At 57.8% G+C, this 57,671-nt stretch carries 52 protein-coding genes and 1 other annotated feature (1 of these 53 running past the window's edge); of the genes, 42 read left to right on the top strand and 10 right to left on the bottom strand.

The features are described 5' to 3' along the window. The 9 genes from ACI5FR_RS27145 to yajC all read left to right on the top strand — a co-directional run. A partial coding sequence (locus ACI5FR_RS27145; protein ID WP_405460333.1) for a hypothetical protein occupies nt 1-977 on the top strand: 977 nt, incomplete at its 5' end. A 142-nt stretch (nt 978-1,119) separates the two neighbouring features. Then, the gene (locus ACI5FR_RS27150; protein ID WP_405460335.1) at nt 1,120-1,767 is read left to right on the top strand and encodes a BofC C-terminal domain-containing protein; all 648 of its coding nucleotides are present in this window, start codon (nt 1,120-1,122) and stop codon (nt 1,765-1,767) included. Between the two features lie 142 nt (nt 1,768-1,909). Next, the gene (gene ruvC, locus ACI5FR_RS27155; protein ID WP_405460337.1) at nt 1,910-2,413 is read left to right on the top strand and encodes a crossover junction endodeoxyribonuclease RuvC; all 504 of its coding nucleotides are present in this window, start codon (nt 1,910-1,912) and stop codon (nt 2,411-2,413) included. Continuing rightward, complete coding sequence (gene ruvA / locus ACI5FR_RS27160; RefSeq protein ID WP_405460339.1) at nt 2,410-3,057, top strand: Holliday junction branch migration protein RuvA; 648 nt, start codon at nt 2,410-2,412, stop codon at nt 3,055-3,057. Before ruvC ends, ruvA begins: the two co-directional genes overlap by 4 nt. Nucleotides 3,058-3,099: 42 nt before the next feature. Further along, nucleotides 3,100-4,143 (top strand): Holliday junction branch migration DNA helicase RuvB, encoded by a 1,044-nt coding sequence (gene ruvB, locus ACI5FR_RS27165; protein WP_405460341.1) that lies wholly within the window; start codon nt 3,100-3,102, stop codon nt 4,141-4,143. Nucleotides 4,144-4,202: 59 nt separating this feature from the next. Further along, nucleotides 4,203-6,344, top strand: coding sequence for a SpoIID/LytB domain-containing protein (locus ACI5FR_RS27170; protein WP_405460342.1), 2,142 nt, complete (start codon nt 4,203-4,205; stop codon nt 6,342-6,344). 8 nt (nt 6,345-6,352) lie between these two features. Continuing rightward, nucleotides 6,353-7,384, top strand: a complete 1,032-nt coding sequence (queA, locus tag ACI5FR_RS27175) for a tRNA preQ1(34) S-adenosylmethionine ribosyltransferase-isomerase QueA (RefSeq protein WP_405460344.1) — start codon at nt 6,353-6,355, stop codon at nt 7,382-7,384. Nucleotides 7,385-7,420: 36 nt separating this feature from the next. Further along, on the top strand, nt 7,421-8,554 hold the full coding sequence (gene tgt / locus ACI5FR_RS27180; RefSeq protein ID WP_405460346.1) for a tRNA guanosine(34) transglycosylase Tgt: 1,134 nt from the start codon (nt 7,421-7,423) through the stop codon (nt 8,552-8,554). 38 nt (nt 8,555-8,592) lie between these two features. After that, a complete protein-coding gene (yajC, locus tag ACI5FR_RS27185) occupies nt 8,593-8,937 on the top strand; it encodes a preprotein translocase subunit YajC (RefSeq protein WP_405460349.1) in 345 nt (114 codons plus the stop codon). Between the two features lie 84 nt (nt 8,938-9,021). Here the strand turns inward: yajC and ACI5FR_RS27190 are convergent, their stop codons facing one another. Next, nucleotides 9,022-9,801 carry a Crp/Fnr family transcriptional regulator gene (locus tag ACI5FR_RS27190; protein ID WP_405460351.1) on the bottom strand — a complete coding sequence of 260 codons (780 nt, stop codon included), beginning with the start codon at nt 9,799-9,801 and terminating at the stop codon, nt 9,022-9,024. Nucleotides 9,802-10,073: 272 nt separating this feature from the next. Here ACI5FR_RS27190 and ACI5FR_RS27195 point away from each other — a divergent pair, with 272 nt between their 5' ends. The 7 genes from ACI5FR_RS27195 to ACI5FR_RS27225 all read left to right on the top strand — a co-directional run bounded on the left by ACI5FR_RS27195 (nt 10,074) and on the right by ACI5FR_RS27225 (nt 14,775). Continuing rightward, nucleotides 10,074-10,520, top strand: coding sequence for a GAF domain-containing protein (locus tag ACI5FR_RS27195; protein ID WP_405460353.1), 447 nt, complete (start codon nt 10,074-10,076; stop codon nt 10,518-10,520). Between the two features lie 64 nt (nt 10,521-10,584). Further along, a complete protein-coding gene (locus tag ACI5FR_RS27200; RefSeq protein WP_405460356.1) occupies nt 10,585-11,235 on the top strand; it encodes a response regulator transcription factor in 651 nt (216 codons plus the stop codon). Then, nucleotides 11,228-12,349: a PAS domain-containing sensor histidine kinase gene (locus tag ACI5FR_RS27205; protein WP_405460359.1), complete on the top strand. Its 1,122-nt coding sequence runs from the start codon at nt 11,228-11,230 to the stop codon at nt 12,347-12,349. Before ACI5FR_RS27200 ends, ACI5FR_RS27205 begins: the two co-directional genes overlap by 8 nt. 128 nt (nt 12,350-12,477) lie before the next feature. Continuing rightward, nucleotides 12,478-12,933, top strand: a complete 456-nt coding sequence (locus ACI5FR_RS27210; protein WP_405460360.1) for a universal stress protein — start codon at nt 12,478-12,480, stop codon at nt 12,931-12,933. Nucleotides 12,934-12,963: 30 nt separating this feature from the next. After that, the gene (hpf, locus tag ACI5FR_RS27215) at nt 12,964-13,506 is read left to right on the top strand and encodes a ribosome hibernation-promoting factor, HPF/YfiA family (RefSeq protein WP_405460362.1); all 543 of its coding nucleotides are present in this window, start codon (nt 12,964-12,966) and stop codon (nt 13,504-13,506) included. Between the two features lie 37 nt (nt 13,507-13,543). Continuing rightward, entirely contained in the window at nt 13,544-14,137 is a 594-nt protein-coding gene (gene mobA, locus ACI5FR_RS27220) for a molybdenum cofactor guanylyltransferase (RefSeq protein WP_405460503.1), read from the top strand. A 104-nt stretch (nt 14,138-14,241) separates the two neighbouring features. Next, complete coding sequence (locus ACI5FR_RS27225) at nt 14,242-14,775, top strand: DoxX family membrane protein (protein ID WP_405460364.1); 534 nt, start codon at nt 14,242-14,244, stop codon at nt 14,773-14,775. Nucleotides 14,776-14,830: 55 nt separating this feature from the next. On the opposite strand, the gene ACI5FR_RS27230 is transcribed toward ACI5FR_RS27225, so the two are convergent. Both ACI5FR_RS27230 and ACI5FR_RS27235 read right to left on the bottom strand, forming a co-directional pair. Beyond that, on the bottom strand, nt 14,831-15,682 hold the full coding sequence (locus ACI5FR_RS27230) for a phosphatase PAP2 family protein (protein WP_405460366.1): 852 nt from the start codon (nt 15,680-15,682) through the stop codon (nt 14,831-14,833). Between the two features lie 138 nt (nt 15,683-15,820). Then, nucleotides 15,821-16,207 (bottom strand): TIGR04086 family membrane protein, encoded by a 387-nt coding sequence (locus tag ACI5FR_RS27235; RefSeq protein ID WP_405460368.1) that lies wholly within the window; start codon nt 16,205-16,207, stop codon nt 15,821-15,823. A gap of 258 nt (nt 16,208-16,465) precedes the next feature. On the opposite strand from ACI5FR_RS27235, the gene ACI5FR_RS27240 reads away from it, so the two are divergent. Then, a complete protein-coding gene (locus tag ACI5FR_RS27240; protein ID WP_405460504.1) occupies nt 16,466-17,083 on the top strand; it encodes a DUF421 domain-containing protein in 618 nt (205 codons plus the stop codon). A 7-nt stretch (nt 17,084-17,090) separates the two neighbouring features. On the opposite strand, the gene spoVB is transcribed toward ACI5FR_RS27240, so the two are convergent. After that, a complete protein-coding gene (gene spoVB / locus ACI5FR_RS27245; RefSeq protein WP_405460369.1) occupies nt 17,091-18,650 on the bottom strand; it encodes a stage V sporulation protein B in 1,560 nt (519 codons plus the stop codon). 179 nt (nt 18,651-18,829) lie between these two features. On the opposite strand from spoVB, the gene ACI5FR_RS27250 reads away from it, so the two are divergent. The 6 genes from ACI5FR_RS27250 (at nt 18,830) to ACI5FR_RS27275 (ending at nt 25,415) form a co-directional block, all read left to right on the top strand. Continuing rightward, nucleotides 18,830-19,108 carry a post-transcriptional regulator gene (locus tag ACI5FR_RS27250; protein ID WP_405460371.1) on the top strand — a complete coding sequence of 93 codons (279 nt, stop codon included), beginning with the start codon at nt 18,830-18,832 and terminating at the stop codon, nt 19,106-19,108. Nucleotides 19,109-19,252: 144 nt separating this feature from the next. Further along, entirely contained in the window at nt 19,253-20,485 is a 1,233-nt protein-coding gene (secD, locus tag ACI5FR_RS27255) for a protein translocase subunit SecD (protein ID WP_405460373.1), read from the top strand. Continuing rightward, complete coding sequence (gene secF, locus ACI5FR_RS27260) at nt 20,475-21,401, top strand: protein translocase subunit SecF (RefSeq protein WP_405460374.1); 927 nt, start codon at nt 20,475-20,477, stop codon at nt 21,399-21,401. The genes secD and secF overlap by 11 nt, the downstream gene beginning before the upstream one ends. Nucleotides 21,402-21,461: 60 nt before the next feature. Beyond that, nucleotides 21,462-22,415, top strand: a complete 954-nt coding sequence (locus ACI5FR_RS27265; RefSeq protein ID WP_405460376.1) for a cation diffusion facilitator family transporter — start codon at nt 21,462-21,464, stop codon at nt 22,413-22,415. A gap of 46 nt (nt 22,416-22,461) precedes the next feature. After that, entirely contained in the window at nt 22,462-24,906 is a 2,445-nt protein-coding gene (gene recJ, locus ACI5FR_RS27270; protein ID WP_405460378.1) for a single-stranded-DNA-specific exonuclease RecJ, read from the top strand. Further along, on the top strand, nt 24,903-25,415 hold the full coding sequence (locus ACI5FR_RS27275) for an adenine phosphoribosyltransferase (protein WP_405460380.1): 513 nt from the start codon (nt 24,903-24,905) through the stop codon (nt 25,413-25,415). Before recJ ends, ACI5FR_RS27275 begins: the two co-directional genes overlap by 4 nt. A 61-nt stretch (nt 25,416-25,476) precedes the next feature. Here ACI5FR_RS27275 and ACI5FR_RS27280 read toward each other — a convergent pair whose 3' ends face one another. Genes ACI5FR_RS27280 through ACI5FR_RS27300 form a run of 5 tightly spaced genes read right to left on the bottom strand, consistent with a single transcriptional unit; the run spans nt 25,477 to nt 30,721 of the window. Then, nucleotides 25,477-26,574, bottom strand: a complete 1,098-nt coding sequence (locus ACI5FR_RS27280; RefSeq protein ID WP_405460382.1) for a GerAB/ArcD/ProY family transporter — start codon at nt 26,572-26,574, stop codon at nt 25,477-25,479. Continuing rightward, nucleotides 26,571-26,816 (bottom strand): hypothetical protein, encoded by a 246-nt coding sequence (locus ACI5FR_RS27285; RefSeq protein ID WP_405460384.1) that lies wholly within the window; start codon nt 26,814-26,816, stop codon nt 26,571-26,573. The genes ACI5FR_RS27280 and ACI5FR_RS27285 overlap by 4 nt, the downstream gene beginning before the upstream one ends. A 17-nt stretch (nt 26,817-26,833) precedes the next feature. Then, nucleotides 26,834-28,045: a Ger(x)C family spore germination protein gene (locus tag ACI5FR_RS27290; protein ID WP_405460387.1), complete on the bottom strand. Its 1,212-nt coding sequence runs from the start codon at nt 28,043-28,045 to the stop codon at nt 26,834-26,836. Between the two features lies 1 nt (nt 28,046). After that, on the bottom strand, nt 28,047-29,144 hold the full coding sequence (locus tag ACI5FR_RS27295; RefSeq protein WP_405460388.1) for a GerAB/ArcD/ProY family transporter: 1,098 nt from the start codon (nt 29,142-29,144) through the stop codon (nt 28,047-28,049). Further along, nucleotides 29,141-30,721 carry a spore germination protein gene (locus tag ACI5FR_RS27300; RefSeq protein WP_405460390.1) on the bottom strand — a complete coding sequence of 527 codons (1,581 nt, stop codon included), beginning with the start codon at nt 30,719-30,721 and terminating at the stop codon, nt 29,141-29,143. Before ACI5FR_RS27300 ends, ACI5FR_RS27295 begins: the two co-directional genes overlap by 4 nt. Before the next feature lie 220 nt (nt 30,722-30,941). On the opposite strand from ACI5FR_RS27300, the gene ACI5FR_RS27305 reads away from it, so the two are divergent. From ACI5FR_RS27305 to ACI5FR_RS27380, 16 genes are all read left to right on the top strand, one after another. Next, nucleotides 30,942-35,222 (top strand): S-layer protein, encoded by a 4,281-nt coding sequence (locus ACI5FR_RS27305; protein ID WP_405460392.1) that lies wholly within the window; start codon nt 30,942-30,944, stop codon nt 35,220-35,222. A gap of 159 nt (nt 35,223-35,381) precedes the next feature. Continuing rightward, complete coding sequence (locus ACI5FR_RS27310) at nt 35,382-37,568, top strand: RelA/SpoT family protein (protein WP_405460394.1); 2,187 nt, start codon at nt 35,382-35,384, stop codon at nt 37,566-37,568. Between the two features lie 5 nt (nt 37,569-37,573). Then, nucleotides 37,574-38,014 carry a D-aminoacyl-tRNA deacylase gene (gene dtd / locus ACI5FR_RS27315; protein WP_405460396.1) on the top strand — a complete coding sequence of 147 codons (441 nt, stop codon included), beginning with the start codon at nt 37,574-37,576 and terminating at the stop codon, nt 38,012-38,014. Between the two features lie 100 nt (nt 38,015-38,114). Next, the gene (locus ACI5FR_RS27320; RefSeq protein ID WP_405460398.1) at nt 38,115-38,288 is read left to right on the top strand and encodes a hypothetical protein; all 174 of its coding nucleotides are present in this window, start codon (nt 38,115-38,117) and stop codon (nt 38,286-38,288) included. 115 nt (nt 38,289-38,403) lie between these two features. Continuing rightward, a complete protein-coding gene (locus ACI5FR_RS27325; protein ID WP_405460401.1) occupies nt 38,404-40,008 on the top strand; it encodes a coproporphyrinogen III oxidase in 1,605 nt (534 codons plus the stop codon). A 34-nt stretch (nt 40,009-40,042) separates the two neighbouring features. After that, the gene (locus ACI5FR_RS27330) at nt 40,043-40,891 is read left to right on the top strand and encodes an AraC family transcriptional regulator (RefSeq protein WP_405460402.1); all 849 of its coding nucleotides are present in this window, start codon (nt 40,043-40,045) and stop codon (nt 40,889-40,891) included. A 193-nt stretch (nt 40,892-41,084) separates the two neighbouring features. Further along, nucleotides 41,085-41,429: a metal-sensitive transcriptional regulator gene (locus ACI5FR_RS27335; RefSeq protein ID WP_405460404.1), complete on the top strand. Its 345-nt coding sequence runs from the start codon at nt 41,085-41,087 to the stop codon at nt 41,427-41,429. Nucleotides 41,430-41,449: 20 nt separating this feature from the next. Continuing rightward, on the top strand, nt 41,450-41,650 hold the full coding sequence (locus ACI5FR_RS27340) for a copper ion binding protein (RefSeq protein WP_405460407.1): 201 nt from the start codon (nt 41,450-41,452) through the stop codon (nt 41,648-41,650). Nucleotides 41,651-41,760: 110 nt separating this feature from the next. Further along, nucleotides 41,761-44,001: a heavy metal translocating P-type ATPase gene (locus ACI5FR_RS27345; protein ID WP_405460409.1), complete on the top strand. Its 2,241-nt coding sequence runs from the start codon at nt 41,761-41,763 to the stop codon at nt 43,999-44,001. A 33-nt stretch (nt 44,002-44,034) separates the two neighbouring features. Then, nucleotides 44,035-44,862: a hypothetical protein gene (locus tag ACI5FR_RS27350; RefSeq protein ID WP_405460410.1), complete on the top strand. Its 828-nt coding sequence runs from the start codon at nt 44,035-44,037 to the stop codon at nt 44,860-44,862. Between the two features lie 132 nt (nt 44,863-44,994). After that, the gene (locus ACI5FR_RS27355) at nt 44,995-46,530 is read left to right on the top strand and encodes a HEAT repeat domain-containing protein (protein WP_405460412.1); all 1,536 of its coding nucleotides are present in this window, start codon (nt 44,995-44,997) and stop codon (nt 46,528-46,530) included. A gap of 152 nt (nt 46,531-46,682) precedes the next feature. Further along, nucleotides 46,683-47,714 (top strand): LacI family DNA-binding transcriptional regulator, encoded by a 1,032-nt coding sequence (locus tag ACI5FR_RS27360; protein ID WP_405460414.1) that lies wholly within the window; start codon nt 46,683-46,685, stop codon nt 47,712-47,714. A 190-nt stretch (nt 47,715-47,904) separates the two neighbouring features. Continuing rightward, nucleotides 47,905-49,233 carry an ABC transporter substrate-binding protein gene (locus ACI5FR_RS27365; protein ID WP_405460416.1) on the top strand — a complete coding sequence of 443 codons (1,329 nt, stop codon included), beginning with the start codon at nt 47,905-47,907 and terminating at the stop codon, nt 49,231-49,233. 25 nt (nt 49,234-49,258) lie between these two features. Beyond that, nucleotides 49,259-49,951 (top strand): rhamnogalacturonan acetylesterase, encoded by a 693-nt coding sequence (locus ACI5FR_RS27370; protein ID WP_405460419.1) that lies wholly within the window; start codon nt 49,259-49,261, stop codon nt 49,949-49,951. A gap of 265 nt (nt 49,952-50,216) precedes the next feature. After that, complete coding sequence (locus tag ACI5FR_RS27375; protein WP_405460422.1) at nt 50,217-52,166, top strand: FAD-dependent oxidoreductase; 1,950 nt, start codon at nt 50,217-50,219, stop codon at nt 52,164-52,166. 144 nt (nt 52,167-52,310) lie between these two features. Further along, nucleotides 52,311-53,357 (top strand): dienelactone hydrolase family protein, encoded by a 1,047-nt coding sequence (locus tag ACI5FR_RS27380; protein ID WP_405460424.1) that lies wholly within the window; start codon nt 52,311-52,313, stop codon nt 53,355-53,357. 116 nt (nt 53,358-53,473) lie between these two features. Here the strand turns inward: ACI5FR_RS27380 and ACI5FR_RS27385 are convergent, their stop codons facing one another. Further along, nucleotides 53,474-53,629 (bottom strand): hypothetical protein, encoded by a 156-nt coding sequence (locus tag ACI5FR_RS27385; RefSeq protein WP_405460427.1) that lies wholly within the window; start codon nt 53,627-53,629, stop codon nt 53,474-53,476. Nucleotides 53,630-53,738: 109 nt separating this feature from the next. Beyond that, nucleotides 53,739-53,985, top strand: a binding site (T-box leader). 45 nt (nt 53,986-54,030) lie between these two features. On the opposite strand from ACI5FR_RS27385, the gene hisS reads away from it, so the two are divergent. The 3 genes in view from hisS to ACI5FR_RS27400 are tightly spaced (at most 25 nt apart) and all read left to right on the top strand, a layout consistent with a single transcriptional unit that may run on beyond the window. After that, on the top strand, nt 54,031-55,278 hold the full coding sequence (gene hisS / locus ACI5FR_RS27390; protein WP_405460429.1) for a histidine--tRNA ligase: 1,248 nt from the start codon (nt 54,031-54,033) through the stop codon (nt 55,276-55,278). A 25-nt stretch (nt 55,279-55,303) separates the two neighbouring features. Then, nucleotides 55,304-57,082: an aspartate--tRNA ligase gene (gene aspS / locus ACI5FR_RS27395; protein WP_405460431.1), complete on the top strand. Its 1,779-nt coding sequence runs from the start codon at nt 55,304-55,306 to the stop codon at nt 57,080-57,082. A gap of 12 nt (nt 57,083-57,094) precedes the next feature. Beyond that, a protein-coding gene (locus ACI5FR_RS27400) for a tRNA threonylcarbamoyladenosine dehydratase (protein ID WP_405460432.1) crosses the window boundary here: on the top strand, nt 57,095-57,671 show its 5' portion. 209 nt of this gene lie beyond the right edge of the window; 577 of the gene's 786 nt are visible here — the first part of the coding sequence; its start codon is at nt 57,095-57,097; its stop codon lies off the right edge, out of view.

Raw genomic sequence — 57,671 nt, forward strand, 5'->3', positions numbered from 1 at the left:
TTGAGAACGCGCCGCTCGTATCGCCATACGCCAACGCTCCATTTGAGAACGCGCCGCTCGTATCGCCATACGCCAACACTCCATTTGAGAACGCGCCGCTCGTATCGCCATACGCCAACGCTCCATTTGAGAACGCGCCGCTCGTATCGCCATACGCCAACGCTCCATTTGAGAACGCACCGCTCGTATCGCCGTACGCCCATGCACCGTTCGAAAACGCGCCGCTCGTATCGCCGTATGCCAACGCTCCATTTGAGAACGCGCCGCTCGTATCGCCATACGCCCATGCCCCATTCGAAAACGCGCCGCTCGTATCGCCGTATGCCAACGCTCCATTTGAGAACGCGCCGCTAGTATCGCCGTACGCCCATGCGCCGTTCGAAAACGCGCCGCTCGTATCGCCATACGCCAACGCACCGTTCGAAAACGCGCCAATGGTCTCGCCATACGCCCATGCACCGTTCGAAAACGCGCCAATGGTCTCGCCATACGCCCATGCACCGTTTGAAAACGCGCCAATGGTCTCGCCATACGCCCATGCACCGTTCGAAAACGCGCCAATGGTGTCGCCATACGCCCATGCACCGTTCGAAAACGCGCCGATGGTCTCGCCATACGCCAACGCACCGTTCGAAAACGCGCCGCTCGTGTCGCCATACGCCAACGCTCCTTTGGTAGCTCCGGCCCATTACTATCCGTATGACAACATGCCGATGGTATCGCCGTACAGCTCGGTGCCCTATGAGAACGCGCCGCTCGTATCGCCGTACACGTACGGACACGCCAAAAGAGACTGCGGATGCCAAGACAATCGTGATACTGGGACGGAGGAGACGGCCACAGTGTCCGTGAATAGCGAAGCCGTCGGCTCCAACGCCAAGAGCGGCTCGCGGAATGCGAAATCGAGCTCCCGCAAGTCGAAAGCAGCGATCGCGAAAGCCAAGCGCAACGGAAACATTCCTTGGACTAGAGTGTAAATTGCAAAATAATCGGAGGTCCCCACAAAGAGTGTTTCGCCATCGCATGCAGCGAACGCTAACCTCACTTTGTGGGGGTCTGGTATAATGGGGAGCCCTTCTGGGAAAGCTAGAAAAAAATTGTAGGACGGAAGGGATTCCCATGAACTTCGCCAATCGGATGAAACAGTTGAAAAAACGTCTTCGCCTGAACCGGCGCTGGCTATCGCTTGGAGCTGTCGTCATCGCAGTCGGGGCAAGCCTAACGGGGTATGCGATCTTCAAGTGGGCAGCGCCGGTCGACGGAGGGCCGGACGAACCGGCCGTAGCCGCCGTTTCTCCCGCAGCCGGACAATCGGACGCAGACGTTGCCGCGCTGGACAAGCTTAGCCAATCAAACGGAACTTGGACGGTGCGCACGATCCGCACGTATGTGTGCGGCGAAGAGATCGAACAGCTCGGCAAGATGTCGGCGCAAGACATTCGCAGCCTTCATACCGAGCATCCGCAGTGGCAAGTCTCGACCGAGGGAGAGACCGTTACCCTGCGCGAGCATATTGAGGATTTGTCGCCGAGATGCAAGGATACGGCTTACTTCGGGTTGGACAGGGCGGGCAACTTGTCCTTGTTCGACGGAGAGCCGTCCGGGGAGAAAGTGATCCGGACCTTTTTCCAGCTGAACATGGGCTTCTTGGAAAGCGCTCTTCCGCACGAAACCGTCAATCAGCTGCGGGAGGGTATACGGGTGACCGATCTGCTGGAATACAACAGCGTTCTGTCTACATTTAGCGACTACGCCGTGGAAGAGTAAATGTAATAAAATAGTGAACGTTGGAACAGACGATTCGATCGATTCGTCTGTTTTTTTGTGCGTGCGATACTTTTTCCCTCCTAGATTTGCTATAATGGCACAAAGAGAACACATACGTTCGCTTTTATGAAGGAGTGGAGCAATGCGAGTACTGGGCATCGATCCGGGGATCGCCATCGTAGGCTTCGGCTTCGTCGACAAGCAGGGGCACAAGCTCGTCCCGGTCCAGTATGGCTGCATCCAGACGAAGGCGAATACCGACCAGGCCGTCCGACTGCAGGAAGTGTACGATTCGATGCTGCAGCTGATCGATACATACAAGCCGGATGCGCTGGCGATTGAGAAACTGTTTTTCAATAAAAACGTAACGACCGCCTTCACGGTGTCGGAAGCGCGCGGCGTGATCCAATTGGCCGCGGTCCAGCGCGGGCTTACGATCGCCGAATATACCCCCTTGCAGGTGAAGCAAGCGATTGTCGGCTACGGCAATGCGGAGAAGAAGCAGGTGCAGGAGATGGTGAAGCTGTTCCTGAAGCTGGCGGCCGTGCCGAAGCCCGACGACGTCGCCGACGCGCTGGCTATCGCCATCTGCCACGCGCACTCGGCTGTCCTACAGCACAAATTGAATGGAGTCTCGAAGCCATGATCGATTTTTTGAGAGGGACCGTCGTACATAGAGAAAATGAATATGCCGTGCTGGACGTGAACGGCGTCGGGTATCGGGTGTTCTGCCCGAACCCGTATGCCTCCTCGACCGACAGCGCAGGACACACGACCTATTACATTCATCATCATGTCCGGGAAGACGCGATCCTGCTGTTCGGCTTCCTCACCCGCGAGGAGCAGGCTCTGTTCCGGAGGCTGATCGAGGTGTCGGGCATCGGCCCCCGCGTGGCGTTGGGCATTCTGTCCGCCGGACGGCCGGAAGCGGTCGTGGCGGCGATCCAGCAGGATAACCTGAACTTCCTGATGAAGCTGCCGGGCATCGGCAAGAAGACCGCGCAGCGCATCGTGCTCGACCTGAAGGATAAGCTCGGTGCGATCCCGGTTCCGGCCGGAGCGATCTCCGTGACCGGTACCGGTCTGGGCGGAGGCCCGCTGTCCGGCGGAGGCGGCACCGGAGAAGGCGGACTTGCCTGGGCCGAGGCGAAGGAAGCGCTCATCGCGCTCGGGTATACCGATGCGGAGGCGGACCGGGCCTGGAGCCGGGTAAAGGAACGGGCGCAGGACGGGGACAAGGCGGAGACGCTGACGAAGCTGGCGCTCCAGGCGCTGTACAGCGGGGTGTAGGCGGTGATTGCCTGCCCCCACGAAGGTTGAAGGAGGACCCCCATGGAAGACCGAATTATCTCGGCGAACTTGATGATGGAAGAAGAGTCGGCGGAGCTGAGCTTGCGCCCGAGATTTTTGGCCGAATACATCGGGCAGTCGCAAGCGAAGGAAAATCTGAAAATCTACATAGAGGCGGCGAAGCTGCGCAAGGAAGCGCTCGATCACGTGCTGCTATACGGGCCGCCCGGACTCGGCAAGACGACGCTCTCCAACATTATCGCCAATGAGCTCGGCGTGAACATCCGCACGACATCGGGTCCGGCGATCGAGCGTCCGGGCGACTTGGCGGCGATCCTGACGAATCTGCAGCAAGGCGATGTGCTGTTCATCGACGAGATCCACCGCCTTCACCGGACGGTGGAGGAAGTGCTGTACCCGGCCATGGAGGATTACGCGCTGGACATTATGATCGGCAAGGGCCCGAGCGCACGGTCCGTCCGGCTCGACCTGCCGGCGTTCACGCTCATCGGCGCGACGACGCGGGCCGGGCTGCTCTCGGCGCCGCTGCGCGACCGGTTCGGTGTCGTGAGCCGGCTCGAGTACTATACGGTCGACGAGCTGAGCTACATCGTGAGCCGCGCGTCCGACATTTTGCAGGTCGGCATCGTGGGCGAAGCGGCTACTGAGATCGGCAAACGCTCGAGAGGGACGCCGCGGATCGCCAACCGGCTGCTGAAGCGGGTGCGCGATTTCGCCCAGGTACGCGGCGATGGAATCATTACGCTCGACATCGCGCAGACGGCGCTCCGGCTCATCCGGGTCGACGACCTCGGTCTCGATGAGATCGACCACAAGATGCTGCGCGCGATTGTGACGAGCTTCCGAGGCGGCCCGGTCGGACTCGATACGATCGCGGCGACGATCGGGGAAGAGAGTCAGACCATCGAAGACGTGTATGAGCCGTATTTGCTCCAGATCGGCTTCCTGCAGCGCACGCCGCGCGGGCGAGTCGTGACGCCGCAGGCGTACCGGCATCTCGGCCTGCCGCTGCCGGCGGGAGATGGGAAGCCGGCGGAGGAGGAAGGTCCTTTTCTGCCCCTGTAGCGATTATTCAGGTTCTAGAAACGACTCACGGAGATGAGGCTGGAAGGAGTGTGAAAGCGATGCGTTTATTCCGCATGAGAAGACATGGAGTCGCCCTTCTGCTCGGACTGAGCTTCACCGCGATGGCGGCGGCGCCGGCCTTTCCTGCGGTCAGCTATGCCGCCGTGCCGCATATGGATACGATTCGCGTGGCCCTGTTCATCGATTCGGGCAAATCCTATCGGGTTGTAGTCCCTGCCGTCACCCTGACGTCCGACCAAGGGCTCGATATCGGCAACCGGCTGCCAGGCGGGGTGACGAATTGGTTTGGCACCGCGCCGGGCGTCACCGTGCGGGCCAGCCTGGACCGGTTCAAGGTCAGCTTGCTGGAAACGCCCGATTATGCGGCCGCCGATGCGCTGGCGAAGGCGCTGCAGGCGACGGAGGACAAGCCGTTCGTGTACAAGCAGACGAAGTCCGGCAAAGTCGTATACCGGGTGTACGCCGGCATGTACGAAAGCCTGCAGGCGGCCACGGACGCCAAGCAGCGGCTCGCCGCGAGCGGCACCGTCGCTCCGCTCCTGCGGGGCGGCGCTCCGGCCGTCGCCGGGCCGCTGCACGGCGCCTCCGGGGCGTTCGCCACCGAGGCGGAGGCGAAGCCGCTGCTCGATACGCTGCTGCAGAGCGGGCTCGACGCGTTCCTCGCCGTGACCGAGCAGGCCGGCAAGCCGGTGTATGCGGTCTGGGTGGGCGAAGCCGCCGATGACGCGCAGCTGGCCGCCGTGAAGCAGCAGGCGGCCCAAGTCGGGGTCGCCCTTCAGACCGCGAATACGGCGCAGCCGTATTTGCTGAAGCGCGAGGAAGTCACCTCCGGGCTTCCGGGTGTGACGGCGGCGCGCGGCGCCGACCATTACACCATGGGCGGCAGCGGCGCCTGCCAGAAGACTTGGGTGACGGGCAAGGACGGCGCACCGGTTCAAGTCGAGGAGCGCAGCAAGCGCAAGTATCGCGGCAGTCTGGAGCTCTCCGAGTTCAGCGGCAGTCTGGCTGTCGTGAACGAAGTGCCGTTCGAGACATACGTCGCGTCCGTCGTCGGGACCGAGATGAACAATGGGTGGCCGGCGGAAGCGCTGAAGGCGCAGGCGGTAGCCGCGCGTACATTCGCGATCAAGCAAGGGCTCAAATACCAGATCGCGCATATCTCCGATTCGACCGTCGATCAGGCGTACTACGGCGTCGGCTCCGAGGGCGGCGCCGTGAACGCGGCCGCTCAGGCAACGGCCGGTGAAGTGATGCTGTCTAAGGGCGTTCCGATCACGCCCTACTTTTACTCCAACGGCGGCGGCATGACGGGCGACGCGGTTGAAGTATGGGGACAAGCAATCGAGTACGTCTCCGTGAAGCCGAGCCCCGACGAGGGCGCGGCGGCTAGCGAGCTCCTGTGGTTCCGGGTGGTTCTGCAGGATGGAACGGCCGGTTATATCCGATCCGATTATGCGAAGGATACCGGGATGAAGTCGGCTGCGGGTCTTCCGATTCTCGAGGCGACCGACTCCGGTGTCGCGATCCGGCCGGCTCCCTACGTGGACAATATCAAGAACGAAGCGATCGCCAAGGTGAACAAGGGCGACCGCATGACAAAGATCGGCCAGGATGTCGAATCGAATGCATTCAACTGGATTCGCGGGCCATATAACGCATCCCAGCTGCTGGAGACGATCAATGGCACCGTTTCGCCGGCTATCACCGGTCCGCTCACCTCGGTTGAGGTAGCCAAGACGGGTCCGTCCGCCCGTGTAACGGAGATGAAGCTGAACGGCAAGTCCGTGACGCTGGCCAAATCGGATAATTTCCGTACCGCGCTGCAAGGCTTGCCGAGTACTCGGTTCCAGGTCGAAGAAACGGCGAAGATGTCCGTTATGGGCGCGGACGGGCAAATCCGGCAGGTGACGCAGCCGCAAGGCACCGTGTATGCGTTGTCCGGATCGGACACAGGCGGAGCGAAGCCGCTCGCTGCGAATAAGGGCAACTGGTATATGATGAACGGGAGCGGACAAATCCGGCTGGCCACCATGGATCCGCAGTTTCGCTTCTCGGGCTACGGATTCGGCCACGGTCTCGGCATGTCCCAGTGGGGCGCCCGCGGCCTGGCACAATCCGGGTATGACTACCGGTATATCCTGCAATACTACTACAATGGAGTTACTATCAGTAAGGACTGAAGACGGTTATGGATGTCAATGCGTTTGATTTCGACTTGCCGGAGCGACTGATCGCTCAGACGCCGCTCGCCGAGCGGACTTCGTCCCGGCTGCTCGCCCTGAACAAGTCGACGGGGCAGATCGAGCATGGGCGCTTCGAACAGTTCGTCGATTATCTCCGTGCGGGCGATACGCTCGTCTTGAACGATACGCGCGTCATTCCTGCCCGGCTGTTCGGGGTGAAGCCCGACACCGGAGCGAAGATCGAGGTGCTGCTGCTGAATCAGCTCGAGGAGGGCCGCTGGGAAGCGCTTGTCCGGCCGGGGAAGCGTATGCACCGCGGGGCGGTCGTCCGCTTCGCCGACGAGTTGTCCGCCGAGGTGGAGGACGAAGGCGAGATGGGGATGCGGACGATCCGTTTCCGCTATTCCGGCATTTTTCAAGAAATATTGGACCGGCTGGGAACGATGCCGCTCCCGCCGTATATTAAGGAACAGCTCGAGGACCGGGAGCGGTATCAGACCGTCTATGCCAAGCATGAAGGGTCGGCCGCCGCGCCGACGGCCGGGTTGCATTTCACGCCGCAATATTTGCAGAAGGTGAAGGCCAAGGGCGTGGAGCTCGCCTATGTGACGCTCCACGTAGGACTCGGCACATTTCGGCCGGTTTCGGCGGAGCGGGTCGAAGAGCATCGGATGCATTCGGAATTTTATCGGCTGGGGCCGGAGACGGCGGCGATCCTGGGTCGCACCCGCGAGGCAGGCGGCCGCATCGTAGCGGTCGGCACCACGTCGGCCCGGACGCTGGAGACGGTCGGGCAGCGGTTCGAAGGCCGCCCGCTCGAAGCGTGCGAAGGCTGGTCGGACATTTTCATCTATCCTGGCTATCGGTTCCGGGTAGTCGATGCGCTGCTCACCAATTTTCATTTGCCGAAGTCGACGCTTGTCATGCTCGTGAGCGCCTTGGCGGGCCGGGACAACGTCATGCGGGCTTACCGGGAAGCGGTGGAGCGGGAGTACCGGTTTTTCAGCTTCGGCGACGCGATGTTTATTTACGATTAAAGTTCGGTTCTAACGGAAGAAAGGGAAACGCAAAGTATGGCCATTACGTATGAAGCTATTAAGACGTGCAAGCAATCCGGCGCACGGCTAGGTCGGGTGCACACGCCCCATGGAGTGATCGAGACGCCGGCGTTCATGCCGGTCGGGACGCAAGCGACGGTGAAGACGATGAGCCCGGAAGAGCTGAAGGAGATGGACGCTCATATTATTCTGAGCAACACGTACCATCTGTTCCTCCGCCCCGGTCATGAGCTCGTCCGCGAGGCGGGCGGCCTGCACCGGTTCATGAACTGGGACCGCCCGATCTTGACCGACAGCGGCGGCTTCCAGGTGTTCAGCTTAAGCGAGCTGCGCAAAATTACGGAAGAAGGCGTGCAGTTTCGCAGCCACCTGAACGGGGACAAGCTGTTCCTATCACCGGAAAAGGCGATGGAGATCCAGAATGCGCTAGGTGCCGACATCATCATGGCATTCGATGAATGTCCGCCTTACCCGGCGGAGTACGACTACGTCAAGCGATCCCTCGAGCGCACGTCCCGCTGGGCGGAGCGATGCCTCGCCGCCCATGCGAGGCCGGAGGAGCAAGGCTTGTTCGCGATCGTGCAGGGCGGCATGTACGCCGATCTGCGCGCCGAGAGCGCGGCCCAGTTGACTTCCCTGGATTTTCCGGGGTATGCTATTGGTGGACTGAGCGTGGGCGAATCGAAGCCTCTTATGTATGAGATGCTGGAATGCACCGTACCGCTCTTGCCCCAGGGCAAGCCCCGCTATCTCATGGGGGTGGGCTCGCCGGACGCATTGGTGGAAGGGGCGATCCGCGGCATTGACATGTTCGACTGCGTGCTGCCGACCCGCATTGCGCGGAACGGGACATGCATGACGAGTCAGGGGCGTCTCGTCGTTCGCAATGCGCAGTATGCCCGCGACTTCGGACCGCTCGATCCGAATTGCGGCTGCTACACGTGCAAGCACTATTCCCGGGCTTACTTGCGTCACTTGATCAAGGCGGACGAGACGTTCGGCATCCGGCTGACGACGTACCACAACTTGTACTTCCTGCTGGACTTGATGCGGCAAGTGAGACAGGCGATCATGGAAGACCGTCTCTTGGACTTCCGGGATGAGTTTTTCGAGCGCTATGGCATGAATGAGAATGACAAAGGGTTTTAAAAGTGAGAGAGGCACCGAATTAAAAGGGAGGAAATCACATGTGGAATTTAGCCGAAGATGCGGCGACGACTACAAGCCCCTATAGCGGCTTGATGACGTTTCTGCCATTCATTCTGATGTTCGCGGTCTTGTACTTCCTGCTGATCCGTCCGCAGCAGAAGCGCTCCAAAGCCCGTACGTCGATGCTGGGTCAACTGAAGAAGGGCGACAAGGTGACGACGATCGGCGGCATGCACGGCACGATCGTGGAGATTACCGACGACATCGTCGTGCTTCGCGTCAACGACGTGACCAAGCTCACGTTCGACCGGTCGGCCATCAACGGGGTAACGACTGCGGCACCAGCTCCAGCTCCGGCCTCTACGCCTACAGAGAGCAAGTAAGATCCGTATACATACGGCGGCATAAGGCCGCGGATGACGAGAACACGTTCCTTGCGGGGAACGTGTTTTTGGGTTGGTGAACATTTATATCCGGCATATTTCACGCGGACAAGCCGGGAAGGACGGGCATTGGCAAATCGCCTTCAGCTCCTTCAGCGTCTTCACGATGATGAACCCGCCCTCGATATCGATAATGCCGTCCGACTTGAACTCGCTCAGCATGCGGTTCACGCTTTCCCGCGTCGCGCCGATGAAATCGGCCAGTTCCGTATTGGTCAGCTTCATCGTCAATCGAATGCCGTCCTTCGTCGCCACTCCGCACGTGTTGCACAACCGAATCAGCGTCGAAGCGAGCGCCCCCGGTTTGCCGAACAGGAGCAGATCACGGAATTTCGACTGGGTCGTCATATGCTGCAGGGCCATCCATCGAGTATAAGCTACGGCAAAGTCTCCGTGCCGATGCAGCAAAATTTCAAGGTCTTTTTCTTGAATGACCCCGAACTCGGCATCTTCGATCGACTCGGCGCTGTAGCCGTACACGCCGCTGCCGGTCATATCGAGTGCGTCGATCAAATCCCCTTGCCGCTGAATCGACAAGTTGATCGTCTTGCCGTCTTCCGTTGTTTTGGTTAATTTAACCCGACCCGATCGCACATAGTAGAGCTTGCCGGTTGCATCGCCTTCCCAGAACAGATACTTGTGGGCTTCCACTTTTTTCGGATACATCAGTCCTTCCAGAAGTTCGCGATGCTCCGGGCTAAAAAACGCATCCGCCCCCCATGGCTGGCCTCCGGTGCAGCCTTCTGCAGCCCTACCTTTCATCTCGATCGCAGTCGTCATCGTGATTACCGTCCTCTCGTTCACTCTTTATACTCTTATCATACTCTCCGGAGGCGATGACTCCCATCGGGAGATCCCCTGAATATCCGACAGGAACTCCCTTATTTATTTGTGAGGAAAATCACTCTCTTCTTTCAGGGAAGCACCCCTAGCCGGGATCCATCGCACATTGAACGAATAGGGAATTCCCTTAGGGAATTCTCATGGTGTTCCCCGAATGCAATCGGGATGCATTCCAGTTACAATAGATGGGGAAGGTTCAACGTCAGAACGCACCGCAAAGGAGGTGAGACGGGATGGACAGCTTCGATGCCCGGCTGGCAAACGAGCTTCAGCGTCTACGCGATGAAACGGGCAGCGATCTGGCCGCCTATGCCGCCCCGGATTCGCCGCAGTCGAAGTGGCGGTGGAAGCGGGCCGTCGGAGAATCCGGCACCCGGCTCCTTCGGCTGACCGTTCAGCCCGGACGCGGTATCGCAGGCGCGGCGCTGCGAACCGGACGAACGATCGTGCTCGACCGGCACCGGAACGCTTCCGACTTGCGCCGAGAAGACGCACCGCTTCTTCTGTCGGAACGGTTGTCCTCCGTCGCAGCCACCCCGGTTATCGTGGATGGAAGTGCTGTAGGCTTGATCTTACTAGGTTCTCGCGCCGTGCGGAGCTATAACGACGCGACGCTTCAATTGCTGGCGGATACGTCGGCTAGGATCGCGACTGCCGCCGCCGCTTTCCATATGCCTTAAAGGAACCTTTTCTTTTGTGATAAGATAGGCTTATCAATAAGTTGGCGGAAAGCGGTGTTCTCTAATGAAACTAATGATTGTAGACGATCATGCTGTCGTCCGGTCCGGCCTGGCCTCGCTCTTGCACGGCAAGCACGGAATCGAGGTTGTGGGCGAAGCGGCGGACGGCGATGAGGGCATCGCCAAGGCGCTTCAACTCCAGCCCGATGTCGTGCTGATGGATTTGAGCATGCCCCATGGGAAAGACGGGATGACCGCCACCGCCGAACTGAAGCAGAAAGCACCCGATATTGCCGTACTCGTCTTGACGATGCACGACGACGACGAATATTTATTCCGGGCGATTCACGCCGGTGCCGCAGGCTATATTTTGAAGAGTGCCCCGCATGACGAATTGGTTTCGGCCATTCGATCCGTTGCGAACGGCAACGCTTATTTGTACCCGACGGCAACGAAGCGGCTGATGAACGAATATTTGGAGCGCCATAAACACGGGGACAACGGCGGCGCATTCGAGACGCTATCTGAACGGGAGAAAGAGATTTTGAGCTGGACGGCCAAAGGCTATTCCAACAAGGAGATCGCCGAACAGCTGATCCTGAGCGTGAAGACCGTCGAAACGCACAAAGCGAACCTCATGGAAAAGCTTGGCCTTAAGACGCGTCCCGACCTTATTAAGTATGCGTTGAAAAAAGGGCTGTTGAATTATGAGTAACGATTTCCCGGCATCTGAATATCCCGAGGTGATCGGTGAGAATGTCATGCAGCTCCTGAATCGGCTTGACGGAGAAGCGATCGATCCGAAACTGCGGGACGAGCTGAAGCATTCGCTAAGACAGCTGGCCAACGTCAAATTCGCCCTGGATGAATCCTCCATTGTCGCTTTGACGGATCGCAAAGGGATTATTCTATATGTGAACGATAAGTTCTGCGAAATATCTCGTTATGCGCGGGCGGAGCTGCTCGGACAGGACCATCGGATCATTAATTCCGGGTATCATGAGAAGAGTTTCATGCGGAACTTGTGGCAGACGATCGCGTCGGGTCGCGTGTGGCAAGGGGATATCAAGAATCTCGCCAAAGACGGTTCGCACTACTGGGTTCGCACGACCATCGTGCCGTTGTTAGACGAACAGGGCAAGCCTTATCAGTATTTGGCAATCCGCAACGATGTTACGCGGCTCAAGGAAGTCGAGGAAGATCTGCAGCAGATGCTCGCCGACATGATGCAAATTCAGGAGGAAGAACGCCGGCGCTTCTCGCGGGAATTGCATGACGGGATCGGGCAAAGCTTGTTCTCGCTGCTCATCAAGGTCGACCGGATTCTGAGCGATGAGCCGAGATCGGACCTGCAGCAGCTCCGGGGCAGCATCTCCAGCGTCATCGAGGAAATTCGGAGTCTTGCCTGGGAACTGCGTCCATCGGTTCTCGACGATCTGGGTGTCGTACCCGCCCTTCGTACGTTTCTGGACAATTTCTCTCAGCATTACGGGATCGGAATCCACTTCGAGAACGAATTGAGCGGCAGGCTCGAGATACAGGCCGAAACCGTCATTTATCGCATTATCCAGGAAGCGCTGACCAATGTGATGAAATATTCGCAAGCCGACGAAGCGTTCGTTCGCATTTTTGACCGAGGGAAGGCGGTTGAGGTGCAGGTGGAGGACCGCGGCCGAGGGTTTTCGCGCGACACGAAAGGGAAAGGCGTAGGGTTGCTCAGCATGGAGGAGAGAGCCAAGTCCGTCGGGGGACAATTGCGGATCCGGTCGGCTCTGAATGAAGGAACGCTCGTAACGCTGATCATACCTAAGAAGAGTCATAAAGATTGATTTCTCAAGGAAATACAAGGAGCGGAAACGCTCCTTTTTTGTTGTGATATTCCTCACATCCGCCATGCGGCATCAGCTATATACTGAAGCCATCAAGGAGATCGAATTTATAAAAGGGAGGAATTACAATGGGATACAAACACATTCTAGTCGCCTATGACGGCTCGGAGCTGGCCCAAAAGGCGCTGGAGCAAGCCGTAAGCCTTATACGCGCGAATCCGGTGACCCAATTGACCGTCCTTCATGCGTTTCATTTACCGAGCATCGTGGTAGGCGCGGCATACTACGCCGGTTCAGCGATTGCCGATAAAGAGTTCTACAAATACGCGGAAGAGACGCTGGGGAAGGCACGCAAGGTCGTTGCAGAACTGCCTTACACAGCGGTGGAAATGCGGGAAGGCTTCCCGATCGACACGATCTTGGAGACCGCTGAGGAGAAGGGCTGTGACTTGATCGTCATGGGAAGCCGGGGACTGAGCGGCTTGAAGGAACTCGTGCTTGGTAGCGTCAGCCATGCCGTCGTGCAAAAAGCGAAAATCCCTGTCTTGATCGTGAAAGGCAGCGGCAATGGCGAACGGGAGTAAAGGTAGTCTTGATAGGAGGAGATGACACTTATGCGTTTTCTATTCCATGGGAAACAAATGGAAGTTACGGATGCTATGAAGCAATATGCGGAACAGAAAATCAGACGCACGGAATTGGTCGCTCAGGTCGAAGAAGCCGTGGTCACATTTATCGTAGGCGGCCACAAGCAGGACACGCACAAAGTAGAAGTCTTGCTCCGACTGGAGGGAGGTGTCGTCCGGGCGGAAGAACGTACGGACGATATGTACGCCTCGATAGACGCAGTAGCGGACAAGCTGGAGCGGAAGCTTCGCAAGCTGAAGGAAAAGATGCGCAGAAGACTCCGCCGCGGGGGCATGCCGGAGTTTGCCTCGAACACGCAAGTGGAGGAGGAACCGAACCCCTTTGAGATCGTACGGGTCAAGCACGTCGGCTTGAAGCCGGTCGATGTGGAGGAAGCCATTCTGGAGATGAATTTGCTCGATCACAACTTCCATGTTTTCATCAATAGCGCGACACGATCGACGGACGTCGTATACAAACGGATCGACGGAACGTATGGATTGATTACCTCTCTTGTGCGACAGGCGTAGACGGGAGCTGTTGCCGGGGAGGAGGAGATGGATCGTGATGACCGGCGTCATATTAGCAGGAGGGTTCGATCGCAGAATGGAGGGGCAGATCAAAGGGCTGCTGCACTTCGGGGATGAGTTGCTCATCGTACGTCAGCTTCGGCTCATGAAGCCGGTTTGCAACGAGTTGATTGTGGTAACGAACGAACCCAAACCGTATTTCCGTCTATTGGATACGGAGATTCGCATTATAACGGATTTCGTACCGAACCGTGGACCGCTGGGCGGCATGTATGCGGGGCTCAGTCTGGCCCGCAACCGGGACGTATGGATCGTCGGGTGTCATATGCCGTTCCTGTCCGCCCAAGCGGCGGAGCTGCTCCAGACCAAGAAGCATGAAGGCTTTGACGCGGCGCTTCCCTGGGTCCAAGGCCGCGTATATCCGCTGCACGGCGTGTATGACCGATCCTGTGCCGAGGCAGTATGGCGTCTCTTGCAAAGCGGGGACCCGGCGGTATCCCGTGTATTGAAGGAAATCTCGTGGGGAGAACTTCGCGAAACCGAATTCCAGACGGAAGGAATCGAGTCTTCGTTCATCGACTGCTTCAATACGCCGGAGGAATACGCAGGGCTGCTGGTCAGGCGACATTAGCGAGAAAATATTGCAAATTCCGCTATGGCGAGTGATTAATCTCACAAGGAAGGCAGCGGATCGGATTTATAATTAAGCCATCAAGAACAAGGGAGATGGTCGATATGATGAACTGGTTAAGAACGAACAAGTACGCGGCAATCCTGTTGATGTTCGTCCGGTTGTATGTCGGATACGAGTGGTTGACCGCGGGGTGGCACAAGCTTACCGGTGCAAAGCCATTCGATGCCACGGGGTTTCTCAATAACGCTGTGGCCAAGCCGGTGCTCGAAACCGGGACGACCGACATGCTGTATCCGAACTATGTGGCATTCTTGAAAGCTTTCGCGCTGCCGAACGTGAAGCTGTTCAACGTCATCATCCCGTGGGGGGAGCTGCTTGTCGGGCTCGGATTGATCCTTGGCTGTTTGACAACCGCTGCGGTGTTCTTCGGAATGCTGATGAACCTCATGTTTATGCTGGGAGGTACCGTAAGCGCCAACCCGTGGTTGTTCTTCCTCGGCACCATTGTGATCGCGGCGGGTGCGAACGCAGGGAAATTCGGGGTAGACTACGCCGTGCTGCCGCTGCTCCACAAATGGTTTGATAAAGCGTGGGAGCGCATCTTCCATAAGCCTAGAGGTCGATTGACCCACTAAATCCTACAACAAAACCCTCCGGAACAGCGAGTTCCGGAGGGTTTTTCGTCTAAACTTATTGCGCATCGCGCTTATCCCACTCGAAGCGCTCCTTCAGCGACACCGGTGCGAGCTGGCGGCCTTCGCTCAGGCGCAGCGCCAGTTTGGACGCGAACAGCCCCAGCACGAGACCACCCGTCATATCGGTCAGCCAATGGATGCCCAGATAAAAAATCGAGAAAATAATGATAACCGCACTGATCGGCACGAACCGTTTCCAGAACAAGTTGCCCGACCGCCGCGCCAAAATCGCCAATGTGACGGACAGCGAGGTGTGCAAGCTCGGGAAGCAGTTGTCCAGCCCGGACAATGGACGGTATTCCGTCTCGAAGGACGGGAACACGTCGAGCATCAAAAAACGGACGTTCGGATTGAACGCGTGCACTTCAGTGACCGGGAAGAACAGGTAGAACGGAATCGCGATCATGTAGTTGAGAATAATCGCATAGCACAGGGCGTAGAACAGCTTCTTGTTCTTGTGCAGCAAATATAGGAACATCGAGCCAACCATGAGCGCGGTGAATACCACGACATAGTAGTAGCTGAGCACATGCGTCAGGAACGAGTTCTCGAACAGCTTCTGAAACATCGAGACGAACTGCCCCTCCAGCTTGAACACAGAAGGCGTGAAGTCGGCGTGATAGTCCATATTCCGTTCGACGGACTGCTCGATTTTATTGAAGAATAGAACCAGCAGCACCGCCGCGAAATGAAACAGGACTTTGCGGGACGTGAATATTTCATGAACAAAAACCCCGGCGGCGTGAAACGGCTGCAGGGGGTTTCGATTCATCGAGAAAAATAGCAATATATATACCGAAACGGCAATCAGAATCGCTACCTGGGTCATCGAATGAATGAGAAACATGATGCTCCCCCTAAAAATGGAAAATGTTGATGTCATGAACCTAACTATTATAGCACAGGGGAAGGGGAAGGGAAATGACCAGTTAGATCCTTTCTTAACAAAACAAGCCGGCATGGAACAACCGCATAAGGAAGCTTCTTACTTCCGGTTTACGCCGATCATGCCGCCCAGAGCGCCGCTTGCGAAACAGAGCGACAGGACGGCGAGCGTAGCGGCGTCTAGTCCGGCATCGAAACCGAGGAATCCGGCCAGCAGGATGATCACGCTGTAGATGACACCGGCCAATCCGCCGTGATACCATCCCTTCTTATCCGCCCGCTTGCCGCTGCTCAGGCCGCCGAATGCGGAGGCAAGCGCATGGATGATGTAGACCCATGCGGTGAGCGACTGCTCCTTCATGTTGGTCCAAGTGAGCAGAATCGACAGCACGAGCAGACCGATTAGCAGGACGATTGCGGCGCTGATGAGCCCGGACAGCAGAGGAGACGTGATGCGGATACGGGGAACTTTAGTGAATGAATTCATACTTCTTGTACACCTCCCGACTTAGTGGAATTTACGGTTTGTACACACACTTCCATTGTATGGGCGGCTTGGCCGAATTAGTACAAGGAAAGGGCCGACCTTGCCAATTATTGAACACCCAAGCGTTGCATGAGCCCGGTGGGCCATGGTCAGAATACCAATGAATCCATATTGAACGGGGGGATCGGGTTGGCGTCCAGTGATGCTTGGGTCGTTCTTTTGCGGACCGTACTGGTGTACTTTGTCGTGTTCCTGATTATGCGAATCATGGGCAAACGAGAAATCGGCAAGCTGTCGGTGTTCGATCTGGTCATCTCGATCATGATCGCCGAAATTGCGGTATTCATCATTGAAGATACGGAGATGCCGATTATGCACGGCGTGCTCCCGATGACGATCTTGGTGTTGATTCAGATCTCGATCGCATTTCTCGCGCTTAAGTCGCAATGGATCCGGGATTTGTTCGACGGCAAGCCTAGCTTTGTAATCGAGAACGGAGAGCTGAACCGCAAAGAGATGATGAAGCAGCGGTATACGCTCGATGATTTGCTGCTGCAGCTGAGAGAAAATAAAGTGACGAATGTGGCCGATGTGGAGTTCGCGATTCTGGAAACGTCGGGCAAGCTAAGCGTAGTGGAGAAAAATAAAGAGCAGGCGACCCAATCCGGGAACGGCAAGTTTTATTATGAAGGGCTGCCGCTACCGCTCATCATGGACGGCAAAGTCCAGGAGCAAAATTTGGAGAAGATCGGGAAAACCCGGTTCTGGCTCAAGAATAAAATTCAGGAGCGAGGGGCGTCGGACTTGAAAGACGTGTTTTTCTGCTCGATCGACCATAGAGGGAAGCTGTATATCAATTTGAAGCGAAAGAAGTGAGGGCCGGTCAGCTGCGGAAAAAACGCCCGATCCACGGAATGCGTCCGACGTCTTCCCGGTCCACCATACCGAGCAGGACGATGGAAGTCAAGTAAACGAGGCTGCCGATCAAGCACGCGGCCAAAAATTTGAGCAGCGTCTGATCCGTCCAAGCTCCATACATCGTGAAGTGGCAGCAGGCGGCCATGATGAGCATCCCGATGCCTGCTTTGAAAAAATGCACGCCGTCCATGCGGAACTTCACGTGTCTCGACACGCTGTTCCAATGCAGCAACGTGACGAGGATAATATTCGCGTTGATCGCCACGACCGCGCCGAGGATGCCCCATTGCGGCTGCGAGGCGAGCCAAACGATGAGGCTGAGCTTCACGGCGGCTCCGATGAACGTGTTCATCAGGGCCGTCCCGGGGCGGTCGAGCGCCTGCAGGGTCGCTTGCAGCGGGCCCTGAAAATAAATGAACAAGGCGACCGGAGCCATCAGCTTCAGCATGCGGGCGGCTTCGATATTGCCGTACATATAATAGCAGATCGGTTCGGCGAGGATATACATCAGGACTACGAACGGGGCGCCGGATACGAGCGCGAGCTTAAGCGATTGGTGCAGCCGTTTGTGAATCGTGATCCGGTCGTTCTTCGCCGCCGCTTCCGAGAGCGAAGGAACGAGCGAGACGGAGAGTGAGTATGTAAGCGCCCCGGGCAGCAGCAGGATCGGGATGACCATCCCTTGCAGCATCCCGTATTGGGCCGTCGCCACACCGGTGGCAATGCCCGCGAGCGCAAGGCTCTGCGCGATCATGATCGACTCGAGCAGGTAGGATGTCGAGCCGACGAGGCGGCTGCCGGTTACGGGAACCGAGATGGAGATAATGCGACTTAGCTGCTCGCGGAACCGGTGTTCCTTGGCCGTGGCGATCCAGTTCTGCACCGACCGGCGAAGCGGGTTGCGGTTGTGGTGGTAGAGCAGCACGAGCATGCCGCACAGCTCGCCGAAGACGACCCCGATCATGGCGCCGGCCGCAGCCTTCTCGACGCCGAACGGCAGGAGCAGGTAAGCGAAGAGGAGCATCGCCACGATGCGGGTCACGGTCTCCACGATCCCCGAGACAGCCGAAGGAATCATGTTCTGACGCCCTTGGAAATAGCCGCGGAAGACGGAGGAGATGGCTACGATCGGCAGGATGGGACTCATACTGACGAACGTGTCGTACACGCGGGCATCGGTCAGCAGCCGGGTGGTTATCCAAGGTGCGGCAGCCATGCAGACGGCCATGAAGAGCAGGCTTAAGCTGACCGTAATGGAGAGCGATGCTTTCAGAATCGTTCGGATGCGCTGCGCATTGCCCTCGGATTCCGCTTCGGCGACCAGCTTGGCCACCGCCAGCGGAATGCCTCCCGTAATCAAGGTCAAGACGACGATCATGAATGGATAGCCCAACTGGTACAGCCCTACGCCTTCCGCGCCGATGACGCGGGGCAGCGTAATGCGCGGGATGAAGCCGAGAATGCGATTGACGATGCCGGCCGCAAGCAGGATCATGGTTCCTTTTATAAACGATTGTTTGTCCACGCGGTTTCTTCCTTCCTGGGCAATGTACGGGGGCATGTCTTTTGTGGAGCCTAGTTATGGATATGCTACATGTGGCCAAGCTCATGCAAAGTTTTTGGTCCAAGCCCGTATGCCAGGCAGGAATCGGCTCGTTCGCAGCGAATACAGTAATACTGCTGTTCTAGAACGGAGGGAAGCGCATGACGTGGGGGAGCGAGATCGACAAAAGCCGGTTGTCCGACGAGGAGCAGGAGCTGTGGCAGACGATTCGGGAGCTGTGCGACAGCAAGGCGGACGAATTCCGCATGCTGGGCTACGACAGCGTGACCGGCCAGGATGTCTGGAACTGCGTCAGCGACAAGTACGGAAAGCAAGGTCAACCGCTTTTGCACAAAATGGTCAACGATATTTTATCGCTGAAGGTCACAACCTTGATGAACTGGATGACGCTCAGCATATACAAAGGGGCCCAATTCTAAATGTTGGGTCTTTTTTTGTGGAGCTTTCATCTTATGGGAGTGCAGTCAGGACCGAGCCAAAATTTTGCGGACTCGAGTCAAATTGACTCATATTTTGCGGATGGCTATAATGGGAATATTGAGGATCGAAGGGAGTACGCCTAGATGGATGTAAAGAGACTAGTAACCTTTCTATTAATCGTAGTAGTCGCCTTGGGGGTTGTAGGTGGGACAAGCCCGTATCTGCTGAAAAACATTCGCCTTGGGTTGGACTTGAAGGGCGGCTTCGAGATTTTGTATGAAGCCGAGCCGATCGAGGCCGGCAAAGCCATTACGCGGGATTCGCTCGTGGAGACGGCGAAGAGCCTGGAGAAGCGGGCCAATGCGAGCGGCGTTGCCGAACCGGAAGTGACGACCGAAGGCACGAACCGGATTCGCGCGAAGCTCGCAGGCGTGGAGAACCAGGACGAAGTGCGCCAATTGCTGAAAAAGCCGGCCGAGCTCAGCTTCCGCGGACCGGACGGCACCAAGGAGTTAGTTGGTAGCGATTTCGTAGAGGGCGGAGCCGAAGTCGGCTTCGGCAGCACGAACCAGCCCGAGATTCATATCAAGGTGAAGGATGCGGCCAAATTCAAGGCCGTGACGGAGAAGCTGCTGGGCCAAAAGCTCGCCATCTATCTCGACGAAACGGAATTGTCCGCCCCCGTCGTCCAGTCCGTGTTGTCCGACGGCAACGCGACGATCTCCGGCAGCTACTCGTACGAGGAAGCGAAGAAGATTAAGGATACGATCAACCTGGGCGCCCTGCCGCTCAAGTTGACCGAGAAATATACTCAGTCCGTAGGCGCGACACTGGGCCAACAATCGCTGCACCAGACGGTGCAGGCGGCGATTATCGGGTCATTGCTCATTCTGATCTTTATGATCGCGTTCTACCGCATTCCAGGGGTAGTCGCTTCGATCACGCTCATTACGTACACATGGGCGGTCCTGCTCATGTTCAACTTCATGAACGCGACGATCACATTGCCCGGCATCGCCGCGCTCGTGCTCGGGATCGGGATGGCGGTCGACGCCAACATCATCATGTACGAACGGATTAAGGAAGAGATCCGCAGCGGCAAGAGCTTGCTCTCCTCGCTGAAGGCGGGTTCGAAGCATTCGTTCCGGACGATTATGGACGCCAACATCACGAACATTATCGCCGGCGCGGTACTATACTACATCGGGAACGGTGCCATCCGTGGATTCGCGTTGACGTTGATCGTCAGCATCCTGGTCAGCATCTTGACGAACGTCTTCCTGTCGCGCTTGCTCATTCACTTGCTGATCCGCTCCAATCTGTTCAAGAAACCAGGCTACTACGGCGTGAAGGAGGCGGAGATCCGTGCACTTTAAAGATTACAAGTCCCATTTCGATTTCATTAAGCACCGGAACATCTTCTTCATCCTGTCGAGTGCCGTTACCGTAGTCGGGATCGTCATGCTGCTGCTGTTCAATCTCCACTATGGGGTCGATTTCAAATCCGGGACTTCGATGGACATCTCGCTCGGCAAATCGATTACGGTTGAGCAGGCGGATCAGCTGTTCGAGGAATCCGGGTTCGTGCCGGCGGTCCGAACGATCGGCGGAGATGCGGGCGACCGCGTGTCGGCCCGATTCGACGATATTCTGAGCGATCCGGACAAGAAAACCGTCACGGACGTCTTCGTCAAAGCCTACGGCCCGCAAGTGTCGACCGAAGTGAATACGGTGACGCCTGACATGGCCAAGGAGCTCGGCAAAAAAGCGCTGATCGCCGTGGCGATCGCGAGCTTGGGCATTTGTCTGTACGTGACGATCCGGTTCGAGTGGCGGTTCGCGCTGTCGGCGATCGTGACCATCCTCTACGATGCGTTCTTCGTAATCGCCATCTTCTCGATCTTCCGGTTCGAGGTCGACTTGCCGTTCGTGGCGGCCATTCTGACGACGATCGGGTATTCGATCAACGATAAGATCGTCATTCTCGACCGGATCCGGGAGAACATCCGCTTCTCCAAGCTGCGGACCGAGGAGGACCTCGCGGATTTGGTCAACAAGAGCATTTGGCAGACGATGGGCCGCTCCATCAATACGGTCATTACCGTACTCGTGGCCGCCCTGTGTCTATTCATCTTCGGCAGTGAGTCCATCAAGCTGTTTGCCCTGGCGAAAATTATCGGCCTGGTGAGCGGCGTGTACTCTTCGATCTGCCTGGCTACGCCGATGTGGTTCCTGCTGAAGCGCAAGTCGATGAAATCGAGAAAAGTAGCGGTCGCGGCGAAGCAATCCTAAAGCAATCGATGCGGAGCTCATGGCCGTGCGTCAAACATAATAGGTTCAAGGGGTGGCAATATGACAGAGCAGCGATTTGAAAAAGCTCGTTTTGCTGCTTGGTTGGGCATAGTCGGCAATGTGATGCTTACGGTGCTGAAAGCCGTCGTCGGCCTGCTGTCGGGGAGTAAAGCGCTGATCGCCGACGCGGCCAGCTCCGCCTCCGACGTGGCGGGCTCGATCGCCGTGCTGATCGGTCTGAAGGCGGCGAAGAAGCCGGCGGACGCGGACCATTCTTACGGACATGGCAAGGCGGAATCGATCGCCGCCATCGTCGTTTCGGTCTTGCTCCTGCTCGTCGGCCTGGAGATCGGCCTGTCGGCTGTGAAGACGATCTTCCGCGGCGTGGAAGCCCCTCCGGAATGGTACGCGCTCATCGCGGTAGGCGTGGCGATCGTGGTGAAGGAAGGGCTGTTTCAATACAGCATCCGCCTCGGCCGCAGAATTTCCAGCCAAGCCCTGATCGCTAGCGCCTGGGACCATCGGACCGACGTGCTGTCCTCCATCGCCGTTCTGTTAGGCGTAGGAGGCGCGGTATTGGGGGATTACCTCGGCCAGCCGTGGCTGTACTATGCGGACCCGGCCGCCGGTCTGTTCGTGGCGCTGCTCGTGCTGCGGATGGGATACCGGATCGTGATGGAATCGGTTCATGTGGCGATCGAACATGTGCTGCACAAGGAAGAAACGGAAGATATGCTGGACACGGCCCAGCGGGTGAAGGGCGTCATCGCGGTGAATGAGCTGCGAGCGAGAGAACACGGCCATTATGTCATAGTAGATATTAAAATCAGCGTGAACCCGAGAATCACCGTGTTCGAAGGCCACGAGATCGGCAAATGCGTCAAGCAGCAGCTGCTGCGCCGGTTCGGCCATGTCTCCGACGTGATGATTCACGTCAATCCATATGATCCGGGGTACCCGTACAAAAACAATGTGGATTCCGATCAATCCGAACACCCGACCCTGCTGCATTAAGGCGGCGGGAACGGAGCGATGAAGCGGGGGGCCCAGGAGGAACAACATGCTTCATTCAAAAGCAAGATGGACGGCGGCGGCAAGCGATTCTCCGGCAGCGGAGCAGCTGGCCGCCCAACTGAATATACACCCTGCCGTCGCCAGACTTCTCGTAGCCCGAGGCATGACGACCGTAGAGGAGGCGGACCGGTTCTTAAACGGGGGAAAGGATCATGTACATGATCCTTTTCTGTTGGATGGGATGGATGCGGCGGTCGCACGAATCCGGCAGGCGCTGCAGAACGGGGAGAAAATTCGAGTCTACGGCGATTATGACGCTGACGGAGTAAGCAGCACTGCGCTTATGACGCAGCTGCTCCGGATGCTAGGGGCGAACTTCGACACCTACATCCCGCACCGGATGCTCGAGGGCTACGGCCTCAACAATGCAGCGCTCGATGCCGCCCGCGAGGCGGGCGTCTCCTTGCTGATCACGGTGGACACCGGGATTAGCGCCACCGAGCAAGTCGCTTATGCGACGCAGTTGGGCTTGGAGGTCATCGTGACCGATCACCATGAGCCGCCGGAGCAATTGCCCGATGCTTATGCGATCATCAATCCGAAAAAGCCGGGCTGCCCATACCCGAACAAGCAGCTGGCCGGAGTAGGAGTCGCCTGGAAGCTGGCTCACGCCTTGCTGGGCGATATACCGGAAGAGCTGGCCGAATATGCGGCGCTGGGGACGGTCGCCGATTTGATGCCGCTCCTCGGGGAGAACCGCTGCATCGTGAAGCTGGGGCTGTCCCGGTTGGCGGCCACCCGGCATCCGGGCTTTCAGGCGTTGTTCGGCGTATGCAGCCTTGCGGGCAAGGAGATCACAGCCACCCATCTCGGCTTCTCCCTGGCGCCGCGGATCAACGCCAGCGGGCGGCTGCAGCATGCGGGCGATGCGCTTCGGCTGCTGACGACGGACGACTTGGACGAAGCGGAGCGGCTGGCGGAGCAACTCGACCGGCTGAACAAGGAGCGGCAGCGGATCGTCGACGAGATGACCGATGAAGCGCTCCGGCTGCTGGAGGCGGAAGGCGAGTCGGCTCTGCGGCCGGTGATCGTCGTAGCCCGGGAGGGCTGGAACACCGGCGTAATCGGGATCGTGGCGGCGCGGCTGCTGGAGCGGTTTTACCGGCCGGTCATCGTCCTTAGCATCGATGCGGAGAAAGGGATTGCCAAAGGCTCCGCCCGGTCGATCGCCGGCTACGACATCCATCGCGCCCTCTCGAAGTGCGACGACCTGTTGGACCATTACGGCGGGCATCAAGCGGCCGGAGGCATGACGCTCGCCCGGGAGGCGATCGGGGCGTTCGGCGATCGACTGAACGAGCTGGCCGAAGACTGGCTGAACGAGGACGATTTCGTTCCCGTGCTGCAGGTCGACGCGGAATTCGCGCTGGACGAAGTCTCGGTGGACAGCATCCGCCAGATTGAGGCGCTTGCTCCGTTCGGGATGGGCAATCCGTCTCCAAGAGTCCAGCTGTCCGGGCTCGCCGTTCAGGACATGCGGCTGCTCGGCAAGGAGAAGCAGCATCTGAAGCTGCAGCTGGTGCAGAGCCTGAGAGAGTCTGCCGTCACGGTGGAAGCGGTGGGGTTCGGCTGGGGACCGCTCACGGAGCTGCTGTCGCCTACGGCGAAGGTGGATCTGATCGGCGAGCTGTCGATCAACGAATGGAACGGGGTGCGCAAGCCCCAGCTCCTGCTTCAGGACATGCGCGTCGGCGAGCTCCAGGTGTTCGACTGGCGCGGCCAGAAGCGGCTCGCCCAGAAGCTCGGCGAGCTGGACGGCAGCCGGTCGGCGGCCGGCAAGATCAGCCGCATCGCTCCGTCCCGGCGTGCGCTCGTCATCGAGTCGAGCTACCACTGGAGGCGGGAGCGGAAGCTGGTCGAAGCTGTCGGGTGGCCGATATACGGCTGGGATGCGGAGCGAGGCGCGGTGCCGCTGGACGCGGCGGCAGAGGAGGTGCCGCTCGCGGACGTGACCGATCTCGTGCTCTATTCGCTGCCGAATGCGGAAGCGTCGCTGCACCGCTTGCTGAAGGCTGCGGCCTCGGTGGAACGGATCTATCCCGTGTTCGCCGACTGGAATACGGACGATTGGAAGCTGCCGGCGCGCGAGACGTTCAAGAAGGTGTACGCCCTCCTAATACATACCGGGCGATGGTCCATGGAAGACGACCGGAGTATCGGACAATTTGCCAGCCAAACGGGTTTGTCACCGGAGACGATTCGGTTTATACTTGTAGTGTTTGAGGAGCTGTCGTTCGTGGAGCGGTCCGAGAGCTGGATGCAGACCGTCCCCCAACCGGCCCGGGCCGAGCTGGAGTCGGCCCCCTCGTATCGCGAACGGCAAGTGCGGCTGGCGATGGAATCGGCTTTGATTTATTCCACCGCTCAAGAGTTGACGGACTGGATTACGAAGAAACGGCTTGATTTCATTCCATTGGAGGTTCCCGTATGAATTTGAAAGACTACATTCGCGTCATCCCCGACTTCCCGCAGCCGGGTATTCGGTTCAAGGATATTACGACGCTGCTGAATAACGGCGAGGTGTACCGGAGCGTGATCGATGGGCTGGCCGAGCACTACAAGTCACAGAATATTGACCTGATCGCCGGTCCGGAAGCCCGCGGCTTCGTCGTCGGCGCCCCGCTCGCGTACGCGCTCGGCGTAGGGTTCGTGCCGATCCGCAAGAGCGGGAAGCTGCCTGGCGAGACGGTGGAAGCCGGGTACGACCTGGAGTACGGCAAAGACAAGCTCGCGATGCACAAGGATGCGATCCAGCCGGGACAGCGCGTCTTGATCGCGGACGATCTACTGGCCACCGGCGGGACAATCTCGACGTCGATCAAGCTGATCGAGCAGCTGGGCGGGCAAATTGTCGGCGCGGCGTTCCTGATCGAGCTGTCGTACCTGAACGGGCGCGACAAGCTGGGCAACATCGACGTGATGTCGCTCGTCACATACTGAGTCAACTCACGCGTGAAGCGCAAGCCGCCATCTCCGAATCGGAGCGGGCGGTTTTTAGCATTCAAGAGAGAATCCCTCTCTTCTTCCTCAGCAGCATGATGAGCAGCAGGACGACAGGGATGGCGATTTGAAAAATGGTGAACAGCTTCAGGCTGGTGTTGAACCCGATCGAAATGTGATACGTATAATTCGGCTCGAGGAAAGCGGTGCCGTAGATCACGCAGCCGATGGGGAATGCCCAGCGGGAATAGGATGTTCCGGTCAATTGGGCCAAGCCGAGGACGGCGCATAGGAAGAAGGCGGTCATCTTCATGAACAACCCGATGTAAATCAAGAAAGTCACGAAGACGTCCAGACGCTCGAAAAGGTGCGCGACCGAGATCAGCTGGACGGATTGCAGGAAAGGAAGGGCGCTCATACCGGCAAGAGTCGGCCCCAGAATGGCCAGATTGAGCGCATTCATAAAGATTAAGAAGCCGGCAACCGCCGAATAGGCGCCGATTGACGATTTCACAGGGATCCGAGTGTTGCCGTTCAAATGCCAAAACATAAGAAAGATGACCATCTGCCCGAACGGAAACGACACGATGTCCGGAAAGGCTGCCCGGAGTACAGGACCTAGGCCGTTCTCCGCTATGGGGGCTAGCATGCGGAAATGAACGATTTTCGAAACGAACAACAGGAGAACGAGAATGGCATAGCTGACGATGACCACCGGCAATAATACCTCGGAAATCCGGAAAATCACTTCCGTCCCTTTGTAGACGCCGTAAACGGCGATGAGGACGACGAACAGCATGATCACGGACATAGGCGTACTGGTGAGAAGGGACATCGTCATCAACTCGCCGAAGTCTCTCACATTGCGCATCGATTCGTAACCGAAGTACACGATGTAAGATAAGCCTGCAACAGTCCCGAGGACGCGGCCAAAGTACAGTTTCAGCATCCCCATCAAATTCAGTCCGGGTTCCCTCTGCTGGATCGTGAGGAACAGCCCTACGAGCAGCAGCCCGAAGACGGCGGCGAACGCCATCGCCAGCCATGCATCCTGCTTTGCTTTGCTTCCGATGAGGAACAAAGGCGTACTGCCGATCTCGAACAGCACGATCATGCCCGCGATCTGTTTTGTTGAAATCCGTTCCGTGCTGTCGGTCATTCGCTTGGCAGACCTCCCATCAGCTGTACAATCCACTTGCCTGCAGGCAGGAAGAAGGCGTTCAGCGGGGATACGGCCGTCAAGAGCGGCCACCCGTACAGCTTACCCAGGCTTAAATAGGCACACCATCCCAGGATCAGGACGTACCAGACGATATCCCGTCCATTCCCTTTTCCGAGCATCGCCCGGATGCCCGCGTAGAGACCGATGCCGTACACGGCGACCCAGAGGGCCGTCCTCATCCCCGCACTCATCCTAATCACCTTTTTTCCGGAGTTTGGAACGTTTTGTTGCTAAGCCCGATCCGATCCATAGAGACGGTGACATGGGGCTTCATTTCGATCTTGACGAACTCGGAAGCCCAGTCGTCTTTCAGGGTTTTCCAGTCCTTGGGATATTTGCGATGAATGGCGTCCGCAAACCCCAGTACATCGACACGCAGCTGTTTGGTCGCTTGCCAGGATTTGTTCACGATGCGTGTTATTTCCTCCGCGACTTGCTTTTCCAGCTGCTTCACAACGTCGGGGTTGGTCAGGTCCAAGGCACAGCCGCTCTCCATCAAAACCCCGTCCCCTGTAATCTCCACGTCCATGACGAAGCGGCCGTTTTGCTTTTTGGGCTTTAGCTTGGTGGTGGACGATTGTATTCGGAATGTAGAGTTATAACCTTGTCCGTCGGGCTGATTGCAGGAAAACGCAAGTCCGCTTATCTTAACTTTATTCGTAATAAAGGATACCCCGAAGCCTTCCTCTTTCGTGAGCCATCCGGCCAGCTTGTCTTCCCGGACCACAGCGAGTCGATCCAATCGGAATTTGGATGTAGAATACGTTTTTTTTAATGCATCCATAGACGTTTCCTTCGGCTCCCCGGACACGATGATTTCGGGGATTACTGCGCTCTTGGCAGGACCGGTCATGGTCATGGAGAGTTCATACAGCATCACGTTGGGCAGCATCGAGGTGATCTCAGATTCATTGATCATGATTGTGCGGATGCCCATGCCGGGAATTTTCTCGGTATGCATGATTTGCTCGAGAACGGACCTGGCGCTTCCGCTCGTAATCAGCACACTCACTGTTTCGCGGGCGTCGGGGTTGCGATAATGCAGATCCAGAATTTGGTTCAGTCCGTAGCGAGCTACTTGCTCGCTGATCAACAGGACGTTGTTATGTGAGAAAAAAAGCCGGCGGGAGTGTTCCATAGACGCATGGTTAACGGCTTCCCTGATGGTTCGCCCCCGCGTGGAAAAGACGGATACGGGCGATTGGGCGGTGCCGCCGCTGGCAGTCCCCATGCCTGCCGAAATCGCGGACGGGGTAATAACCTGATACGTAATGACCCATTCCTCTCCATCGCGATCGAATGCGGTGGCGGATGTGATCGAGAGCTCATTCAGCTCGATTCGATTCCAGCATCCGGGGAGAACGGTACAGATCAAGAGCAATAGTGCGAATACTCTAAGGTTGTGCATGTCAGGATTTCCCTTTCATCGATCCCGGACTAGTCATACGGAGGCAGAGCCAAATGATGAAAGGAAGGATAACATTGAACGTCAGCAGCAAAGGGACAAGGGCGTATGCATTGAAGTAGTTGAATAACGGAGTTTTGGCCCAGGAAAATAAAGAACTAAGTATGGCGGTGAGCCCCAGCGCGAACAGGAAGGGCTTCTCGCTCCGAACGCGGAACGTCTGGACAAAGCAATGAAAGGCGCCGAACATGAAGATCGAGATTTTCACATACATCATGCTGATCCAGATCGAGATGAAGAGGAGGTCGACGCGTTCCAAAAATCGGCCCAATTGAATGATCCCGATCATATTAAACGTGGGAAACGCCATATGCTGAATGAGATGCGGACCGAATAGTGAGATGGCGGAGAGGACCACGACGCCGAGTCCGGCCCCCGCGAGAACGACTCCCGTGACTCCAACTTTCCCAGCATGCTGAGGATGGGTCAGGAACGGAGCGATCAGCAAGACGATCGCGACCTCGGACAGCCAGCTGGCCGGAATTAGGCTGCCCTGAACGATAAGGTGCCAAGGTTGATCCCAGATCGGCAGCAGCAATTTTGGATGAACTTCTTTGAGTAGCAATAGCGCCATCACGGTAAAAAAGAGCAACGCGGCCATCACGACTACCAGATTGATCCGCGCGATGACCTCAATCCCCTGGCTGGCCCCATACATCGCCACAGCTACGGAGACGATAATCAGCACGGAGGCCGGTGTTAGGGTCAACACATTTTCGCTCAAAAAATTGATGAATTCCCGGAGAATGATAAGCCCCGTGGAAAAATAATAGTATGTGAGCAACAAGCCGATCCCTGTGCTGAGCGTTCGGCCCAGTCGGGATCGCAGCCACTCGAGAAAGCTCGGATTCGGATTCGTCCGGCAGATCAAGGCGATTAAGGCCGCAACCGCTACCCCGAACATCGTGGCGAGTACGATAGAAATCCAACTATCCTGCTTGGAGAAACGCACCACATGACTGGGAACCGTCAAAATGGCGGTCGGCAGAATCGTGCTCATGACTAACAAAGTAGCTTGTACAGTCGATATTTTTTGGTTCATGATCCCCTCTCCCCTCCCTCCGAATCGGTTTGTTTTTGGGGCGGTGCCGGCTTTTGATTGGGCTTTTGCCTGACCTTGTTGGAGGTTAACCCTTTGGGACGCGTATTCATCCCCCACCAGGGAACGCGGATAAAAACGTCTTTCAAATTTCCTCTCACAAATGGAGCAACCGGCATCAGATACGGAACCCCGAACGATCGCAAGCCCGCCATATGGATCAGGAGCACCATCAATCCGGACATGATGCCGAACAGACCGAGCGTAGCGGCGAGAATCATGAGCGTGAAGCGGATCAGCCGGGCGGCATTCGCCATACTGATAGCGGGAATCACGAAGTTCGCGATGGCCGTAAACGACACGACGATGACCATAGCCCCGGACACGAGGCCGGCCTGTACGGCGGCTTGTCCCAACACGAGGGCGCCCACGATCGAGATGGCGGGTCCGATGACGCGCGGCATGCGAACGCCGGCCTCGCGGAGCACATCGAACGTAACCTCCATGAGCATCGCTTCGAACAAGGCAGGGAAGGGCACGCCTTCCCGTTGGGCGGCCAAGCTGATCAGCAGCGTGGTAGGCAGCATCTCTTGATGAAAGGTTGTTATCGCAATGTAGAGCGAGGGGAGCAGCAATGTTAAGAAGAACGAGCTGTAACGAATGATGCGCAGAAACGTCGAGATGTCGTGACGCTGGTAATAATCCTCGCTCGATTGAAAAAATTTGAAGAACGTGACGGGCGCCATTAGAACGAACGGCGTTCCATCCACGATTATGACGATTTGGCCTTCCAGAATCGCGGCGGCAGCCGCATCCGGACGTTCGGTGTCCTGAACGGTGGGAAACGGCGAGAACGTGGAGTCCTGAATAAACTCTTCGATGTATCCGCTCTCCAGAATGCTGTCCGTCTCGATCGAATCCAGGCGTTTATGGATCTCCGCGACCACTTTCGCTTTCGCGACTCCTTGCAAGTATGCGACGGCGACACTCGTTTGGGTGTTGCTTCCAATAATTTTGACGTCGAACCGGAGATCCGGCGATTTAATCTTGCGGCGCAGCAAGGCCATGTTGGTTCGAACGTTTTCCGTGAACCCTTCTTTCGGCCCTCGAACGACGGTTTGGGAGCTCGGCTCTTCCACGGCCCGCATGCTCCCGCCCACCGTATCGGCGGTCAGGGCGATGGTGGAACCGTCCAATAAGATCGCGGTGCTGCCGTTAAATAGACAGCTGAATACGTCCTCCAGCGTTCGAGCTTCTTTCAGCCCACCGACAGCGAGCGCCTGATCTTTGAGGAATCGGAAAAAAACGTCCGGGCTCCCCAGCTCGGGCAACTCCGATTGAATCCTCTTGGAGAGCTCACCGATCATATAATTGACGCTCGCGGTGTCTACCAATCCGTCGAGGTATACAAAGGCAAACCGTACGCCGTCCGCACATCCGCTTGCAGGGTCCATGATGCGGATGACGATATCAGGGCTTGCTCCCAGCCGGGAGTGGAGCGATTCGATATTCGATTCCAGTTCGGTGGAGATCGGATGATTGGGTTGCGAAGCGCCGCCTTTAGTCGGTGTCGTATTCATAGGTTCCCTTTTGGATGATGGAAGTGTAAGAAAGGTGTACATGTTATCGTTTCCATAATCCGCTAATTCATGCACGGGGAGACACGCCGCGGTAGGCGCCGATATATAAGAAGTCATCATGATCCAAAAAAAGGTCATCATTTTCCCTTATGTGTGTAACCGCTCCCAATTATAATGGCAAGGTACGCTCATTCTAATAGGTTAAGGGGAGAGTGAAGTTATGGGAAGACGGATGTACAAGCTGAATGTGCTGCTGATCCTCGCGCTGCTGCTCACGCTGCTGCCGCCGATTGGGGCGTTGGCCGCGGACGACGCAGGCATCACCAGCGTGACGGACGCGGTTTATGCCGTGTCGCAGGACGGCAGCAAGCAGGTGAAGGTGGACTACGTCAACTTCAACGTCAACAGTCCGACGCAGAAGAGCAACTATGTGGCCTTGTACACGAGCGGTGCTGGCATTACGAACAATACCGTCTACACCGACAAAGTATTTGTGAAGAAATTTAATGTCGCGATCCAAGTGAACGCACAAGGCGTGACGACCGATGTGATCGGTCCGCTGTCCTTGCCGGTGTCGGGCTCGACCCAATGGGAGGCCGATCAGTATATCGACATCCCGCCAGGCGGCTTCGTGCTGATCGCGAGCGATTCCTCGTGGAATACGGCGCCAAAGCCTAGGCAATCCCTCTTCGATTTGCGCGACAGCGCCCTTCATTTGGAGCGCGGAGGGGTTACGGTCACGGCAGCCGACTTCCTGCAGCCGGCCTTGCTGCTGACGACTCAGTCCGGTATGACCGTAACGACCGCTACATATAACATCGAAGGCAAAGTGACGCAGTATGCTCCGAACGCGGGATTATCCGTTACCGTGGGCGGAACGGCGGCTACTGTGCAAGCTGACGGCTCGTTCAGTCAAGCGGTGGCGCTCACCGAAGGCCTGAACACGATCGTCGTGAAGCTGCTCAAGGACGGTGCGCCGCTGCAGGAGCAGTCGCTGTCGATCGTCTATGAGCCGGCAACGGGAGACGTCATCGAGATCGAGGCGCCGCCGCTTGACATTACGGTCGTGGTGGAAGGGCCGAAGAAGAGGATCAACTACATCGACAAGGACGTCTCCGGCATCAGCAACATTATCGCGCTCTTCACGACGGAGTACGGCCCTTCGATCGAAGTTCCGCAGTACAATGTCGCGATCCAAGTCGACGCCACCGGCCATGTCACGCGGATGGTCAATCCGTCCGTGAACGGCGGCACGCCGAGCTGGACCGGCCCGACCAATCTGGAGATTCCGACCGGCGGCTATGTGGTCATGGCGCAGGATAACAGCTACGCGACCTATGACATCAAGAAGTACCTCGCCACGAAGTTCAAGGTGGGGGACATCGCCAAGCTCCGCAAGAACGGCAATGTCGTGTCCGTCTCCGATGTGATGACGGGGCTGGGCGGCAATCCGCGCCTGCAGCTGGACAATATGCCGATGTATACGATCACAGACACTAAGACGACGCTAACCGGCAAAGTGTCGAATTCGACGGGAGTATCGCTGACCGTAGACGGGCAGCCGGTCGCCCTGCAAGCGGACGGGACTTTCTCGTATGAGAAGCAGCTGACAGCCGGACCGAACTATATCGATCTGGTTGTGACCAAGGATAACGTGGTGAGGGAGAAGAAGTCGGTCATCGTCTACAGCCGTCCGTCCCTCGGCACGGAGAAACAAATCATTTTGTGGGTCGATCAGGCTTCGAATGCGAGAAAGCTGCAATCGAGCCAAGCGGTGTACGACTTCCTGCATAAAGCGAAGGAGGCGGGCGTAACCGACGTAGCGTTTGACGTGAAAGGCGTCGAAGGCTTCGTTTCCTACAAAAAGAACGAGTTTACGAACCGCCCGTACGTGAGCGAGATGACGTCTCCGATCCGCAGCGGCTCGAATCCGAATCTGGACTTGCTGGACTTGTTCGTGACGCACAGCCATACATTGGGCATGAAGCTGCATGCAGCATTCAACGTGTTCGCGGAAGGCTCGATCGCGGAGAAAGATTTTGCCGTCATCGACCAGCACCTCGATTGGGAGGAGCAAGTATTCCGTCCGGAAGATGGTGGCGCCATCAAGCGCTTGAGAGAGAGCGACTACGGCCAACGTGGATTGGCGGGGGCGGCGAACGGGGCGCTCGTGCTGTTCGTGAATCCGGCTAACGATCAAGTGCGCCAGTATCAGCTGAAGACGTTCGAGGAAGTGCTCAAAAACTACGACGTCGACGGCATCATCCTCGACCGCGGCCGTTACGACAACGAAACGGCGGACTTCAGCGACGTGACGAAGGCGAAATTCCAAGCGTTCCTGCAAGCGCGCGGCAAGCAGTTGAACAACTGGCCGGCCGACATCTTCACCTACGTAGGCGGCAAACGGACGGATGGCCCGCTGATCCAGGACTGGTGGGAGTTCCGCTCCGGCACGATCTCAAGCTTCGTGAAAGAAACCCACGATCTCGTGGATGTATACGAAGCTTCCAAGCAAAAGCCGATTCAACTGTCCGCCTACGTAGGCGCCTGGTATGAATCGTATTACTTGAACGGCGTCCATTGGGGCAGCCCGGACTTCCGTTATGACAGCCGGTTAGGCTTCCCGACGGAGTCGATCTATACCCCGGAATATTATAAAACCGGTTATATCAATTACATGGACTTCCTCATGGTAGGTACTTACTATAGCACGACCAAGGATATTCAACGCTACATCACGCTGGACTCGATCGTCACGAACGGAGCAGTTCCGCTGTATGCGGGCATGGCGCTGGCGGACCTGCAGGAGCCATCGCTGCAGCGCGAAATTTTCCAGACCGCGATGGGCAGCTCGAATGGGCTCATGCTGTTCGATGCCTCGCTTGCCAACTGGCCGGTCGTGAAAGCTTCGATCGACGATGTGGAATACGTCAAGGATTATCAGATCGGCGTGAGCAACCCGCTGAATCCGCAATCGTTCATCGAAGCGGACTACTACAACATTAACCGGAATACGGGCGATATGAACGTCTATAACGAAGAGTTCGGCACGTCGACCGGAACGAACAAGTTCGGGGTAGAAGTCGTCGCAGACGCGAGCGGTAAAGTCACGACCGTCGTGAACAAGACGCAAGCTTCGACATGGAACTGGTCGGCTCCAGACAGCAACAACAGCACGATTCCGGCCGGCGGGATGGTCGTGTCGGCGATCGACGACAGCGGCATCCGGACGAAGCGTCAGCTGCTGGCGAATACGTACAAGGCGGGCGACGACATTCGTTCGGCCGCACTGTCGGGCTTCACTAACTATGACGGCAAGACGGTGAGCACGGCTGCTCCGAGCATTCAAGGGAACGTGAAGGTGATGGGCGCCGGGTCGACGGTCGAGGTGAAGCTGAACGGCACGCCGGCGACGGTCAGCCAGAACGGGGACTTCACGGGAACCGTGGCGCTTCAAGAAGGAGCGAACGCGGTTAAGTTCACCGTATACGTCGACGGCAAGCTGACGAACGAGAAGACAATCTCGCTCACCTATGTACGGCCGCAGCTCGTGAGCCTCGAGATTACAGGCACGAACGGTGCTCTCAAGGTAGGCGAGACCGCACAGCTGAAGGTGGAAGCGGTCTATGACAACGCGAGCCGCCAAGACGTGACCGCCCAGGCTTCTGTGCAGAGCAGCAACAATAGCGTCGCTGCTGTGGAAGCGAATGCTCTGATCCATGCGATCCGTGCCGGCCAGGTGAGCATTAGCGCCAGCTATGAAGGCAAGCAAGCAACGGCCAGCTTGACGGTGAGCACGGCTACGCCGGAGGCGCGCCCGGACGGGGTAACGCTCCCGGCCACCACGATCGAGTCGTCGGTCGTGAACGGTCAGCCAGCGGTCATCGTCACGATCGATGCGGATATGGTCCGCAGAGCCGTTGAGCTGCTCAAGTCGCAGGGCACGAATGGGCACCAACTCCTAGTAGAAGTGCCTGGCCAACCGGTAGTCGCCCAAGTGCGGATTGCCGCACAAGCGCTAGTAGAAGCAAGATTAGTCTTTAAGGATGCACTGCTCACGGTGAAATCGGGAGCGGCCGCCTTCCAAATGCCGGCCGATGCGCTGGATACCGCCAAGCTGGCGAAGAAGCTCGGCGTTCCTGCGGCGGACATTCAATTCGCCCTCACCCTGGAGCGCAAGATTGGCTCCGAGCTGGACGCTCTGAACGCGATCGTGCAAGCGAACGGCGCAGAACTGGTAAGCGGCGCGTATACGGTGGAGTTAAGCGCCCAGGCGGGGAGCGTGACCGCGGAGCTGGACGATGTAGGCAAGAAGGACGTCACCTTCTCCATTACCGTCCCGGAAAGCTTGACACCAAAAGTAAAAGCGGTCGATTTCGACAAAAAAGAAGGACGCATTCAAAACGTACCGGCCAAGTTCGTTGAAGCGGACGGCACAACAACGGGTGTCATCCGGCATGCCGAGACGAGCACCTATGGGATCGTCCATTGGGAGCAATAGCCCCCGTAATACTAGATTCGGGAAGAGAGCCTTCGGGCTCTTTTTTCCTTTTTTTCCAGCGGGTTTTGGCGAAAAACCCCGATAGTTGACGCAGTGACGCGAGACAGGCATAATGAGAGAAATAGACGTGCGAACGCAAGATATAGAAAGGGTTTAACGATGGGCATTGAGCAGTTACTTGAACGGGCCGCCGCGTACCTGAAGGAGAGCGACCTCAAACGAATCGAAGAAGCGTACGAATTCGCCGAGAAGGCCCATCACGGGCAAGTGCGCAAGTCGGGCGAACCATATATTCTTCATCCGCTCGCGGTCGCCGACATTCTGGTGAATATGCAGATGGACGTGACGTCGATCATCGCCGCCCTGCTGCACGATGTCGTCGAGGATACGACCGTCTCGCTCGGCGCGGTGGAGCAGCATTTCGGGAAGACGTGCGCGATGCTCGTCGACGGTCTGACCAAGCTGGAGAAGATCCAGTTCAAGTCGAAGGAAGAGCAACAGAACGAGAATTATCGCAAAATGTTCGTCGCCATGGCCCAAGACATCCGCGTTATTCTCATCAAGCTGGCGGACCGGCTGCACAACATGCGCACGCTCAAGTTCCAGTCGGAGGAGAGCCAGCGGCGCATCGCCCATGAGACGCTGGAGATTTTCGTTCCCATCGCCCATCGGCTCGGGATCTCCGCGATCAAGTGGGAGATGGAAGACATCGCCCTGCGCTATTTGAACCCGCAGCAATATTACCGTATCGTGAATCTGATGCAGAAGAAGCGGACCGAGCGCGAGCAATACATCGCCGATATTATCGAGAACATTCGCCACAAGCTGGCCGAGATGGGGATCGAGGGCGATATCTCGGGGCGGCCCAAGCACATATATAGCATTTATAAGAAGATGACGACCCGAAACAAGCAGTTCAACGAAATTCTGGACCTGCTGGCGATCCGGGTCATCGTGGATAATATCAAGGACTGTTATGCCACGCTCGGTATCATCCATACGCTTTGGAAGCCGATGCCGGGCCGGTTCAAGGATTACATCGCCATGCCGAAGACGAATATGTACCAGTCGCTCCACACGACGGTCGTCGGGCCGAGCGGAGAGCCGCTCGAGGTGCAGATCCGCACGTGGGACATGCACCGCACGTCCGAATTCGGCATCGCCGCCCACTGGGCGTACAAGGAAGGCGCAGTCGTCCCGGGGGGCACGTTCGGCGAGAAGATGAATTTCTTCCGCGAAATTCTCGAGCTGCAGCAGGAGACGAGCAACGCCTCGGAGTTTATGGAGTCGCTGAAGATGGACTTCTTCTCCGACCTCGTCTTCGTTTTTACTCCGAAGGGGGAAGTGATCGAGCTGCCGGCAGGGTCTGTCCCGCTCGATTTCGCTTACCGGATCCATACCGAGATCGGGAACCGGACCGTGGGGGCGAAGGTGAACGGGCGGATCGTACCGCTTGATTTCAAACTGAGTACCGGCGACATCGTCGAGATTCTTACTTCGAAGCATTCGTACGGGCCGAGCCAGGACTGGATCAAGATCGCCCAATCGTCGCATGCCCGCAGCAAGATCAAGCAATGGTTCAAAAAGGAACGCCGCGAGGAAAACGAGCAAAAAGGCCGGGAGCTGATCGAGCGCGAGCTGAAGCGGCTCGGTCTGGAGCCGTCCACGTTCATGACGGACGAGAAGCTGCTCGAGGCGTGCAAAAAATATAACTTCAACGACATCGAAGACATGCTGTCCGCCGTCGGGTTCGGCGGCATAACCGCCGCGCAGATTTGTACGAAGCTGACGGAGAAGATGCGCCGGGAAGCGGAAGAGATGCAGTACGCGCTCGAGCTCACGTCCGAGGTGCGGGACGTCAAGCCGGCATCGCCGGAGCGCAAGTCGCGGCCAACGCACGGGGTGCGGGTGAAGGGCGTGGACAACTTGCTCGTGCGCTTCGCGCGGTGCTGCAACCCGGTGCCGGGCGACGAGATTATCGGCTACATTACCCGCGGTCGGGGTGTGTCCGTGCATCGCAGCAACTGTACGAACATCCCGGCGGGGGAAGAGGACGACCTGAACCGGATGATCGACGTGGAGTGGGAATCGACCGTCGAGTCGAATTACCACGTCGAGATCGAGATTACGGGCCACGATCGCCGTGCCTTCCTGAACGAAGTGCTGCAGGCCGTCTCGGAGAGCAAGACCGTCATCTCGGCCGTCTCCGGACGCTCGGACAAGAACAAGATGGCGATCATTCATATGACGATCCTGATCAAGCATATCGACCACCTCCAATCGGTCGTGGAGAAGATCAAGCGTGTGAAGGACGTCTATTCCGTCCAAAGAATTATGCAGGGGTAGAAGCGATGAGAGTAGTAGTCCAGAGAAGCAAGGAAGCCCGGGTGACCGTGAACGGCGATGTCGTCGGCCAGATCGAGAGCGGACTCGTGCTGCTTGTCGGCGTGACACACACCGATACCGAAGACGATGCGCGCTACTTGGCAGAGAAGATCGCCGGGCTCCGCATCTTCGAAGACGCCGAGGGCAAGATGAACTTGTCCCTGCTCGATGTAGGCGGGCAGGCGTTGTCGGTGTCCCAGTTCACATTGTACGGGGACGTCCGCAAGGGCAAGCGGCCGAACTTCATGGCGGCGGCCCGGCCGGAGCTGGCGGAACCGCTGTACGAGCGGTTCAATGCTCATCTGCGCGAGCAAGGCGTGCAGGTCGCGACCGGCCGATTCGGCGCGATGATGGACGTCGAGCTGACGAACTGGGGGCCGGTCACACTCGTGGTAGACAGCAAATAGTTGCAGCTGAAGCATAGGCGCTCCCCGGAATGGCAACACTAGGCGTAATCGGGCCGGGTGCCTCCGGCATCCCGCCCAACTCGTCAAGGAGAGCCGGACTATGCGTCACGCGAAGAAAGAAACGATCGTACTCCAGGCCGACAACCGGCTGCTGCACAACGACATGCACCAGTCTATCGGCTTGCACGGAGCCGCCTTCACAATGGAGAGCGCCCAGGAGTGGGCGGCAGGCTCGGCATCGGTGAAAATGTCGCCGCGTCGACCTATCAGGTGAACGGTCGCCATTTGGCTTAATCGTCCAGATCCTCTACCGCCACGGTAGAGGATTTTTAGGTTTAGCTGTGGTACACTGGACGGGTGGCAAGCTTGTTAGAGGAGGTTAAGAGGGCATGAAGGCACTTATTGTTCAAAACGGGTTTACCGGATACCGGATGGACATTTTTCATACATGGAAGCTGTTCTATGAAGAGGTGGAGCTGCAGTACGCGGAGGACGATGCCAAGCAAGGTGCAGTCCATGCCGCTGAGGTGGCTGATAACAGCGAGGGAGAAGGGCAACCGCAATGGCGCATGACCCTCACCCTCGAAATGCAGCCTGATACCGCCAAAGCGAACGCTCATGTGACGCTTGAGTCGCTGCGAGAGGATGGGGAGCGTTACACGCATGAGGAAGCGCGCAAACTAAACAGCCGGTCGCCGGAAGGGCAAGCGCGAGAGATCAAGAGAGTTCTTTGCTCGACCATGCTTCAGGTATTGGAGCAGTTGACGGGGCTCAGCATGACTTGGGGCATCCTCACCGGCGTCCGGCCGACGAAGCTCATGCACAATCTGCTGATGAAACACAGCCGGGAGGAGAGCATCCGTCTGCTGCAGGAAGAGTATTTGCTGAGCGACGCGAAGGCGAAGCTGCTGGCCGATATCGCCGAACGCCAGCTGAAGGTGATCCCCGATCTCTTTGAGATGGATAACGAGGTCAGCGTCTACATCGGTATCCCGTTCTGCCCGACGAAATGCGCTTATTGTACGTTTCCGGCGTACGACATTCGGGGCAACAACGGTTCGGTGAATTCGTTCCTTGATGGGCTCCATCATGAGATTCGCGAGACCGGACGTTGGCTGAAGCAAGCCGGGCTCGGCATCACGACCATTTACTGGGGCGGAGGGACACCGACGAGCATCACGGCCGAAGAGATGGACGCGCTGTTCGTGACGCTGCACGATTCGTTCCCGGCGATGGACAAGGTGCGGGAGCTGACCGTAGAAGCGGGCCGCCCCGACACGATCACGCCGGACAAGCTGCGCGTCATGCGCAAGTGGAATGTGGACCGCATCAGCATCAATCCCCAGAGCTTCACCCAGCTGACGCTGGACAAAATCGGCCGCCACCATACAGTGGAGGAGACGATCGAGAAGTTTGTGCTGTCCCGCGAGATGGGCATGGACAACATCAACATGGACCTCATCATCGGGTTGCCGAACGAAGGTGTCGAGGAGTTCCGGTATACGCTGGACGAGACGGCGAAGCTGCTGCCGGAGTCGCTCACCGTGCATACGTTGTCCTTCAAGCGCGCGTCCAAGATGACGAAGAACCGCGATCAATACGAGGTGGCGGAACGCGACGAGATCGGCGAGATGATGGATATGGCGAATCAGTTCATGGAGGAGCACGAGTACGTGCCATATTACTTGTACCGGCAGAAGAACATGCTGGGGAACCTGGAGAACGTAGGATACTCGCTCGAGGGCCGGGAAAGCCTGTACAACATCGTGATGATGGAGGAACGGCAGACGATTATCGGAGTCGGCTGCGGAGCGGTGAGCAAAGTGCTGTTCGCCAAAGAGACCGACGCGGACGGTAATGAGCACCGCCGAATCGAACGGTTCCCGAATCCGAAGGAGCCTTCCGTTTACAACCAAGCCTACAAGGAATATTTGGACAAAAAGCTGAAGCTGCTCGACGAAGCTTACGCGCTGCCAAGCAAAACGACAGGCTGACGCTTACGGTTGACGCATCGTAGGAGGGGTACCGATGGGTACGCGTGCACCCGCGTGGGCTTATTTGCGCAATGTGATTGCGAACGTCCAGGTGACGCTGTCGCTCGCCGCTTACACCAAGGTGAATCAGAGGTGGCGGCAGCTTGATTTTGTGCCGGACTTCTGCCGGTTCTATTACATTGTGGAAGGCGAGGGCGGCCTCGTCATTGACGGGCAGACTTACTATCCGAAGCCGGGCCAGCTGTTCGTCATGCCTTCCGGGCTCAAGCAATCCTACTACGCCATGGAGGACCGCGATCCGTTCGGCAAGCATTGGTGCCACTTCACAGCCAAGGTTGGGGAGCGGGATTTATTTCGGCTGCTTGGGCTCCCCGTGTATATCGATGTCGAGGAGAAGACGAAGGTTGCGGAATTGTTCGAGCAGCTGACCCGGCACTACGAGAGCGACAGCTTCACGGCGGTCATGCACCAAAAAGCGATTCTGCTCGAGATCATCGCGATGTTCCTGGAGCGCGCCTCCGAACGGGGCGGCAGCCGCATCCCGGCAGAGCAGCACAAGATGCATCATTTGCAAACGGTGCTGAGCTACGTGGAGACGCATTTGCACGAGCCGATCAGCGTAGCCGACTTGGCGGAGCTCGTTCATTTTCATCCGAACTATTTCATCCGCTATTTCCACGAGCTCGTCGGCGTGTCCCCTATTCAATACATCAACAACTTGAAGATTGAGAAGGCGATGGGGCTGCTGCTGGCCGATATGGAGCTTTCGGTTTCGGAAGTGGCACGAGCCGTCGGGATGGAGCTGTACTATTTCTCGCGTTTTTTCCGCAAACACGCGGGGTTGTCGCCGACCGGATATCGGGAGCTGTTTTGGAAACCATAAGAGAACGTGATTACAGGCTCCCGTTACGCTACGCACGGACACGGCTCGATCCCCTTTCGCAGTAAGGGTCAGTATTCGAAAAATAGCTGTTCTTTTTTTGTTGACAAATATACTCTAGGGGGGTATAGTAATAAATGTGGTTGACATACCCTCTGGGGGTATAGTAAATTGTAGATAAGAGGTGATAACGGATATGGAACAAGCGAGCAAAGTAAATGAGCACGATCACTGCGCTACCGATGGCGCCGATTCCGGAGGAGAACGCAAGAGCCACCATTCGGATAAATTGAAAGCCAATCTGGTCGCTCGATTGAACCGTATCGAGGGCCAAATTCGCGGAGTCAAAGGATTGATCGAGAAGGACACGTATTGCGACGACGTGCTGAATCAGATCGCGGCGATTCAATCCGCGCTGAACAGCGTAGGCAAGCTGCTGCTGGAAGGGCATATGAAGTCTTGCGTCGTGGAGAAAATACAGGCCGGAGATCCGGATATTATCAATGAGCTTATGGTGACGGTCAATAAATTGATGAAATAACGAATAAGGAGGCAATCGGGATGCAAAAAGTGGAGCTGAAAGTGGAAGGAATGTCTTGCGGGCATTGCGTGAACTCGGTAGAAGGCGCTGTGAAGGCGCTCGGCGCGACGGCGAGGGTGAACCTGTCGGCCAAGTCGGTATCGGTCGATTATGACGAATCGTCGGTGACGCTGCAAGCGATCAAGGATGCGATCGAAGAGCAAGGCTATGATGTTGTATAACGCGTGAAGGCGAACAGGGGGCGCCGGTAGGGGCCTCCTTTTTCTCGGAATCCAATATACCCTATAGGGGTATTGTATAAGACACAAGAGCATGCAGAGAGGTGAACGCGATGAGCACGACGAGCACGAAAGCGGTACAGGCGGAAGAAACGACGTTGGATATTACGGGAATGACTTGCGCGGCTTGCGCCACTCGTATAGAGAAAGGACTGAACAAGCTCGAAGGTGTCTCGCTGGCGAGCGTGAATCTGGCGATGGAATCGGCGCACGTAGCCTACGTCCCAGGCAAAGTCACAGTGGAGGACTTGATCCGGAAGGTCGAGCAGCTCGGGTACAAGGCGGAGCTTAAACAAGCGAGGAGCAGCCGGGCGGAAGCGCGCCGGGAAGAAATTCGCAAGCATACATGGAAGCTGGTGGCCTCGGCAGTATTGTCGTTCCCGCTGTTGTGGGCGATGGTGGGCCACTTCTCCTTCACCTCGTGGATTTGGGTGCCTGAGCTGTTCATGAACCCATGGTTCCAGCTCGTCCTGGCGACGCCGGTTCAGTTCTTGATCGGCTGGCCGTTCTATACCGGCGCCTACAAGGCGCTGCGCAACGGGAGCGCCAACATGGACGTGCTCGTGGCGCTCGGTACATCGGCGGCCTACTTCTACAGCCTTTACTTGACACTCGATGCTTATAAGGCCGGACATATGCACGGTGTCGACCTATACTTCGAGACGAGCTCCGTGCTCATCACCCTTTTGCTCTTGGGCAAGCTGTTCGAGACATTGGCCAAGGGGAGGTCCTCGGAAGCGATCAAGACGCTGATGGGGCTTGCGGCCAAGACGGCTCTTGTAGAGCGGGACGGACAAGAGCTGCAAGTTCGCGTGGAAGACGTACGGGTCGGAGACCTGGTCATCGTCAAGCCGGGCGAGAAAATTCCGGTGGACGGCGAAGTCGTAGAAGGCGACTCTTCCGTGGATGAGGCGATGTTGACCGGGGAGAGCATCCCGGTGTCGAAGTCGGCCGGCGACCCCGTGATCGGAGCGACTCTTAACAAGTATGGCGTGCTGAAGATTCGGGCGACCAAGGTGGGTCAAGAAACCGCACTGGCGCAAATCATTAAGGTCGTCGAGGAGGCGCAAGGGTCGAAGGCGCCGATCCAGCGTGTAGCCGATAAGATTTCCGGCATTTTCGTCCCGATTGTAGTGGGCATTGCCCTAGTGACCTTCCTGGTCTGGTATTTCTTCGTAGAGGCGGGCAACTTCTCCGGAGCTTTGGAGAAAGCAATCGCGGTGCTCGTCATCGCTTGCCCATGCGCCCTCGGTCTGGCGACGCCGACCTCCATCATGGCAGGCTCGGGGCGTTCCGCCGAGCTCGGTATTCTGTTCAAGGGCGGCGAGCATCTGGAGGCGACCCATCGGATTCAGACGATCGTGCTCGATAAGACCGGCACGATCACGAAGGGCAAGCCGGAGCTGACCGACGTGCTGGTCGAGCAAGGCTGGGACGAGTCGGAGCTGCTCACATGGGTAGCCGCCGCCGAACGGAATTCGGAGCATCCATTGGCTGAAGCGATCGTAGCCGGAGCAAGAGAGCGCGGCTTGGAGCTGCCGAATGCGGAACGGTTCGAAGCGATTCCCGGCTATGGTGTGCAAGCCGTCGTCCAAGGCCGCGAGCTGCTCATCGGCACGCGGAAGCTCATGGCGCGGAGCGGCATTGCGCTCGCGGGCGCTCTGGCCGAAGCCGACATGGAGCTGCTGGAGCAGCAAGGCAAGACGGCGATGCTCGTTGCCGTCGACGGTAGACTGGCGGCTGTCGTGGCCGTGGCCGATACGCTGAAGGAAACGTCGCGACAAGCTGTATCTCGCTTGCGGGAGCTAGGTCTCGAGGTCGTCATGATGACCGGAGACAATGAGCGGACCGCGCGTGCTATCGCAGCGCAAGCGGGCATCGACAAGGTGCTGGCCGAGGTGCTTCCCGAGGGCAAAGCGAATGAGGTGCGCCGTCTGCAAGGCGAAGGCAAGCTGGTTGCCATGGTAGGCGACGGCATCAACGACGCCCCGGCGCTAGCGACGGCCGATATCGGCATGGCCATCGGCACCGGCACGGACGTGGCGATGGAAGCGGCCGACGTGACGCTGATGCGGGGAGATCTGAACAGCATCCCCGACGCGATCTTCATGAGCCGGAAGACGATGACGAACATTAAGCAAAATTTGTTCTGGGCGCTCGCTTACAACATGATCGGCATCCCGATCGCGGCGATCGGCCTGCTTGCCCCTTGGCTCGCCGGAGCGGCCATGGCGCTCAGCTCGGTCTCGGTCGTATTGAACGCGCTCCGTCTGCAGCGCATTAAGCTGGGATAACATCCGAACGATAGTTTAGGAGGAAATAACGAGATGAAACGAATCATGCTGCTAATGCTGCTGGTCGCTTTGACGGTGCTGTCGGCTTGCGCCAAATCCGGCAAGGAGACGACGGATGGCCATGGGGGGCACGGCGATTCTGCGCCGGCCTCTTCGGCAGGAGCCGAAGCCGATAAGACGAAGGCGGTTTGGAAGCTGTCCAGCGAGACGCCGCAGGCGAAATCGGATACGAAGGTATCCATTGCCATTCAAGATGACAAGGGCGCAGCCGTCGAGAAGTTCGACATCAGCCACGAGAAGAAGATGCATTTGATTGTGGTCAGCGACGATTTATCGTATTTCAACCACATCCACCCGGAATACAAGGAGAAGGGCCGGTTCGAGATCGATACGCAATTCCCGGCTCCCGGCGGCTACAAGCTGTTTGCCGATTATGTCCCGACCGGAGGATCCGCGGTTACCAAGAGCGAGCGGATTACGGTTGGCGGAACGAAGCCGGCACCGGCTCCTATTGTACCGGATAAGGATTTGACCCGTTCGGTCGCGGGGAAACAAGTCACCCTTACGATCGATCACCTGATGGCCGGCATGCAAGCGAACCTCACGTTTCGGATCGTAGAGGAGAAGACGAAGCAGCCGATCACGGATTTGCAGCCATACTTGGGCGCCGTAGGGCATGTCGTCATCCTAAGCGCCGATGCAGAACAGTATCTCCACGTACATCCGACCGAGGAGAAAGCGAAAGGGCCGGACGCGAAGTTCATGACGACGTTCCCGAAGAGCGGCATCTATAAAATTTGGGGGCAGTTCCAGCATAACGGCCAAGTGTTTACCGTCCCGTTCGTCGTTCAGGTCCCTTAATCGGAATCAGGTTATTTTTGTGCAAATGCAGGTAAGCTTCCTCCATTTTGCTCGCACGGTTCCCTCAGTACACTAAAAGGGAAAGCGATCCTAACGGATCCCATTCCAACTGAAATCGGAGGGAACACGCGCATGGCACAGGAACTGCGTTATTTAACGGATGAACAAATGCGGCAATTCATTGCACAAGGCTTTTTGATTCTGAACACGGACTTCTCCCCCGCCTTTCATGAGCAGCTGTACGGCAAACTGAGCGAGGTGTACAAAAACGAAGGCAACCCGGGCAATAATCTGTACCCGCGTATCCGCGAGCTGCAAACGGTGTTCGATCATCCCGTGATCAAGGGCGCGCTTACGAGCGTATTGGGGCCCGGCTATATGATGCACGCCCATCGTCACGGCCATTACAATAACTCGCCGAAGCCGGGAGGCTGGCACAAGGACAGCTACTGGGGCTTCAAGCGGATGCGCAACCACCGGCCTTGGTGGGCGATGGTCATGTATTTCCCGCAAAATACCCCGACGGAGCTTGGCCCCACGGGCGTCATGCCGGGAACGCACTATTACGCCAGCCGCACTTTCGAATCGGACGATCTGCACGAAGAGACCGCGGCCGGCCCGGCCGGGACATTCGCTCTGATCCACTACGATATTTGGCACCGGTCTACGGCCAACATTTCGGGGCAGGAGCGGTTCATGCTGAAATTCGAATTCATGCGGACCCAAGCCCCTGTGGAAGCGAGCTGGGACCATCGCGAGCCGGAATGGGTAACCCCGGCGAATTTGCCGGCATGCGTCGAATCGGCTGAGGTCATCTGGCGCGACACGTGGAACTGGCTGACCGGCCGTGACGCTCTGCGCGACGAAGCGCCTCGTCCGTTCACGGACGACGAAGCGCGGGCATGGCTCGCCGCGCTGGCGTCCGGGGAGCCGCAGGCGAGAACTGAGGCGGCCGACCGGCTGGCGCTGTCCGGCCTCGCCGAGGGCCGCAGCGCCTACGGCGACGTCGTCACCGCGCTCGCGCACGCGCTCGAGGACGCGCATGAACCGGCGGCGCTGAACGCCGCCTACGGGCTCGCGCGCCTCGGCGGCGCGCAGGCGACCGCAGCGCTGCTCGGCGCGCTGCAGCAAGGCTCGCGGCCCGCGTCGCGCGCGGCCGCGTATGGCTTGACCGCCGCCGGGGGCGCGGCGGTGGAAGGGCTGCTGGCCGCGCTGGACAGCGGCCCGGAAGATGTGGCCGCGCAGGCGGCCTTCGCCCTGGGCGAGCTGCGTGAGGCAGCCGCCGAGGCCGTGCCCGCGCTGGCGCGGCTGCTGCGGACGCACGCTTCACCGCGCGTGCGGACGGAGGCGGTCGATGCGTTGGGGCGCATCGGCACCGGCAACGGTTCGCGCGCCGACGCCTGCGCGGAAGCACTTGCTGGCGCCCTGCAGGATGCGGACGATCAAGTGCGGTTCATGGCCGGCCTAGCGCTGTCCATGCTGGGTGCGGCCGGCGAACCGGCCGTACCCGCGCTCGAATCCGCGCTGGACGACGAGAACCGCTACGTCCGAGCGCATGCGGCGGAAGCGTTGTACTACATCGGCACCGAGCGGGCCAAGGAGGCGCTCTTCGACTTCCTGCGCACGTCGCGCTGGTGCCCGAGCACGACGCCGGCCAGCACGTTTTAATCTTCCAATCGCAGACGAGCCGCCATCCAGGTTCAAGTCCGACCCGAGTCGCAACCGACGCGGGTCGGACTTTTTTCATCGAGTGCAAAAACGGGGGAAGTGCGCTATAGTATACGGTGTCGCACAACAATTTCGAAAAGAGGCCCTGTCGCATGAGAATCACGGTGAAAGATATCGCCAAGCTGGCCGGAGTCACCCAGCCTACCGTATCCAAGGCCATGAACAACGAACCCGGCGTCAGCGAAGAAACGAGAATGCGTATTCTTAAAATCGCCAAAGAACTGAACTATGTGCCCAACCTGGCGGCGAAGCGGCTGGCGACGCGCCAGTCTGACTGCATCGGCCTGATCTGGCCGCGCACGGAAGGCTTGTTCTACTACCATCTCTGTCACGCCATCCAGCAGGAAGTGACGAATCGGGGGCTGACGTTTCTGGTGTCCGTAGCGAATCCGGCTGTGGCGGTGCATACGTTCAACGAGCATTTCGTCGACCGGATCCTGTTCTGGGAATCGGCCGTCTGGAGGCCGGACATGGCCTTCCTCCGCGCGAGGGAGGCGTATCAAGGCGAGCTGCTGCTGATGGGAGGAGCGGATCTCGAGGGCGCGCATCGGATCGAGATCGACCGCCAAGCCGGCGTATACAAGGCGGTGCGGCATTTGGCGGAGTACGGCCACCGCCGGATCAGCTTCATCGGCCATGCCTCTGACAAGCTGACGGGCTTCATGCAGGGTATGGTGGAATTCCGCATGGAGCATCATCCCGACTACTTCATTCAGCGCGAGCCGTCGGGGAAAGTCCCGGAGCAAGCCGTTCTGGAGCTGTTCGGGCGGGCGGAGGGGGAACGGCCGACCGCACTCATCCTCGACAGCCAGGGAGTGCTCTTCCAGGTGCTGAAATGGCTGCGCCGGCTGCGAGTGGCCATTCCGCAGGAGATGTCGCTCATCGTGTACGATGATGTGCCGGAGATGGAGGAGCTCCTGGACGTGCCGTTGACCGTCGTGGGGCCCAATATCGGTCGGTTGGCCGCCGCCGCCGTGGACATTCTGAGCGGACGGCGCGAGGAGGCCGCCGAGGCGGAGCCAAACGCCGGCCGCGCCGACGGGCCTTACGTGCCGGCGTGCGTGCGCATGGTGATCGAGCCCGATTTGGTCGTCCGCCAGTCGACGAGAAAAATACTGGGCTGAAGTCGCATGTTTTTATTTACAATTTGAGAATACGTATACTATAATCGGAGTGAAAGCGCTATTAAGCTCTTATTCATCAGGTACTGATTATAGGAATTCGTATTCTTTATTTTTTACGCGAACAGTAATCGATTTCTATCAAAATGAAACCACAGGTTCACAAACCAAAACGAGAGGCGGGATTTTGATCATGTTCTTATGGCGTAAAAAAGGGATGTCGCTGCTGCTGTTGGCCGGTCTGCTGGTTGTAGGAGCTTGCGGCCAGTCCGCGAATCCGAACGAGGGCGCGGCAACGTCCTCCCCGGGGACGGCCTCGCCGAATCCGCTCGCCGAGCCGGTCGAGCTGGTCGTACAAGACCTCGGCGGAGGGGCGGAGGAGACGTTCAATGCGTTGTACGGCGACCGCATACGAAAGAAGTTCCCGAATGTCACGCTCAAATTCATCCAGCGCAAGGAGGGGGCGACGCTGCCGGACCTGATCGCGGCTGGCCAGCATGTGGACTTGGTCAGCGCGACGATCGAATCGATCCCCGCCACACTGGTCGCCACGGACTCGCAGCTGGACATGACCGACTTGATCCGGAAGCACGGTATCGACTTGAGCAAATTCGAGCAAGGGACGATTGAAGGCATTCGCCGGATGGGCGATGGCCAGCTGTGGTTTTTGCCGGTCACGAACGTGATCCAAGTGCTGTACTACAACAAAGGCATTTTCGATAAACTGGGCGTCTCTTATCCGAAGGACGGCATGACGTGGGAGGAGGTCGCCGAGCTGAACCAGAAGCTGACCAAGAACAGCGGAGGGGTCAACTATATGGGCTTCTCCGCGTCGCCGACCCATATTTTTCGCCAAAACCAGCTGTCCCTGCCCCTGATCGATCCGAAGACGCAGAAGCCCACGTTTCAAGACGAACGGTGGCAGACGCTGATCGACACGTATTATAAGCCATTCGCTACGAACACATACAAGGACTGGACCCAGGCGAAGAAAGCCGTTCCGTACTACACGGAGATGACCGCCACCCAAGAGCTTGCGATGATGGTGTTCAATTCCACATTTCCGTTCGACGGGCCGCAGCACGTGGCGAAGATCGATTGGGACCTTGTCTCCTTGCCGGTGTTCAAGGACCGGCCGAAGGTCGGCACGATGACCTCGCCGCGCGTGTTCGCGGTGACCAAAATGTCGAAGCATCCCGACATGGCGATGGAAGTGATCAAGTATTTGACCTCGGTCGAGGCGCAGATGCAGTATTCGAAGGAAGGCGCCATGACGGTGCTGAACGACGAGAACGTCAAGCAGGCGATCGGTTCGGAGAGCCCTTACAAGGACAAGAACTGGAGGGCGCTGTACTATAACGACTTGGCGGAAATGTCCTACAAAAGCACGTACGACAGCAATTTGCTCAACATCTTGACCCGTCAAATCCCCGGCATCGTCACCGGACAGACCGACGTGAATACCGCTTTGCGCCTCGTTCAGGATGAAGCGGAGAAATATTTGGCCGCCCAGAAAAAATAACAATCCTAGGAGGAGTGGGGAGCGCATGAATCTGCAGCAGCGTCCGTCCCTTCGCGTGTTCGTCGCGGGCGATTCCACAGCGGCCAGCTATGCCCAAGAACGGGAGCCTCTCTCTGGATGGGGGCAAGCGATCGGCCGATTTTTCCAGCCGCTGGTGGAGGTCCGGAATCGAGCCGTCAGCGGGAGCAGCTCTAAGAGCTTCCTGGAAAAAGGACATTGGCATTCCCTCGTACAGGAGCTGCGAGCCGGGGATTACGTCCTGATCCAGTTCGGCCACAACGATGCGAAGGACGATCCGAACCGGCATACGGATCCGGGGAGCTCATTCCCCTCGTACCTTCGGGGTTACGTCGAGGACGCCGGCAGCAAAGGGGCGTACCCCGTCTTGCTCACGCCGGTCGAGCGTCGCGAAGTGACCGCGGACGGGGGGCATGCGCCTACGCATGGCCCGTATGCGGAGGCCGTGCGGCAGCTGGCGCACGACAGTCGCGTGCCCTTGCTCGAGCTGAGCCAAGCGAGCTTGGACTTGTATCGCGAATGGGGAGCGGCCCGTTCCCGGGAGCTGTTCCTGTGGCTGGAACCGGGAGCGTATCCGGCGTACCCCGAGGGAAAGCAGGACGATACCCATTTTTGCCGGCTCGGCGCTGAGACCGTTGCCGGACTCATCGCGGGGTTGATCAGGAACAGCCCCCTGGAGCTGCGCCGCTATCTAGCCTAAAGCCGGCTCACAGCAAGACCCGGTCGACGAAAGTCGAACCGGGCTTTTTGCAGTATTTTAGAAAATAGATATTCCGATCGGGTGGAGAGGAGAAAAGTACCGGATTGGCCGACAGAGTGGACGCGCTCTCCTGTCAAAGCCCGGTAAAACCGGGGCTGCATTCATTTTCCTGCACGAATATGGTACACTTCAAGAGGCTCCCCAACAAAGTGATGTAAGATTTACTTTGCGGGGACCCCGGGACTTTTAATAAGGGTGGATGCAGATGGCAGAGAATCATTACGTGAGCAGAAAGCAAAACCGAAGGAATGTTTATCTTTTTATCGGCTTCCTAATTGTTGCGGCATTGATTGGGGTCGGGGCGTTCTTTTACTTGACGCAGGACAAGCAAACGGTGGGCGACCCGAAGGTGTTGGAGAAGGTAGAGTGGGTCAAGCAGCCGAAGGACCATTATGATCTCATCGTTGTAGGTACGGATCCCGAAGGTGTCGTGACGGCTGTGTCCGCCGCGCGCAACGGGCTCAAGACGTTGTTGGTCGACGGGCGCGACCGCGAGATTCTCGGCGGATTGATGACGCTCGGCTGGCTGAACAGCCTCGACCATAACTATGATTCCGAAGGAAAAGGAATATTACCCGGCGGTAAGGATGATATATTGAACAAAGGGTTGTTCTCCGAATGGTACAAGCAGGTCGAAGGCGACTCGTTCGATGTGATAACGGCGGCCAATGCATTCTACCGGATGGTGAAGAATGAGAAAAACATCGACCTATACATGAAAGCGAAGGCGATGGACCCGATTACGGAAAATGGAGCCGGCGGCAACAAGCAAGTGACGGGCCTGACGATTACAAAGGCCGACGGCAGCGTTACGACGGTCAAAGCAAAAGCGGTTATCGACGCGACTCAGGATGCGGACATCGCCGCCGCGGCGGGCGTGCCGTTCACGATCGGGCGCGAGGATCTGGGCGACAAGGAAGCTCGCATGGCGGTTACGCTCGTGTTCAAGCTGAAGAACGTCACCCCTGAAGTATGGGAGCAAGTGAAGAAGCATCTGAAGAATGACGGCAACGACGGTACCGACGCCAACGAGCTGAGTGCGTGGGGTTATGGGGAGATGCAGCAATACCCGGCTCAGAACAAAGAGCGCGTCAAAATGCGGGGCTTGAACATCGGCCGTCAAAATGACGAGACGATCCTCATTAACGCCCTGCAAATCTTCGGGATCGACGGGCTCGACCCGAAATCCCGCGCGGAAGCGTTCGAGATCGGCAAGAAGGAACTGCCGTTCGTCGTGGACCATATGAAAAAGCTGTACCCGGAATTCGCCGGACTCGAGCTGGACGGAACGGCTCCTGAGCTGTATGTGCGGGAGACGCGTCATATGCAGGGCGAATACCGGCTGACGATGGTGGACGTCATGGAGAACCGCGACCAATGGGATCGGATCGCACTAGGCTCGTACTCGGTCGATATCCAACGGATCTCGCCGACGGATAATGGAGCGGTCATGAGCCATCCGCAAAAGTACGCGATCCCGTTCCGCTCCATCGTGCCGCAGAAGGTCGACGGCTTGCTCGTCGTCGGACGCTCGGCCAGCTTCGATACGCTGCCGCACGGCAGCGCACGCGTCATCCCTGTGGGCATGGCGACAGGGGAAGCGGCCGGCGCCGCCGCCAAGCTCGCCATCGACAAGGGCATGACGTTCCGTCAGCTGTCCGCCTCAAAGGACGATATCGCCGCGCTGCAGGACCAGCTGAACAAGCAAGGCATGGTGTTGAAGGCCTATACGCCGAAGCCGCAGGCGTTCATGCAGAGCAAGTCGTACGAAGGGCTGAAGACCGCCGTCAGTATGGGGCTCGTCATCGGCGGCTACGACAACAGCGGCTTCAACATGGACCCGGCTTCCAATCCGCAGCGGATGGTCAACCTGACGCAGGGCGCGAAGCGGGTGCTGAAGCTGTCGGGGGATGCAACTTCCGCGATTGCGGGCGTTCAGGATCCGGCCAAAGCGGCTCTGACGCTCGATCAGGCGGCGCTTACGATCGCCAAGGTCGCCGGTCTCAGTGTGACCGCAGAGCAAGCCGTGCAGGAGCTTCAGGCGAAAGGCTACTTGAAAAAAGAAACGGTTGACGGCATCGCCGATAAGGCGAAGCTGAACAACGGTGACACATACATGATGATTCGCGACTTGGTGAACAAAGTGAAATCCTAAGCAAGAGCCCCGTAAGGCCGAGAATCTGCCAAGCGGGGCTTTATTTTACGTAACACCAATAAGCACATGTAAGTGACCGGTAATTTATCCTTCCCTGTTCCCCTTAATTTGCCTATAGTAGGATCTAGAGGAGGCGATAATGGGATGGCGTATTCATTAAAAGAGATCGGGGATTCAGCTGAATTATTCGATTTGTTGGAAGGATTGGATCGGGCAGCAGCGCTTGAGGACAAGCGTGCGGCTTGGGCCGAGCGGGCGGAATCGATTCGGGAGGCGGTGCTTGAAGCGATGGGTCCCTTCCCGGAGCGAATTCAGCCGGAGGTGGAGTGGCTCGAATCGACGCAAGTGGAAGGGATCGTCCTGCAGAAGCTCAAATACACGAGCTGGGACGGCGACCGCGTCCCGGCCTACATGATTGCCCGTCCGGACGTCCTGGAAGGCGGTCACACGGTACCCGGAATTATGGCTCTGCACCAAACCGTTCCGCAAGGCAAAGACGAGGTCGCCGGCGTAAGCGGACGACCGGATATGCGGTTCGGCTGGGAGCTCGCGAGCCGCGGGTTCGTCGTGTTCGCTCCCGATGTGCTGAGCGCAGGCGAACGGATCTACCCCGGCATGAAGCCTTATCAGACCGCTCCGTTCCAGGAACGCTATCCTGCCTGGTCTATGATGGGCAAGATGCTCTATGATCATCAGCTGGGGCTCGACGTACTGCAGAGCTTGTCCGCCGTGGATGGAACCCGGATCGGAGCGATCGGGCATTCGCTAGGCGGCTACAACGCTTTCCTGCTCGCCGCTTTCGACGATCGGGTGAAAGCGACAGTCAGCAGCTGCGGCTTCAGTACTTTCGCGGGCGATCCTAATCCGGGACGATGGGGATTAAGGCCCGAATGGTTCAGCCATATGCCGAAGGTAAGCGACTATCTAAGGGACGGGACGATCCCGTTCGAATTCCATCAAGCGGCCGCGATTGCGGCACCGGTTCCGTTCTTCAACTGGTCTACGCAGCAAGACGCGATCTTCCCGCATTGGCCGGCGATCGCTTCGGGATTGCTGCGCATCGGCGAAGTGTATCAATTCCTGGAAGCGGAGCCGGAATCGTTCGTCTCCCTCCTCGGAGTAGGTCCGCATTCGTTCCCCTACTACGCTCGGGAGGCCGCCTTTGCGTGGCTGGAACGCCGGCTCCGTTAATCGTTCTAGACTTTGTAATCAAATTGTAATGTTACTTTCATCTTGTCTTAATATTGGGTGGATATAATGAATCTCGACCCCCTTTTTTGATATAGAACGACTTGAACGCCTGCAGCCTATTGCTGCAGGCTCTTTTCTTTATCGTCTTCGCCGTCGTCCTTGTTGTAACATTCGTGGCAATATAACCGTCCGTTCTCGGATACCCCGTCCAGGAATCCGTCTTTGCAATAGACCGGGGCTCCGCACGATACGCAATGGCCTACAAGCTCCATCTTGTTCCCTCCTCATCCGTAAAGTCGATCTATGGTACATTTTAGCACAATATTTGCCGGGCGGGCTTGACTTTGCCATGCGGCAAGGTTAGAATCTTAACTAATAGTTTCGGATTCATTGATGGGAATTAGTAATTCGTCCCCATGCCCCCAGAGAGGAGAGCCTAGGCTGCAAGCTTTCCGGCAATGCACGAATGAATGACATCCCGGAGAACAGCCGGTGAACGACGATATCGAGTTCATTAGCCGGATTGCGTAGGCGGGCGTTAACCGCATGAGCGCGTGCCATGGCTGTTATTAGCCGGGTGCGAATTTGGGTGGTACCACGGGTGATAATCACATCCCTCGTCCCTGACACATGTTGTCGGCGGCGGGGGATTTTTATTTTGGAGGTGGAGCGCATGAGCATTCAAAAGCCGAAAGGAACGCAGGATTTGCTGCCGGGTGTCGTAGAGAAGTGGCAGTACATCGAGGAGAAGGCCAGGGACATTTGCGCCCGGTTCAATTACAAGGAAATTCGTTCGCCGATCTTCGAGCATACCGAGCTGTTCCAGCGGGGTGTGGGGGAGACGACGGACATCGTCGAGAAGGAAATGTACACGTTCCAGGACAAAGGCGACCGCAGCATGTCGCTTCGCCCGGAAGGGACCGCCGGCGTCGTTCGCGCCTATGTGGAGAACAAGCTGTACGGGGAGCCGGACATCGCCAAGCTGTACTACATCGGTCCGATGTTCCGCTACGAACAGCCGCAAGCGGGCCGCTACCGGCAATTCCACCAGTTCGGCATCGAAGCGCTCGGTTCCACGGACCCGAGTCTGGATGCGGAAGTGATCGCGATGGGCTACTTGTTCTACAAGGAGCTGGGGCTGAAGGGCGTGCGGGTCGAGATCAACTCGGTCGGAAACCCCGCAGTCCGAGCCGTTTACCGGGAGAAGCTCCAGGAGTTTTTCGCGCCGGTAAAGGACCAGCTGTGCAAGGACTGTCAGTCGCGGTATGACCGCAATCCGATGCGCATTCTCGACTGCAAGAAGGATCAGCACTTCGGGGTCGGTGCTCCGTCCATTCTCGATTACTTGGACGAAGAGTGCAGCGTCCACTTCGGGAAGGTGCAGCAGCATCTAACCGCGATGGGCATCGTGTATGAGATCAATCCTCGCATGGTCCGGGGGCTGGACTACTATACGCATACGGCGTTCGAGTACAAATGTGCCGGGATCGGCGCCATCGATACGATCAGCGGAGGCGGTCGCTACAATGGGCTCGTAGCCCAGATCGGCGGAGACGATCAGCCGGGCGTTGGCTTCGGGCTGGGGCTGGAGAGGGTGTTGCTCGTGCTGGAGGCGCAGGGCGTGGAGATCCCGGCTGGACGACCGCTGGACGCTTACTTGATCGGCATGGGCGAGCAGGCGGAGGCTGAGGTCACGAAGCTGCTGTTCCAGCTCCGGTCCTCGGGCTTGACGGCGGAGAAGGATTACCAGAGCCGCAAGATGAAAGGTCAGATGAAATCGGCCGACCGGATGAAGGCGCGTTATGTGGCGATCTTGGGAGACGATGAGCTGGCGAAGGGCGTAATCTCGCTCAAGAATATGGCGAATGGCGAGCAGGAAGAAGTGGAATTAGGCCGGTTGGCCGACGTATTGAAGCGTTAACTTACATTTTAGGAGGAACCTTAGTATGCTTCTCAAAACCCATCATTGCGGAAAATTAGACAAATCCCATATCGGTCAAACCGTGACCCTGAACGGTTGGGTGCAGGTGCGTCGCGACTTGGGCGGCGTCCTGTTCATCGACCTGCGTGACCGCAGCGGTATCGTGCAAATCGTGTTCAACCCGGACTTCTCGGGTGAAGCCTTGAAAATCGCCGACCGGGCGCGTACGGAATATGTGCTTGGCGTGAAAGGCCAAGTGGTGGAGCGGGACAAGGAAACGGTCAACCCGAATCTGGAAACGGGCGAAATCGAAGTTCGCGTGACCGAAATTGAGATATTGAATGCGGCGAAGACGCCTCCGTTCTTCATCGAAGACGGTATCGAAATCGACGAGCAGCTCCGGTTGAAATATCGGTACCTGGATTTGCGCCGTCCGGAAATGCAACGAACGCTGCAGCTCCGCTCCAAGGCAGCCAAAGTGTTCCGCGACTTCCTCGACGAGAACGGCTTCCTCGACATCGAGACGCCGATTCTGACCAAGAGCACGCCGGAAGGCGCGCGCGACTATCTCGTGCCTAGCCGGGTGCATCCGGGCGAGTTCTTCGCCCTGCCGCAATCGCCGCAAATCTACAAGCAGCTGCTCATGGTGAGCGGCCTGGAGCGCTACTACCAGATCGCCCGCTGCTTCCGCGACGAGGACCTGCGTGCCGACCGTCAGCCGGAATTCACCCAAGTCGACATCGAGACGTCGTTCCTGACGCGCGACCAATTGCTCGACCTGATGGAACAGCTCGTCGTCCGTCTGTTCAAGGAAACGATCGGCGTCGACGTGCCTCGTCCGTTCCAACGGCTCAGCTATGCGGATGCGATGGGCAAATACGGCTCCGACAAGCCGGACCTCCGCTTCGGGCTGGAGCTGCAGGATGTCTCGGACATCGTGGCCGAGTCCGGGGTGCAAGTGTTCGCGAACGTCATCAAAAAGGGCGGCCAAGTGAAGGCGTTGAACGCCAAAGGCTGCGGCACTTGGAGCCGCAAGGAGATCGATGACCTGGGTCCGTTCGCGGCCCGTTACGGCGCCAAAGGCTTGGCGTGGATCCAAGTGAAGGACGGCGAATTCAAGGGGCCGATCGTGAAGTTCTTCAGCGAGTCGGAGATCGAAGCGATCAAGACCCGTCTCGGCGCCGAGGAAGGCGACCTGCTGTTGTTCTCGGCGGACACGAAGAAAATCGTCGCCGATGTGCTGGGCAACCTGCGTCTGAAGATCGGACGCGACCTGGGGCTCATCAATGAGAAGGAATTCAAGTTCGCGTGGGTTATCGACTTCCCGCTGCTCAGCTACGACGAAGAGTCGAAGCGCTACGTGGCGGAGCACCACCCGTTCACCCGTCCGCACGACGACGACGTCCACTTCTTCGACTCCGACCCGGGCCAAATCCGCGCGCAAGCGTACGACCTCGTGTTGAACGGCTACGAGGTAGGCGGCGGGTCCATGCGGATCTTCCGTCGGGAAATGCAAGAAAAGATGTTCGCGGCGCTGGGCTTCTCCAAGGAAGACGCGCAAGAGAAGTTCGGCTTCCTGCTCGATGCGTTCGAGTACGGCACGCCTCCGCACGGCGGCTTCGCGTACGGCTTCGACCGCCTCGTCATGCTGATGTCCGGCCGGACCAACCTGCGCGAGACAATTGCATTCCCTAAGACGCAGAGCGCGTCCGACCTGCTCATGAACGCGCCTTCCGAAGTGGAAGCGAAGCAGCTCGAAGACTTGTCGATCCGGCTGGCGCTCAAGCAGCCTGCGGCGAAGTAAGTGGGAGGCCGTATGCTGCATCAATTCTCAAGGACGGAACTCGCCATCGGCCCGGAAGGGCTCGACGTGATGCGCGGCAGCACCGTGGCGGTGCTCGGAATCGGCGGCGTCGGCTCGATCGCGGCCGAGGCGCTCGCCCGCACCGGCGTGGGCCGCATCATTCTGGTGGACAAGGATGTCGTGGACATTACGAACATCAACCGGCAGATTCATGCGCTCACGACGACGGTCGGCCAGCCGAAGGCGGAGCTCATGCGCGACCGGATCAAGCTGATCAATCCCGAGTGCGACGCCATCGCACTGCGGATGTTTTACACCGAGGAGACGTACGAGCAGTTTTTCAGCTATCCGCTGGACTATGTGCTCGACGCCTCGGATACGATCTCGTATAAAATCCACCTGATTCAGCAGTGTCTGGAGCGGAAAATTCCGATTATCTCCAGTATGGGTGCGGCCAACAAAATGGACCCGACCAAATTCCAGGTGGCGGATATTTCGCAAACGTCGATGGACCCGATCGCCCGGGTCGTCCGGCAGCGGCTGCGCAAGGCGGGGATCAAAAAAGGCGTAAAGGTCGTCTACTCGATGG

Origin of the sequence: Paenibacillus sp. HJGM_3 (assembly GCF_045062745.1) — a bacterium.
Taxonomy (GTDB): Bacteria; Bacillota; Bacilli; order Paenibacillales; family NBRC-103111; genus Paenibacillus_AA.

What these genes read in the sequence shown, in the direction of transcription:
- ACI5FR_RS27150 (WP_405460335.1), top strand. Translation starts at nt 1,120, where the DNA reads ATGAACTTCGCCAATCGGATGAAACAGTTGAAAAAACGTCTTCGCCTG.
- ruvC (WP_405460337.1), top strand. Translation starts at nt 1,910, where the DNA reads ATGCGAGTACTGGGCATCGATCCGGGGATCGCCATCGTAGGCTTCGGC.
- ruvA (WP_405460339.1), top strand. Translation starts at nt 2,410, where the DNA reads ATGATCGATTTTTTGAGAGGGACCGTCGTACATAGAGAAAATGAATAT.
- ruvB (WP_405460341.1), top strand. Translation starts at nt 3,100, where the DNA reads ATGGAAGACCGAATTATCTCGGCGAACTTGATGATGGAAGAAGAGTCG.
- ACI5FR_RS27170 (WP_405460342.1), top strand. Translation starts at nt 4,203, where the DNA reads ATGCGTTTATTCCGCATGAGAAGACATGGAGTCGCCCTTCTGCTCGGA.
- queA (WP_405460344.1), top strand. Translation starts at nt 6,353, where the DNA reads ATGGATGTCAATGCGTTTGATTTCGACTTGCCGGAGCGACTGATCGCT.
- tgt (WP_405460346.1), top strand. Translation starts at nt 7,421, where the DNA reads ATGGCCATTACGTATGAAGCTATTAAGACGTGCAAGCAATCCGGCGCA.
- yajC (WP_405460349.1), top strand. Translation starts at nt 8,593, where the DNA reads ATGTGGAATTTAGCCGAAGATGCGGCGACGACTACAAGCCCCTATAGC.
- ACI5FR_RS27195 (WP_405460353.1), top strand. Translation starts at nt 10,074, where the DNA reads ATGGACAGCTTCGATGCCCGGCTGGCAAACGAGCTTCAGCGTCTACGC.
- ACI5FR_RS27200 (WP_405460356.1), top strand. Translation starts at nt 10,585, where the DNA reads ATGAAACTAATGATTGTAGACGATCATGCTGTCGTCCGGTCCGGCCTG.
- ACI5FR_RS27205 (WP_405460359.1), top strand. Translation starts at nt 11,228, where the DNA reads ATGAGTAACGATTTCCCGGCATCTGAATATCCCGAGGTGATCGGTGAG.
- ACI5FR_RS27210 (WP_405460360.1), top strand. Translation starts at nt 12,478, where the DNA reads ATGGGATACAAACACATTCTAGTCGCCTATGACGGCTCGGAGCTGGCC.
- hpf (WP_405460362.1), top strand. Translation starts at nt 12,964, where the DNA reads ATGCGTTTTCTATTCCATGGGAAACAAATGGAAGTTACGGATGCTATG.
- mobA (WP_405460503.1), top strand. Translation starts at nt 13,544, where the DNA reads ATGACCGGCGTCATATTAGCAGGAGGGTTCGATCGCAGAATGGAGGGG.
- ACI5FR_RS27225 (WP_405460364.1), top strand. Translation starts at nt 14,242, where the DNA reads ATGATGAACTGGTTAAGAACGAACAAGTACGCGGCAATCCTGTTGATG.
- ACI5FR_RS27230 (WP_405460366.1), bottom strand. Translation starts at nt 15,682, where the DNA reads ATGTTTCTCATTCATTCGATGACCCAGGTAGCGATTCTGATTGCCGTT.
- ACI5FR_RS27235 (WP_405460368.1), bottom strand. Translation starts at nt 16,207, where the DNA reads ATGAATTCATTCACTAAAGTTCCCCGTATCCGCATCACGTCTCCTCTG.
- ACI5FR_RS27240 (WP_405460504.1), top strand. Translation starts at nt 16,466, where the DNA reads ATGCGAATCATGGGCAAACGAGAAATCGGCAAGCTGTCGGTGTTCGAT.
- ACI5FR_RS27250 (WP_405460371.1), top strand. Translation starts at nt 18,830, where the DNA reads ATGACGTGGGGGAGCGAGATCGACAAAAGCCGGTTGTCCGACGAGGAG.
- secD (WP_405460373.1), top strand. Translation starts at nt 19,253, where the DNA reads ATGGATGTAAAGAGACTAGTAACCTTTCTATTAATCGTAGTAGTCGCC.
- ACI5FR_RS27265 (WP_405460376.1), top strand. Translation starts at nt 21,462, where the DNA reads ATGACAGAGCAGCGATTTGAAAAAGCTCGTTTTGCTGCTTGGTTGGGC.
- recJ (WP_405460378.1), top strand. Translation starts at nt 22,462, where the DNA reads ATGCTTCATTCAAAAGCAAGATGGACGGCGGCGGCAAGCGATTCTCCG.
- ACI5FR_RS27275 (WP_405460380.1), top strand. Translation starts at nt 24,903, where the DNA reads ATGAATTTGAAAGACTACATTCGCGTCATCCCCGACTTCCCGCAGCCG.
- ACI5FR_RS27280 (WP_405460382.1), bottom strand. Translation starts at nt 26,574, where the DNA reads ATGACCGACAGCACGGAACGGATTTCAACAAAACAGATCGCGGGCATG.
- ACI5FR_RS27285 (WP_405460384.1), bottom strand. Translation starts at nt 26,816, where the DNA reads ATGAGGACGGCCCTCTGGGTCGCCGTGTACGGCATCGGTCTCTACGCG.
- ACI5FR_RS27290 (WP_405460387.1), bottom strand. Translation starts at nt 28,045, where the DNA reads ATGCACAACCTTAGAGTATTCGCACTATTGCTCTTGATCTGTACCGTT.
- ACI5FR_RS27295 (WP_405460388.1), bottom strand. Translation starts at nt 29,144, where the DNA reads ATGAACCAAAAAATATCGACTGTACAAGCTACTTTGTTAGTCATGAGC.
- ACI5FR_RS27300 (WP_405460390.1), bottom strand. Translation starts at nt 30,721, where the DNA reads ATGAATACGACACCGACTAAAGGCGGCGCTTCGCAACCCAATCATCCG.
- ACI5FR_RS27305 (WP_405460392.1), top strand. Translation starts at nt 30,942, where the DNA reads ATGGGAAGACGGATGTACAAGCTGAATGTGCTGCTGATCCTCGCGCTG.
- ACI5FR_RS27310 (WP_405460394.1), top strand. Translation starts at nt 35,382, where the DNA reads ATGGGCATTGAGCAGTTACTTGAACGGGCCGCCGCGTACCTGAAGGAG.
- dtd (WP_405460396.1), top strand. Translation starts at nt 37,574, where the DNA reads ATGAGAGTAGTAGTCCAGAGAAGCAAGGAAGCCCGGGTGACCGTGAAC.
- ACI5FR_RS27320 (WP_405460398.1), top strand. Translation starts at nt 38,115, where the DNA reads ATGCGTCACGCGAAGAAAGAAACGATCGTACTCCAGGCCGACAACCGG.
- ACI5FR_RS27325 (WP_405460401.1), top strand. Translation starts at nt 38,404, where the DNA reads ATGAAGGCACTTATTGTTCAAAACGGGTTTACCGGATACCGGATGGAC.
- ACI5FR_RS27330 (WP_405460402.1), top strand. Translation starts at nt 40,043, where the DNA reads ATGGGTACGCGTGCACCCGCGTGGGCTTATTTGCGCAATGTGATTGCG.
- ACI5FR_RS27335 (WP_405460404.1), top strand. Translation starts at nt 41,085, where the DNA reads ATGGAACAAGCGAGCAAAGTAAATGAGCACGATCACTGCGCTACCGAT.
- ACI5FR_RS27340 (WP_405460407.1), top strand. Translation starts at nt 41,450, where the DNA reads ATGCAAAAAGTGGAGCTGAAAGTGGAAGGAATGTCTTGCGGGCATTGC.
- ACI5FR_RS27345 (WP_405460409.1), top strand. Translation starts at nt 41,761, where the DNA reads ATGAGCACGACGAGCACGAAAGCGGTACAGGCGGAAGAAACGACGTTG.
- ACI5FR_RS27350 (WP_405460410.1), top strand. Translation starts at nt 44,035, where the DNA reads ATGAAACGAATCATGCTGCTAATGCTGCTGGTCGCTTTGACGGTGCTG.
- ACI5FR_RS27355 (WP_405460412.1), top strand. Translation starts at nt 44,995, where the DNA reads ATGGCACAGGAACTGCGTTATTTAACGGATGAACAAATGCGGCAATTC.
- ACI5FR_RS27360 (WP_405460414.1), top strand. Translation starts at nt 46,683, where the DNA reads ATGAGAATCACGGTGAAAGATATCGCCAAGCTGGCCGGAGTCACCCAG.
- ACI5FR_RS27365 (WP_405460416.1), top strand. Translation starts at nt 47,905, where the DNA reads ATGTTCTTATGGCGTAAAAAAGGGATGTCGCTGCTGCTGTTGGCCGGT.
- ACI5FR_RS27370 (WP_405460419.1), top strand. Translation starts at nt 49,259, where the DNA reads ATGAATCTGCAGCAGCGTCCGTCCCTTCGCGTGTTCGTCGCGGGCGAT.
- ACI5FR_RS27375 (WP_405460422.1), top strand. Translation starts at nt 50,217, where the DNA reads ATGGCAGAGAATCATTACGTGAGCAGAAAGCAAAACCGAAGGAATGTT.
- ACI5FR_RS27380 (WP_405460424.1), top strand. Translation starts at nt 52,311, where the DNA reads ATGGCGTATTCATTAAAAGAGATCGGGGATTCAGCTGAATTATTCGAT.
- ACI5FR_RS27385 (WP_405460427.1), bottom strand. Translation starts at nt 53,629, where the DNA reads ATGGAGCTTGTAGGCCATTGCGTATCGTGCGGAGCCCCGGTCTATTGC.
- hisS (WP_405460429.1), top strand. Translation starts at nt 54,031, where the DNA reads ATGAGCATTCAAAAGCCGAAAGGAACGCAGGATTTGCTGCCGGGTGTC.
- aspS (WP_405460431.1), top strand. Translation starts at nt 55,304, where the DNA reads ATGCTTCTCAAAACCCATCATTGCGGAAAATTAGACAAATCCCATATC.